At 67.5% G+C, this 53,827-nt stretch carries 50 protein-coding genes; 30 read left to right on the forward strand and 20 right to left on the reverse strand.

Annotated elements, in window-relative coordinates; translation table 11 throughout:
- Positions 1-98 precede the first annotated feature (98 nt).
- The 5 genes from accB (at position 99) to IT182_15285 (ending at position 5,140) form a co-directional block, all read left to right on the forward strand.
- Positions 99-599, forward strand: a complete 501-nt coding sequence (gene accB, locus IT182_15265; GenBank protein ID MCC6164708.1) for an acetyl-CoA carboxylase biotin carboxyl carrier protein — start codon at positions 99-101, stop codon at positions 597-599.
- Positions 600-604: 5 nt separating this feature from the next.
- On the forward strand, positions 605-1,951 hold the full coding sequence (gene accC / locus IT182_15270; GenBank protein MCC6164709.1) for an acetyl-CoA carboxylase biotin carboxylase subunit: 1,347 nt from the start codon (positions 605-607) through the stop codon (positions 1,949-1,951).
- Positions 1,948-2,601, forward strand: coding sequence for a thiamine phosphate synthase (gene thiE / locus IT182_15275; GenBank protein MCC6164710.1), 654 nt, complete (start codon positions 1,948-1,950; stop codon positions 2,599-2,601). Before accC ends, thiE begins: the two co-directional genes overlap by 4 nt.
- Before the next feature lie 76 nt (positions 2,602-2,677).
- Positions 2,678-4,156 (forward strand): amino acid permease, encoded by a 1,479-nt coding sequence (locus tag IT182_15280; GenBank protein ID MCC6164711.1) that lies wholly within the window; start codon positions 2,678-2,680, stop codon positions 4,154-4,156.
- Positions 4,157-4,204: 48 nt separating this feature from the next.
- Positions 4,205-5,140 carry a bifunctional 5,10-methylenetetrahydrofolate dehydrogenase/5,10-methenyltetrahydrofolate cyclohydrolase gene (locus tag IT182_15285; GenBank protein ID MCC6164712.1) on the forward strand — a complete coding sequence of 312 codons (936 nt, stop codon included), beginning with the start codon at positions 4,205-4,207 and terminating at the stop codon, positions 5,138-5,140.
- Between the two features lie 98 nt (positions 5,141-5,238).
- Here IT182_15285 and IT182_15290 read toward each other — a convergent pair whose 3' ends face one another.
- From IT182_15290 to kdsB, 9 genes are all read right to left on the reverse strand, one after another.
- On the reverse strand, positions 5,239-5,646 hold the full coding sequence (locus IT182_15290) for a putative addiction module antidote protein (protein ID MCC6164713.1): 408 nt from the start codon (positions 5,644-5,646) through the stop codon (positions 5,239-5,241).
- A 3-nt stretch (positions 5,647-5,649) separates the two neighbouring features.
- The gene (locus IT182_15295) at positions 5,650-5,976 is read right to left on the reverse strand and encodes a type II toxin-antitoxin system RelE/ParE family toxin (GenBank protein ID MCC6164714.1); all 327 of its coding nucleotides are present in this window, start codon (positions 5,974-5,976) and stop codon (positions 5,650-5,652) included.
- A gap of 139 nt (positions 5,977-6,115) precedes the next feature.
- Positions 6,116-6,721: a dephospho-CoA kinase gene (locus IT182_15300; GenBank protein MCC6164715.1), complete on the reverse strand. Its 606-nt coding sequence runs from the start codon at positions 6,719-6,721 to the stop codon at positions 6,116-6,118.
- A gap of 7 nt (positions 6,722-6,728) precedes the next feature.
- Positions 6,729-7,955, reverse strand: coding sequence for a tetratricopeptide repeat protein (locus IT182_15305; protein MCC6164716.1), 1,227 nt, complete (start codon positions 7,953-7,955; stop codon positions 6,729-6,731).
- Positions 7,952-8,500, reverse strand: coding sequence for an HAD hydrolase family protein (locus tag IT182_15310; GenBank protein ID MCC6164717.1), 549 nt, complete (start codon positions 8,498-8,500; stop codon positions 7,952-7,954). The genes IT182_15305 and IT182_15310 overlap by 4 nt, the downstream gene beginning before the upstream one ends.
- Positions 8,500-9,486: a KpsF/GutQ family sugar-phosphate isomerase gene (locus IT182_15315; GenBank protein ID MCC6164718.1), complete on the reverse strand. Its 987-nt coding sequence runs from the start codon at positions 9,484-9,486 to the stop codon at positions 8,500-8,502. Before IT182_15315 ends, IT182_15310 begins: the two co-directional genes overlap by 1 nt.
- Positions 9,487-9,494: 8 nt before the next feature.
- On the reverse strand, positions 9,495-10,310 hold the full coding sequence (gene kdsA, locus IT182_15320) for a 3-deoxy-8-phosphooctulonate synthase (GenBank protein MCC6164719.1): 816 nt from the start codon (positions 10,308-10,310) through the stop codon (positions 9,495-9,497).
- Between the two features lie 10 nt (positions 10,311-10,320).
- Positions 10,321-11,988 (reverse strand): CTP synthase, encoded by a 1,668-nt coding sequence (locus IT182_15325; protein MCC6164720.1) that lies wholly within the window; start codon positions 11,986-11,988, stop codon positions 10,321-10,323.
- 16 nt (positions 11,989-12,004) lie between these two features.
- Complete coding sequence (gene kdsB / locus IT182_15330; protein MCC6164721.1) at positions 12,005-12,799, reverse strand: 3-deoxy-manno-octulosonate cytidylyltransferase; 795 nt, start codon at positions 12,797-12,799, stop codon at positions 12,005-12,007.
- A gap of 49 nt (positions 12,800-12,848) precedes the next feature.
- On the opposite strand from kdsB, the gene IT182_15335 reads away from it, so the two are divergent.
- The 3 genes from IT182_15335 (at position 12,849) to mdh (ending at position 15,803) form a co-directional block, all read left to right on the forward strand.
- Entirely contained in the window at positions 12,849-13,373 is a 525-nt protein-coding gene (locus tag IT182_15335; protein ID MCC6164722.1) for a hypothetical protein, read from the forward strand.
- A gap of 222 nt (positions 13,374-13,595) precedes the next feature.
- The gene (gene icd / locus IT182_15340; GenBank protein ID MCC6164723.1) at positions 13,596-14,843 is read left to right on the forward strand and encodes an NADP-dependent isocitrate dehydrogenase; all 1,248 of its coding nucleotides are present in this window, start codon (positions 13,596-13,598) and stop codon (positions 14,841-14,843) included.
- Between the two features lie 33 nt (positions 14,844-14,876).
- Positions 14,877-15,803: a malate dehydrogenase gene (gene mdh, locus IT182_15345; protein MCC6164724.1), complete on the forward strand. Its 927-nt coding sequence runs from the start codon at positions 14,877-14,879 to the stop codon at positions 15,801-15,803.
- Positions 15,804-15,890: 87 nt separating this feature from the next.
- Here mdh and IT182_15350 read toward each other — a convergent pair whose 3' ends face one another.
- The 3 genes from IT182_15350 to IT182_15360 form a co-directional block, all read right to left on the reverse strand.
- The gene (locus IT182_15350; protein ID MCC6164725.1) at positions 15,891-16,646 is read right to left on the reverse strand and encodes a succinate dehydrogenase/fumarate reductase iron-sulfur subunit; all 756 of its coding nucleotides are present in this window, start codon (positions 16,644-16,646) and stop codon (positions 15,891-15,893) included.
- 155 nt (positions 16,647-16,801) lie between these two features.
- The gene (locus IT182_15355) at positions 16,802-18,715 is read right to left on the reverse strand and encodes a fumarate reductase/succinate dehydrogenase flavoprotein subunit (protein MCC6164726.1); all 1,914 of its coding nucleotides are present in this window, start codon (positions 18,713-18,715) and stop codon (positions 16,802-16,804) included.
- A complete protein-coding gene (locus IT182_15360; protein MCC6164727.1) occupies positions 18,715-19,395 on the reverse strand; it encodes a succinate dehydrogenase cytochrome b subunit in 681 nt (226 codons plus the stop codon). The genes IT182_15355 and IT182_15360 overlap by 1 nt, the downstream gene beginning before the upstream one ends.
- 304 nt (positions 19,396-19,699) lie before the next feature.
- Between IT182_15360 and sucC the strand changes: the two genes are divergently transcribed.
- The 6 genes from sucC to IT182_15390 all read left to right on the forward strand — a co-directional run bounded on the left by sucC (position 19,700) and on the right by IT182_15390 (position 26,002).
- Complete coding sequence (gene sucC / locus IT182_15365; GenBank protein ID MCC6164728.1) at positions 19,700-20,860, forward strand: ADP-forming succinate--CoA ligase subunit beta; 1,161 nt, start codon at positions 19,700-19,702, stop codon at positions 20,858-20,860.
- Positions 20,861-20,878: 18 nt separating this feature from the next.
- The gene (gene sucD / locus IT182_15370; protein MCC6164729.1) at positions 20,879-21,745 is read left to right on the forward strand and encodes a succinate--CoA ligase subunit alpha; all 867 of its coding nucleotides are present in this window, start codon (positions 20,879-20,881) and stop codon (positions 21,743-21,745) included.
- 303 nt (positions 21,746-22,048) lie between these two features.
- On the forward strand, positions 22,049-23,941 hold the full coding sequence (locus tag IT182_15375) for a 2-oxoacid:acceptor oxidoreductase subunit alpha (GenBank protein ID MCC6164730.1): 1,893 nt from the start codon (positions 22,049-22,051) through the stop codon (positions 23,939-23,941).
- A 2-nt stretch (positions 23,942-23,943) separates the two neighbouring features.
- Positions 23,944-24,987: a 2-oxoacid:ferredoxin oxidoreductase subunit beta gene (locus IT182_15380; protein MCC6164731.1), complete on the forward strand. Its 1,044-nt coding sequence runs from the start codon at positions 23,944-23,946 to the stop codon at positions 24,985-24,987.
- 1 nt (position 24,988) lies between these two features.
- The gene (gene ndk / locus IT182_15385) at positions 24,989-25,399 is read left to right on the forward strand and encodes a nucleoside-diphosphate kinase (GenBank protein ID MCC6164732.1); all 411 of its coding nucleotides are present in this window, start codon (positions 24,989-24,991) and stop codon (positions 25,397-25,399) included.
- 48 nt (positions 25,400-25,447) lie between these two features.
- A complete protein-coding gene (locus IT182_15390; GenBank protein MCC6164733.1) occupies positions 25,448-26,002 on the forward strand; it encodes a dCTP deaminase in 555 nt (184 codons plus the stop codon).
- A 45-nt stretch (positions 26,003-26,047) separates the two neighbouring features.
- Here the strand turns inward: IT182_15390 and IT182_15395 are convergent, their stop codons facing one another.
- The gene (locus tag IT182_15395) at positions 26,048-27,409 is read right to left on the reverse strand and encodes a cystathionine beta-synthase (protein MCC6164734.1); all 1,362 of its coding nucleotides are present in this window, start codon (positions 27,407-27,409) and stop codon (positions 26,048-26,050) included.
- Positions 27,410-27,576: 167 nt separating this feature from the next.
- Between IT182_15395 and IT182_15400 the strand changes: the two genes are divergently transcribed.
- Entirely contained in the window at positions 27,577-28,206 is a 630-nt protein-coding gene (locus tag IT182_15400) for a DUF2959 domain-containing protein (GenBank protein ID MCC6164735.1), read from the forward strand.
- 9 nt (positions 28,207-28,215) lie between these two features.
- On the opposite strand, the gene IT182_15405 is transcribed toward IT182_15400, so the two are convergent.
- Positions 28,216-28,998 (reverse strand): SDR family oxidoreductase, encoded by a 783-nt coding sequence (locus IT182_15405; protein ID MCC6164736.1) that lies wholly within the window; start codon positions 28,996-28,998, stop codon positions 28,216-28,218.
- Positions 28,999-29,148: 150 nt separating this feature from the next.
- Here IT182_15405 and IT182_15410 point away from each other — a divergent pair, with 150 nt between their 5' ends.
- Genes IT182_15410 through IT182_15430 form a run of 5 tightly spaced genes read left to right on the forward strand, consistent with a single transcriptional unit; the run spans position 29,149 to position 34,463 of the window.
- Positions 29,149-30,804 carry a D-aminoacylase gene (locus IT182_15410; GenBank protein ID MCC6164737.1) on the forward strand — a complete coding sequence of 552 codons (1,656 nt, stop codon included), beginning with the start codon at positions 29,149-29,151 and terminating at the stop codon, positions 30,802-30,804.
- A 45-nt stretch (positions 30,805-30,849) separates the two neighbouring features.
- Positions 30,850-31,860 (forward strand): Gfo/Idh/MocA family oxidoreductase, encoded by a 1,011-nt coding sequence (locus IT182_15415; protein ID MCC6164738.1) that lies wholly within the window; start codon positions 30,850-30,852, stop codon positions 31,858-31,860.
- A gap of 7 nt (positions 31,861-31,867) precedes the next feature.
- Positions 31,868-33,454: a GMC family oxidoreductase gene (locus IT182_15420; protein ID MCC6164739.1), complete on the forward strand. Its 1,587-nt coding sequence runs from the start codon at positions 31,868-31,870 to the stop codon at positions 33,452-33,454.
- The gene (locus IT182_15425; protein ID MCC6164740.1) at positions 33,451-33,972 is read left to right on the forward strand and encodes a VOC family protein; all 522 of its coding nucleotides are present in this window, start codon (positions 33,451-33,453) and stop codon (positions 33,970-33,972) included. Before IT182_15420 ends, IT182_15425 begins: the two co-directional genes overlap by 4 nt.
- 20 nt (positions 33,973-33,992) lie before the next feature.
- Positions 33,993-34,463 (forward strand): EVE domain-containing protein, encoded by a 471-nt coding sequence (locus tag IT182_15430; protein MCC6164741.1) that lies wholly within the window; start codon positions 33,993-33,995, stop codon positions 34,461-34,463.
- Positions 34,464-34,475: 12 nt separating this feature from the next.
- Here the strand turns inward: IT182_15430 and IT182_15435 are convergent, their stop codons facing one another.
- From IT182_15435 to IT182_15445, 3 genes are all read right to left on the reverse strand, one after another.
- Positions 34,476-36,974 carry an MASE1 domain-containing protein gene (locus IT182_15435; protein ID MCC6164742.1) on the reverse strand — a complete coding sequence of 833 codons (2,499 nt, stop codon included), beginning with the start codon at positions 36,972-36,974 and terminating at the stop codon, positions 34,476-34,478.
- 17 nt (positions 36,975-36,991) lie between these two features.
- On the reverse strand, positions 36,992-38,593 hold the full coding sequence (locus IT182_15440) for an ATP-binding cassette domain-containing protein (GenBank protein MCC6164743.1): 1,602 nt from the start codon (positions 38,591-38,593) through the stop codon (positions 36,992-36,994).
- 109 nt (positions 38,594-38,702) lie between these two features.
- Entirely contained in the window at positions 38,703-39,302 is a 600-nt protein-coding gene (locus tag IT182_15445; GenBank protein MCC6164744.1) for an RNA polymerase sigma factor, read from the reverse strand.
- Positions 39,303-39,336: 34 nt separating this feature from the next.
- On the opposite strand from IT182_15445, the gene IT182_15450 reads away from it, so the two are divergent.
- From IT182_15450 to IT182_15465, 4 genes are all read left to right on the forward strand, one after another.
- Positions 39,337-40,644, forward strand: a complete 1,308-nt coding sequence (locus tag IT182_15450; GenBank protein MCC6164745.1) for a TolC family protein — start codon at positions 39,337-39,339, stop codon at positions 40,642-40,644.
- A gap of 146 nt (positions 40,645-40,790) precedes the next feature.
- Positions 40,791-41,924: an efflux RND transporter periplasmic adaptor subunit gene (locus IT182_15455; protein MCC6164746.1), complete on the forward strand. Its 1,134-nt coding sequence runs from the start codon at positions 40,791-40,793 to the stop codon at positions 41,922-41,924.
- Positions 41,924-45,088, forward strand: a complete 3,165-nt coding sequence (locus tag IT182_15460; GenBank protein MCC6164747.1) for an efflux RND transporter permease subunit — start codon at positions 41,924-41,926, stop codon at positions 45,086-45,088. The genes IT182_15455 and IT182_15460 overlap by 1 nt, the downstream gene beginning before the upstream one ends.
- 192 nt (positions 45,089-45,280) lie before the next feature.
- On the forward strand, positions 45,281-45,469 hold the full coding sequence (locus IT182_15465) for a DUF2892 domain-containing protein (protein MCC6164748.1): 189 nt from the start codon (positions 45,281-45,283) through the stop codon (positions 45,467-45,469).
- A gap of 1 nt (position 45,470) precedes the next feature.
- Here IT182_15465 and IT182_15470 read toward each other — a convergent pair whose 3' ends face one another.
- The 3 genes from IT182_15470 to IT182_15480 form a co-directional block, all read right to left on the reverse strand.
- Complete coding sequence (locus tag IT182_15470) at positions 45,471-45,980, reverse strand: hypothetical protein (GenBank protein ID MCC6164749.1); 510 nt, start codon at positions 45,978-45,980, stop codon at positions 45,471-45,473.
- Positions 45,977-46,540: a sigma-70 family RNA polymerase sigma factor gene (locus IT182_15475; GenBank protein ID MCC6164750.1), complete on the reverse strand. Its 564-nt coding sequence runs from the start codon at positions 46,538-46,540 to the stop codon at positions 45,977-45,979. Before IT182_15475 ends, IT182_15470 begins: the two co-directional genes overlap by 4 nt.
- A gap of 127 nt (positions 46,541-46,667) precedes the next feature.
- Positions 46,668-48,113, reverse strand: coding sequence for a nitronate monooxygenase (locus IT182_15480; GenBank protein ID MCC6164751.1), 1,446 nt, complete (start codon positions 48,111-48,113; stop codon positions 46,668-46,670).
- Between the two features lie 100 nt (positions 48,114-48,213).
- Between IT182_15480 and IT182_15485 the strand changes: the two genes are divergently transcribed.
- The 6 genes from IT182_15485 to IT182_15510 all read left to right on the forward strand — a co-directional run bounded on the left by IT182_15485 (position 48,214) and on the right by IT182_15510 (position 53,781).
- Positions 48,214-48,906 (forward strand): Crp/Fnr family transcriptional regulator, encoded by a 693-nt coding sequence (locus IT182_15485; GenBank protein ID MCC6164752.1) that lies wholly within the window; start codon positions 48,214-48,216, stop codon positions 48,904-48,906.
- A gap of 177 nt (positions 48,907-49,083) precedes the next feature.
- Complete coding sequence (locus IT182_15490; protein MCC6164753.1) at positions 49,084-50,169, forward strand: cytochrome c; 1,086 nt, start codon at positions 49,084-49,086, stop codon at positions 50,167-50,169.
- Between the two features lie 83 nt (positions 50,170-50,252).
- Complete coding sequence (locus tag IT182_15495; protein MCC6164754.1) at positions 50,253-50,840, forward strand: DUF3365 domain-containing protein; 588 nt, start codon at positions 50,253-50,255, stop codon at positions 50,838-50,840.
- 92 nt (positions 50,841-50,932) lie between these two features.
- A complete protein-coding gene (locus tag IT182_15500; GenBank protein ID MCC6164755.1) occupies positions 50,933-51,379 on the forward strand; it encodes an SRPBCC family protein in 447 nt (148 codons plus the stop codon).
- Between the two features lie 221 nt (positions 51,380-51,600).
- Positions 51,601-52,659, forward strand: a complete 1,059-nt coding sequence (locus IT182_15505; GenBank protein ID MCC6164756.1) for an SPFH domain-containing protein — start codon at positions 51,601-51,603, stop codon at positions 52,657-52,659.
- 3 nt (positions 52,660-52,662) lie between these two features.
- A complete protein-coding gene (locus tag IT182_15510) occupies positions 52,663-53,781 on the forward strand; it encodes a zinc ribbon domain-containing protein (protein ID MCC6164757.1) in 1,119 nt (372 codons plus the stop codon).
- Positions 53,782-53,827 lie beyond the last annotated feature (46 nt).

Genomic DNA, 53,827 nt, shown 5'->3' on the forward strand with positions numbered 1-53,827 from the left:
CGTGCGGGCATCCGCATCGAAGACGATGTGGTGGTGACCGGGGATGGCCATCAACGAATCACCGACGTGCCCCTCGGCTGGCCTGCCGCACACTGACAATGACACTCGACGAAATCAAGCAGATCCTCGACCTGGTCCGTGAACACGAGCTCTCCGAGTTCGAGCTGGAGCAGGAAGGCGTCAAGCTGCGCGTCCGCAAGAAGGGCCAGGACGCGCCGGCCGTGGTGGTGAGTCCCGCGCACGCGGTGCCGGTGCCCGTCGTGGCCGCGGCGTCTGCCGGCGCGTCCGCCAGCGTACCGGTGACCGCCGCAGGCGATCCCGCCTCGCCTGTCGACGCCGACAACACGGACGGCGTCGAACTGGGCGTGGTCACCTCGCCGATCGTGGGCACGTTCTATCGCTCACCCGAGCCGACGGCCGCCCCCTTTGTCGCCGTGGGCGACACGGTGCGCAAGAACCAGGTGCTGTGCCTCATCGAGGCCATGAAGCTGATGAACGAGATCGTGTCGGAATACGACGGCGAGATCGTCCAGGTGTTTGTGGAGAACGGCCAGCCGGTGCAGTACGGCGAACGGCTGTTCGCGGTCAAGGCACGGTAGCGATCGTGTTCAAGAAGATCCTCATCGCCAACCGTGGCGAGATCGCCCTGCGCGTGATCTGCGCGTGCCGCGAGATGGGCATCAGGACGGTGGCCGTCTTCTCGGAGGCCGACGAGCACAGCCTGCACGTCCGCTTCGCCGACGAGGCCGTCTGCATCGGGCCCCCGCGCAGCAGCGAGAGCTACCTGCACGTGCCGGCGATCATCAGCGCCGCGGAGATCACCGGCGCCGACGCGATCCATCCGGGATACGGGTTCCTCTCCGAGAGCGCGTATCTCGCCGAGATCTGCGATGCCTGCCACATCAAGTTCATCGGCCCGAGCCCCTCGGTGATCCGGTTGATGGGCGAGAAGTCGCGTGCACGCCGCGCCATGAAGAAGGCGGGCGTGAGCACGCTGCCGGGGAGCGATGGCCCCGTCGAGACCGAGGAGGAGGCCCTCGAGGTGGCGGCCCGGCTCGGGTATCCCGTCATCATCAAGGCCAGCAACGGCGGTGGCGGCCGCGGCATGCGCATCGTGCGCGCCGCCGAGGAACTGCCGCCGTCGCTGCGCACCGCGCAGCGTGAGGCGCAGGCCGCCTTCGGCATCGGCGACGTGTACCTCGAGAAGTACCTCGACGCCCCGCGGCACATCGAAGTCCAGATCATCGGCGACGAGCACGGCAACGTGGTGCACCTCGGCGAGCGCGAGTGCTCCGTCCAACGACGCCACCAGAAGCTGATCGAGGAAGCGCCGTCGGCCGTGATCACCGAGGCGCAGCGCGCGGCGCTCGGCGCGATGGTCGTGGACGCCGCGAAGGCCGTCGGCTACGCGAGCGCGGGAACCTTCGAGTTCCTGATGGACGCCGACAACAACCTGTACTTCATCGAGGCGAATACGCGCCTCCAGGTCGAGCACGGCGTCACCGAGCTCATCACGGGCATCGACATCGTGAAGGCGCAGATTCGCGTGGCGGCGGGCGAGCCGCTCCCGTTCACGCAGGACGATGTGACGCTGACCGGGCACGCAATCGAGTGCCGCATCAACGCCGAGAACCCCGTCACGTTCGCGCCGAGTCCCGGCCGCATCGACGCGTTCTGCCTCCCCGGCGGTCCAGGCATCCGCGTGGATACGTTCGTCCACTCGGAGGCGACGGTGCCGCCCAACTACGACTCGCTCATCGCCAAGATGATGTCGCACGGGCGGACGCGCGACGAGGCCATCGCCCGCATGCGGCGTGCGCTCGAGATGACGGTGATCGAGGGGATCCACACGTCGGTGCCCATGCACCTGCGCATCCTTGCCGATCCCGACTTCCAGGCGGCGCGCATCTCCACGGCGTTCATGGAACGGTTCCTGGCCAAGCCGGAGTGAGCGTTCCGGGCCGCCCGCTGCCGTCGCGGTTGTACGCCATCGCCGATGCGGACGTGGCGGCCGCCGCCGGGTGGGACGTGCCGGATCTCGTCGACACGTTCCTGCAGGCGGGTGCGCGCTTCATCCAGATTCGCGCCAAGTCCACGCCAGGTGGTCAGCTCCTCGCCTGGGTGGATCGCGTCGCTGCTCTCGCGGGCGACGCGTGGATCATCGTCAACGACCGCGTCGACGTGGCCCTGGTCGCCGGCACGCGGCACGTGCATCTCGGCCAGGACGATCTGCCGGTGCGCGACGCCCGACTGATGCTCGGCGCCGATGCCGTCATCGGCCTTTCCACGCACACGCCCGACCAGATTGCGCGCGCGTGCGCGCTGCCGGTGGACTACATCGCCGTCGGGCCCGTGTTCGGGACGCACACGAAAGATACGGGGTACACGCCGGTGGGGCTCGCGCTGGTGGCGGAGGCACGTCGTCAGGCCGATGCGTCGGGCGCGCGTCCTGTCGTCGCCATCGGCGGCATCACGCTCGACACGGCACGCGCGACGATCGAGGCCGGCGCCGGTGCCGTTGTCGTGATCAGCGATCTGCTGCGCGGTGGGAACCCCGCGGGCCGCGTCAGGGCCTACTTGTCGGCGCTCGACGAGGTGTAGCCGCGGGTATAATGCGCGCCGAGACTTTGCCAGCGCACTGCACAGACTAGGCAACCTGACCCCGGGGGAGACACGCTTGGCCAGTACACTCTTTCGTACCAAGTCCATCGACCGACTGCTTGCCGAAGGTGCGGCGACAGGGGAGGGGACGCTGAAGCGTACCCTCGGTCCCGGCGCGCTGGTGGCGCTCGGGATCGGCGCGATCATCGGTGCCGGTCTGTTTGTCAGGACGGCGGCCGCGATCGCCGATCGGGCCGGCCCGTCGGTCACCATCGCCTTCCTCGTGGCGGCGCTCGGCTGCGCGCTCGCCGGCCTCTGCTATGCCGAGTTCGCCTCGATGATCCCCATCGCGGGCAGCGCGTACACGTATTCGTACGCGACGATGGGGGAGCTCGTCGCGTGGATCATCGGCTGGGACCTCATTCTCGAGTACGCGGTCGGCGCGGCCACCGTCGCCATCGCCTGGAGTGAGTACTTGAACAAGGTCCTTGAATTCTTCGGGTTACAAATACCGTACGCGTGGTGTCACTCGCCATTCCAGGTTGACCCCGTCACGGGTGCGCACGGCATCATCAACGTGCCCGCCGTCCTCGTTCTCTCGGGACTCACGGCGCTCCTCGTGCGCGGCACGCAGGAATCGGCCTGGGTCAACAACATCATCGTCATCACGAAGGTCGCCATCGTCCTGCTGGTGATCGCGCTGGGTTGGGGCTTCATCAACCCGGTCAACCACACGCCGTACATCCCGCCCGCCACGCTCTACACGACGCATGACGGCATCACGCACAACTACGGCGGCATCATGGGCATCCTCGGCGCCGCGGGCGTGGTCTTCTTCGCCTACATCGGCTTCGACGCCGTCTCCACCGCCGCGCAGGAAGCGAAGAACCCGAAGCGCGACATGCCGATCGGCATTCTCGGCTCACTCGTGGTGTGTACCGTGCTCTACGTGCTGTTTGCACACGTCCTGAGCGGTATCGCCACCGTCGAGGACTTCCGCAGCACCGGGCGCGAAGCGTCGGTGACCTTCGCGATCGCGAAGTACATGACGGGGTACGGCTGGCTGGCCAAGTTCGTCACCGTGGCCATTCTCGCCGGCTTCTCGTCGGTGATCCTGGTGATGCTGCTCGGGCAATCGCGCGTGTTCTACTCGATGGCCAAGGACGGGCTCGTGCCGCGGTTCTTCGCCGAGTTGCACCCGCAGCACCGGACGCCGTACAAGTCCAACTGGTTCTTCTTCGTGTTCACCGGGCTGTTTGCCGCGTTCGTGCCGGGCGACATCGTGGGAGAGATGACCAGCATCGGGACGTTGTTCGCGTTCATGCTGGTCTGCGCGGGTGTGTGGATCATGCGTGTGCGGCGGCCGGACATTCCGCGCGGCTTCCGCGTGCCGGCGGTTCCGCTTGTCGCACTGGCGGGCATATTCACGTGCGGAGCGATGGTGTACGGCCTCGGCTGGACCAACTGGCTGCGACTGGCCGGCTGGCTCGCGCTGGGGCTCCTCATCTACTTCGGCTACGGCAAGCAGCACAGCCGGTTGAACAGCCATGCGTGATGTGACACGGGGTGTCGTCACCGTGGTCTCGTCGCGAAGCGAGGCCCGGTGAGCGCACGCCTGCTCGACGGCGCCGCACTCGCGCGCCGCATGCGCGAAGACCTGCAGCCACGCGTGCAGGCGTTCACCGCCGAGGCCGGGCGTCCGCCCGGCCTGGCACTCGTGCTGGTGGGCGACGATCCCGCCTCGCACGTGTACGTCGGCAGCAAGCGGACGCACGGCGCGGAGGTCGGCTTCCGTGTCGACCTCCATCCGCGTCCGGCAAGCGCGTCGATCGAAGACGTGCTGGAACTCGTGCAGGCGCTCAACGCGGAACCGGGCATCGACGGGATCCTCGTGCAGTCGCCGCTGCCTGCGGCGATGGGGAGTGACGCGGCGCGGCGCGTCTTCGAAGCCATCGATCCAGCCAAGGACGTCGACGGATTCACGGCGGAGAACGTCGGCAGGCTCGTGCAGAATCGCGACGGCCTCGTCGCCTGCACGCCGGCAGGCGTCATCGAACTGCTGGAACGCGAGCAGGTGCCGATCGCCGGACGGCGTGCCGTCGTCATCGGCCGCAGCGACATCGTCGGCAAGCCGATGGCGCTGTTGCTGCTGCATCTTCATGCCACGGTGACCATCGCGCATTCGAAGACCGTCGATCTGTCGGCCGTGGCACGCGAGGCGGACATCCTCGTTGCCGCGATCGGGCGCGCCGGGTTCGTGACGCCGGACTTCGTCAAGCCCGGGGCGACGGTCATCGACGTGGGCATGAACCGCGTGACGAGCGAAGCCGACGTTGTCGCGTTCTTCGGCGAGGGCTCGAAGCGTCATGAGACGTGGAAGGCGAAGGGCTCCGTGCTGATGGGCGACGTGCACCCCGCCGTCGCAGCCGTGGCCGGTGCCCTCACGCCCGTGCCCGGTGGTGTGGGTCCCCTCACGATCGCCATGTTGATGCACAACACTCTCACCGCCGCCCAACGCCGGACAGGCATCAGCGTCTGAGCGGGCCGGGCGACCTGTCGCGCCGAAGCCCGGAGGGCGAAGGCGGAAGCCCGGTCCCTACACCGCGAGATTGGTAGGGCCGGCTCTCCGAGCCCGGCCTACATGGGCTCGACCGCGCCTGCCGCGCGTGGCTTTCGTGGGCGACGGGCCTGCGAACTTCGCGCGCTTGCAGACGTACTGGTGCGTGGCCGCTGGCGGGCAGGTTGTGACGTACTCCGCAGCGTCGCGAACTGTATTCGTATACCGAGGCCGGCGGCCACCTTCGTGACAGTGGCGAACGTCGGGTTGCCAGTGGCCGAGAGCGCCTGGTAGAGCGCGGCCCGCGTCAGCCCCGTCTCTCGCGCGAGCGCGCTCATGCTACGCGCGCGTGCCACGGCGCCGAGTGCCTGCAGCATGAACGCCGGGTCGTCCCCTGCCTCTTCAGCACACGTCTCGAGATAGGCCGCGATGTCCGCCTCGTCCCGCAGGAATCGCGCAGCATCCCACTGTTCCACTTTGACAGCCATTCGTCACCTCTTCTTCGCTGCTTTCCACTCGGCCGCGATGGCTCTCGCTCGCGCGATGTCCTGCGCCTGCCTTCGCTTGTCCCCGCCGCACAACACCAGTAGAACAGTCGTTTCGCGTTGTGTGTAGTACACGCGGTAGCCAGGACCGTAGTCGATGCGGAGCTCGATCAGTCCACCGTCGAGCGCGTGATGGTCACCCGGATTGCCCTGGGCCAACCGCCCGACGCGCGCGATGACTCGCGCACGTGCCTGTCGGTCATGCAAGGCGTCGAGCCAGACCGTGAAGGTCTCGGTCATCAGCACGGTGACCGGAGACGCGCCGACGGTCATGTTGTCAATTATGATGGACACATGGCGGGCCGGGCAAGCCCGGCCCCTACGTCCGGCAGAAACGTACAGGCATCTCCCTATCCCGCACAGACCCGGTCGTGCACCCCCCCCACGGTGTAGGGGCCGGGCTTGCCCGGCCCTACTTCGGTTCGACGGAGCGCAGCCAGCGGGCCAGGACGGCGATCTGGACGTCGGTGTCGGCGAACGTGCCGTCGGTCTTGACGACGCGGTCGGCGGCCTCGACCTTCTTCGCGATCGGCCATTGCGCCGCCAGGCGCGCGTCGGCGTCTTCGCCAGACAAGCCGTCTCTTGCCATCAATCGTTTGCGCTGCGTCGCCGGATCGCAGGCCACGACGACGAGGAAGTCGAACTGGTGCGTGCGTCCTGTCTCGAAGAGCAGGGGGATGTCGGCAATCGCCGGCCCGCGATAGCCGCCCGCCGCGAGGTCCTCGAACCACGCCTCGATACGCTGCCTCACCTCGGGGTGGATGATGGCTTCGAGGTCGGTACGCGCCAGTCGATCGGCGAAGACGATCGCGCCGAGCGCCGAGCGATCCAGCGCGCCCGATGCGTCGAGCACGCCTGGACCGAACCGTCCCACGACGGCGCGCAGGCCGTCGGACGCAGGCGCCACCGCGTCGCGCGCGAGTTGGTCGGCGTCGATGACGGGGAGTCCGTATTCACGTAAGCGAGCCGTGACATATGACTTGCCCGTCGCGATGCCGCCCGTCAGGCCGACGCGCACCACGCCGTCAGGCATCGGTGTCTTCACTGGTACGCGCGGGCGCCAGCCGGTCTTCGACGAACGAGTTCCACTCGTGGCAGTGCGGACACCGCCAGAGCAGTTCCTTGCTCCGGTACCGGCAGCGCAGGCAGATGTGCGGGTCCTTGTAGAACACGGCGTCCCGGCTGTGCGTGACGTAGCGTTCGACGGCGGCTTGGTCCAGGTGCAGCGCGAGGAGGATGTCCCACGCGCCCTGATGGAGCAGGAGTGCGTGCGGGTTGATCGTGAGCGCCGCCAGCGCGAGTTGCAGGGCTTCGTCGGGGCGGCCCGCACGCAGCATGTGGCGCGACAGCGCGAGCCGCGCGCGCCAGTCCTGCGGATGGTCGGTCGCGATGCGGCGGAACAGGTGCTCGAACGCATCTGGGCGCCCCGCCGCGGCATAGGCGTCGGCGAGGCGATCGGCGACCAGATGGGCTCGCGCCGGTATCGACGCGACAAGTTGCTCCCACACCTCCACCGCTCCTGGCATGTCGCCGGCGTCGCGCCTGACGTCGCCCAGGTTCAGGTACGCGGGCGCCACGTCGGCATCGAGCTCGATCGCGGCTTCGAAGTGACGACGTGCGGCCGTGAGGTCGTTCCGTGCGAGCGACTGCATCCCCAGCTCGTTCTCGAGGAACGCCTGGATCTGCTGATGGCGCTTCGTGCGCTGCTCCGGCTCGTCCTCGCGCGCGAGTTCCCGGCGTACGCGATACGCCTCCGACCACTGGTTCTGGTCTTCGTAGAGCTTCTGCAACTGCAGCAGCGCGTGCTCGTTGCTCGGGTCCAGCCGCAGCACCTCGCCGAACGCCTCGTGCGCGCGATCGACGAACCCGCCGCGCGTGAAATCGAGGCCCAGGCAGAGCAGGGCATACGTGTGTTCGAGCTTGCTCAGGCGCGGGCGCTGGAGGATCTGCTGATGGATCTGGATCGCCCGCCCGCCCTGTCCCTTCTCCCGATACAGGTTGCCGAGAATCATGTGGATCTCGACGGCATCCTCGTCCACGCGCGCGGCCTGGCTCAGTTCCTCGATCGCGTGATCGAGCTGGTTGGCCACGAGGAAGTTGAGGCCCTGGATGTAATGCGGCGACTGCCGCGCCTTGCGGCGGTCGATCCAGCGGCCTTCGTGCAGCTTGTAGCGCTCCCACGCCTTGCCGGCGGCCAGGCCGAGCAGCAACGCGACGAGCGCCGAGAGAAGCGGGAAGTAGTCAGCGATCACGGACGTTCGTGGCCATGTGTGGCAACCATCGCGTCCCATCGGCCCTGGGCGCGCAGGATCTCTTCGATGAGCGTGCGTACCGCCCCGTGGCCGCCCGATGCCGGGCTCACGAAGTGGACGGCAGCACGGACTTCCGGAACGGCATCGGACGGACAGGCCGCCAGGCCCACGCGACGCAGCACCGGCAGGTCTACCACATCGTCGCCCATGTAGGCGACAGTTTCGGCGTCCCACCCGCGCGTGCGCATCAATTGCTCGACGACAGCGGCCTTGTCGGAGACGCCCTGGTGTACGGGATCGAGCCCCAGTTGCTTCGCGCGATGCAGTGTGGCCGCCGAGTGCCGCGCCGAGATCACGCCGACGGTCAGTCCCGCCCGCCGCGCGATGACGATCCCGGCGCCATCCTTGATGTCGAAGCGCTTGGTCTCGCGCCCATCACCATCGATGTAGACGCCGCCGTCGGTCAGCACGCCATCGACGTCCAGGAGCAGCACCGCGATGCGACGCGCACGCTCCACGGCGGTTGCGGAGGAAGGGGCGGACATCAGAACAGTTCCGTCTGCCACAGATCGTGGATGTGCAGCACGCCCACTGGTGCGCCCGCGCCGTCCACCACCGGCACCGACGTGATACGTCGCGTCTCCATCACCTGCAACGCCTCGGCGGCGAGGACTGTCGCGGGGATCGTGACGGGCGTGCGTGTCATGACGTCGCTCGCGCCGTGCGACGCGATGTCGTCGTTGCGCAGCATGAAGCGTCGCAGGTCGCCGTCGGTGACGAGGCCTTCGAGGCGCCCCGCCGCATCGACCACGCACGTCACGCCGAGTCCCTTGCGGCTCATCTCGTAGATGACGTCGCGCAGCGGCGTTGTCGCGGCGACCACGGGCATGGCATCGCCCGTGTGCATCAGTTGATCGACCCGCATCAACCGCTTGCCGAGCGAGCCGCCGGGATGCCTGAACGCGAAGTCGTCGGCGCGAAAGCCCTTCGTCGTGAGCAGGACCATCGCCAGCGCGTCGCCAAGCGCGAGCGCCGCCGTCGTGCTCGCCGTCGGCGCGAGGTTGAGCGGACACGCTTCGGCGTCGACGCCGCAATCGAGATGGACGTCCGCCATCTGCGCCAGCGTCGATCGTGGTGCGCCCGTCATCCCGATGAGGCGCGCGCCGAGTCGCTTGACGATCTCCGCCAGCCGCACGACTTCCGGCGTCTCGCCACCGTGCGACAGCGCCATGACAAGGTCGGCCTGCGTGACGACGCCGAGGTCGCCGTGCAGGGCTTCTGCCGGGTGCAGGAAGAACGCGGGCGTGCCCGTGCTCGCGAGCGTGGCGGCGATCTTCCGGCAGATGATGCCGGACTTGCCCATGCCCGTGACGATCACGCGTCCGCGGCACTCGGCCAGCAGCGTCACCGCCTGTTCGAATCGTGCATCGAGCCTGGCCACCAGACCGTGGATCGCCTCGGCTTCGGTCCGCAGCACGCGTGCGGCAAGCGCGAGCGCGTCTGAACGTGGCACATCCGGCGTCTCGGGCATGAGGGGCGTCACGCCGTCAGGGCCGCGTGGATGCGCGTGAGGCGGCGCAGCAACGCCGGCAGCAGGTCGAGCCGCAGGGCGTTCTCGGCGTCGGACTTCGCGCGCGCGGGTTCCTCGTGGACTTCCATGAACACGCCGTCGACGCCCGCCGCCACACCGGCGCTCGCCATGGTCTCGATGTAGGCCGCCTGGCCGATCGTACGTCCATCGCCGGCGCCGGGTAGTTGCAGGCTGTGCGTGACGTCGTAGATGACGGGCGCGCCCAGCGCCCGCAGTTGTGGGAACGTGCGCATGTCGACCACGAGGTTGTGATACCCGAACGACGTGCCTCGCTCGGTGAGCAGCACGCGCGCGTTGCCGGACGCGCGTACTTTCTCCAACGGAAACCGCATGTCGGCCGGCGCCAGGAACTGGCCCTTCTTGATGTTGACCACCGCGCCCGTACTGGCCGCGGCCACGAGCAAGTCGGTCTGCCTGCAGAGGAACGCCGGGATCTGCAGGGCGTCGACGACAGCAGCCGCCTCGCGCGCCTGACTCGCGTCGTGGATGTCGGTGAGCACGGGGACGCCGATCTCCGCCTTCACGCGAGCCAGCGTGCGAAGCCCTGCGTCGAGGCCAGGGCCGCGGAACGATGACAACGACGTGCGGTTGGCCTTGTCGAACGACGCCTTGAAAACGTACGGCACGCCGGCCTCACGGGCGATGGCCGCAAGGGCATGCCCGAGATCGATGGCGTGCGACTCGCTCTCGATGACGCAGGGGCCCGCGATCAACGCGAGTTGACCGGCACCGAACGTCGCGGATCCGACGGAAACCGGTTGCACGGGATCGCCTTCAGGCCAGCGTCTCGGCGGGCGCGTCGACGTGGGCGTGGGCGCGCGCCGCGAGCGCGTGTTCGTGCGTGGCCCTCACGAAGCCGGCAAACAGCGGGTGCGGCTTGAGCGGCTTCGACTTGAATTCGGGATGGAACTGCACCGCGATGAACCATGGGTGCGAGGGCAGTTCCACCATCTCGACGAACTTGCCGTCGAGCGAACGCCCGACGATCTCCATGCCCTTCTCGGTGATGGCCGGCTCGTAGAGACTGTTGAACTCGTACCGGTGGCGATGCCGTTCGTGGATCACGTCGGCGCCGTACAGGCGATGCGAGAGCGAGCCTGGCTTGAGCTGGCAGGCGTAGGAGCCGAGGCGCATGGTGCCGCCCAGATCGTCGACACCCAGCAGGTCGCGCAGCTTGTAGATCACCTTGTCGGACGTGTCCGGCGTGACCTCGGTGGAGTCGGCGTTGGTCACCCCGCACACGTTGCGCGCGAACTCCACCGTGGCCCACTGGAAGCCGTAGCAGATGCCGAAGAAGGGGATGTGCCGCTCGCGCGCGACCTGCACGGCCTTCATCATGCCGCGCGTGCCGCGGTTGCCGAACCCGCCGGGCACCAGGATGCCGTCGGCCCCGTCGAGCGCGCGTTCACCGCCGTCGGCTTCGAGCGCCTCGGCCTCGATCCACTTCACGTCGACCTTCAAGCGGTGATGGAACCCGCCGTGGAACAGTGCTTCGGTGAGACTCTTGTAGGAATCCTCCAGTCCCACGTACTTGCCGACGACGTGGATCGTGATCTGGTCGTGCGGATGCTTGATGCGATCGAGGAGCGCTTCCCACTGTCCCTCGGGCCGTGGCTCGTTCGGCATCGAGAGCTGCTTGAGCACGATGCGATCGATGCCCTCTTCAGCGAGCGCGAGCGGGACTTCGTACACGCTCGACACGTCGCGGGCCGTGATCACGGCCTCCTCGTTGACGTCGCAGAACAGCGCGATCTTGCGCTTGATGTCCCGCGGCAGCGTGCGATCGGTGCGGCACAGCAGGATGTCGGGCTGGATGCCGATGGAGCGCAGGTCGCGCACGCTGTGCTGCGTGGGCTTTGTCTTCAACTCGCCGGCCGTGCTCACGTGCGGCACGAGCGTGAGGTGGATGTAGAGCGTGTTCTCGCGGCCGACGTCCTGACGGAACTGCCTGATGGCTTCGAGGAACGGCAGGCTTTCGATGTCGCCCACCGTGCCGCCGATCTCGACAAGCACCACGTCCACGCCGTCCGATACCGCGAGGATGCTCTCCTTGATGGCGTTGGTGATGTGCGGAATCACCTGCACCGTGGCGCCGAGATAGTCGCCGCGCCGCTCGCGCTGGATCACCGAGAGGTAGATCTTGCCCGTCGTCCAGTTGGAGTTCTTCGAGGTGACGGTGTTGGTGAACCGCTCGTAGTGACCGAGGTCGAGGTCGCCTTCGGTCCCATCGTCGGTCACGTAGACCTCGCCGTGCTGATACGGCGACATCGTGCCCGGGTCGACGTTGATGTACGGGTCGAACTTCTGCAGCGTGACCTTGAAACCGTGGCTCTCCAGCAACGCGCCGATCGAGGCAGCGGCCAGCCCCTTGCCGAGGGACGACACCACGCCACCGGTGACGAAGATGTACTTGACGGGTCGATGGGGCGCGGGCGTCGGCATGGTGGACATCAGGGAGTCACGGAGTCGCGGCGTCCGCCATGAGGCGGCGCACCTTCTCGAGGTCGTCGGGCGTATCCACGCCGAGCGCGTCATGGCGCGACTCGACGGTCATGATGGCGTGCCCGTGCTCCAGGGCGCGCAGTTGTTCGAGCGATTCGCTCAGTTCGAGCGGCGTTGGCGGCAGCGCCGCGAACGCCAGCAGGAACGCGCGGCGATACACGTACAGGCCGACGTGCTTGTACCACGTGGCGGGTGTGCCTGGATCGCGGAGGAACGGCACCGCGGCGCGCGTGAAGTAGAGTGCGCGGCCCGTCAGATCCGTCACCACCTTGACCACCGCCGGGCTCGCGATCTCGCCGGGGTCGGTGATGCGCGTGCGAATCGTGCTCATCACGAGCGATGGATCGGCCACGCAGGCAGCGACAGCGACGTCGATCATCGCCGGTTCGAGCAGCGGTTCGTCGCCCTGCACGTTGACGATCAGATCCGCGTCGAGTCCTGCGGCCACTTCAGCGACGCGTTCGCTGCCCGTGCGATGGTCGGGCGATGTCATTCGCGCATCGCCGCCGAACGCCCGCACCGCATCGAACACGCGCACATCGTCTGTCGCGACAATGACGCGCGAGACCGACGCGGCATCGCTGGCGCGCCGATAGACGTGCTCGATCATCGGCCGACCGTGGATGTCGGCCAGCGGTTTCCCGGGGAGTCGCGTCGAGGAGAATCGTGCGGGAATGACGGCAACGGCCGTCGCGGGTGACCGGGTTGCGGAGCCGGCACTGTGCAGCACGCGCAATTCTAGCACGCGCATCGCGAGGATGGAGGAGGTGGAGGACGGGAAGCCGCTATATCATCCGTCCGTGTCGAAAGAGGCGGTCGCCGTCTGGCTGCTGGGGGTGATGGTGGCGGCGTGGGGATGGGTGCTGTGGCCCGCGGCTCCGCTCGCGCCGGCCACGTCGCCGCTCGTACCCGTGCGGGCGATTGCCGACGAGGACGTGCCGCGCGTCCGATTCGGCCGCCTGACGGCGGATCGTCTGGTGCGATCGGTGCCGGTGGCCACGCGCAACCCCTTCCTGCCGGGTACGCGGGTGCGCGAGGCGAACAGTGCGTCAGGACGTACGGAACGCGTGCCGTCACCGCCTGCCGACGTGCCCCTTCAGCCACAGCCCGCCGGGCCGCGCGTGAGACTGATCGGCATGGCGGAAACGCGCGAGGTCGGTGGCACGGGACTCGTCGCGATTCTCGCCACGCCCAACGGCGTGTTGCACGCGCGGCAGGGCGACACCGTGGATGGCGTCTACCGGCTGGGGCGCATCGCCGAGGACAGCGTCGAACTCGTCATGATGCCTGATGGCCGCGTGGTGCGGCTGCCGTGGCGACCCTGATCGTCGGCCTGCCGAAACGTCTGGCGGAGGCGGGTATAATCGTCGCGCTCGACGCGCCGCGGCGCGGGCACGCACCACGTTGGTGCAAGACGCTCGCAGCTTCGATGTCGTCGCAGGTTACACCCTCTCAGGGCAGGTTTTTGAACAGGGTTTTCCACAGCTTCTGTGAATATCGTGCGACGAGCCACAGGGGCGTGACCTAATTCACGGGACACCACCTCCATGCCGCAGTTCACGCACCTCACCGCGCCCACCGAGGGCTCGCCGATCACCAGACAAGCCGATGCGCTCGTCGTACCCGACCAGCCGATCCTGCCGTTCATCGAAGGCGATGGCATCGGCCCCGACATCTGGCGCGCCAGCGTGCGCGTGTTCGATGCCGCCGTGCAGAAGGCCTACGGCGGCGCGCGCAAGGTGGTCTGGTTCGAAGTGCTCGCGGGCGAGAAGGCATTCACCACACGCAACGAGTGGCTGCCCGCCGACACGCTCACGGCGTTCCGCGAATACCTCGTCGGTATCAAGGGGCCGCTCACCACGCCCGTCGGTGGTGGCATCCGTTCGTTGAACGTCGCGCTTCGTCAGGAACTCGATCTCTACACGTGCCTGCGTCCCGTGCGCTACTTCGAGGGCATGGAGACGCCGGTGAAGCGACCCGACCTGGTGGACATGGTGATCTTCCGCGAGAACACGGAAGACATCTACGCGGGGATCGAGTTCGCGGAGGGCACGCCTGAAGTCGCGACGCTGAAGGAACTGCTGCAGGCGGCGTTCCCCAGGCCGTACGCGAAGATCCGCTTTCCCGACACGGTGGGCCTCGGCATCAAGCCCGTGTCGCGTGAAGGCACGGAACGCCTCGTGCGCGCCGCAATCGAGTACGCGATCGCCAACGGACGCAAGAGCGTCACGCTCGTGCACAAGGGCAACATCATGAAGTTCACCGAGGGCGCGTTCCGCGACTGGGGTTACGAGCTCGCCAAGCGCGAGTTCGGTGCCGTCGAAGTGGACGGCGGTCCGTGGTGCACGCTGCCGAACGGCATCGTGATCAAGGACGTGATCGCCGACGCGTTCCTGCAGCAGATCCTCACGCGTCCGGCCGAGTACGACGTCATCGCCACGCTCAACCTGAACGGCGACTACATCTCCGACGCGCTCGCCGCGCAGGTGGGCGGCATCGGCATCGCGCCGGGCGGCAACATCAACTACGTGACCGGCCACGCGGTGTTCGAGGCGACGCACGGCACGGCACCCAAGTACGCCAACCAGGACAAGGTCAATCCAGGGTCGGTGATTCTCTCGGGCGAGCTGATGTTCCGCTACATGGGCTGGACCGAGGCGGCCGATCTCATCGTGAGCGGGCTCGAGAAGGCCATCGCCGCCAAGACCGTGACGTACGACCTCGCGCGCCTGATCAAGGGCTCGACCGAAGTGTCGTGCTCGGCCTTCGGCGACGCAATCATCAGCCAAATGTAAGGGCCAGTCGGCCGTTCAGGAACAGGGAGAATCATGAACCGTAAAGTCACAGTGGTCGGTGGCGCCGGCAACGTCGGCGCGACAGTCGCGCGTTCGATCGCGAATCGCGAACTGGCCGACGTGGTCATCATCGACATCGCCGACTCGAAGGCGCAGGGCATCGCACTCGACATCCTGCAGGCGTGTCCGGTCGAAGGCAGCGATACGCGTCTTGTCGGCGGCAGCGACTACGCGCTCTCGGCCGGCTCGGACGTGGTGGTGATCACGTCTGGCGTGCCCCGCAAGCCGGGCATGAGCCGCGACGACCTGCTCGCGGTCAACTACAAGATCATGCAGGACGTCACGGCCAACGTGATGAAGTACTCGCCAGACGCGATCATCATCGTCGTGGCCAACCCGCTCGACGCGATGGCGCAGGCGGTCCACAAGCTGAGCGGCCTCCCGCGCGAGCGTGTGATCGGCATGGCTGGCGTGCTCGACTCGGCGCGCATGCGCGCGTTCATCGCCACCGAGCTCAACGTCTCGGTGGAGAACGTGCACGCGTTCGTCCTCGGCGGCCACGGCGACACGATGGTGCCGCTCCCGCGCTACTCGACGGTGGCCGGCATCCCGATCACCGAGTTGCTTCCCGCAGAGCGCATCGCGGCGATCTGCGAGCGCACGGCCAATGGCGGCGCGGAGATCACCAAGCTGGTGGGCACGAGCGCGTGGTACGCGCCAGGGCAGTCGTCGGCGCGCATGGTGGAGGCGATCCTCAAGGACAAGAAGCTGATCGAGCCGTGCTCGGTGTACCTGCAGGGCGAGTACGGCGTGTCGGGACAGGTCCTCGGCGTGCCGGTCAAGCTCGGCGCCAGGGGTGTGGAGCAGGTGATCGAGATCACGCTGACGCCCGACGAGAAGGCCGCCCTCGACAAGTCGGCCGCCGCCGTGAAGGAACTGACGACGGTCATCGGCGTGTAGACGGCCAACCGGCCTTCAGGGCCCATACGACAAGGAGGCGGTCAGGGCCTGTGCCCGGATCGCCTCTTTCGTTTCGTTCTGGTCGCGTCAGCGTGCTGCGAACTGGGCCTTGAGGTAGTCCCTGTTCATCCGCGCGATGTTGCTGATGCGGATTTCCTTCGGGCACACGGCTTCGCACTCGCCTTCGTTCGAGCACGACCCGAATCCCTCGATGTCCATCTGTTCCACCATGCGCAGCGTGCGGCGATCCTGTTCGACCTTGCCCTGCGGCAGCAGGTTGAGGTGCGAGATCTTGGCGGACGTGAAGAGGGCCGCCGACGCGTTCTTGCACGCGGCGACGCACGCGCCGCACTGGACGCAGGCCGCGGCGTCGAAGGCCGCATCGGCGATGGGCTTGCCGATCGGGATGGCGTTGCCGTCGGGCGCCGCTCCCACGTTCATCGACACGTAGCCGCCGGCGCTGACGATCCGATCGAGCGCGCTCCGATCGACGATCAGGTCCTTGACGATGGGGAAGGCACGCGCGCGCCAGGGTTCGATGACGATGGTGTCGCCGTTCCTGAAGCGGCGCATGTGGAGCTGGCACACGGTCGTGCCAGGGTCCGGACCGTGCGCGACGCCGTTGACCATGCATCCGCACGTGCCGCAGATGCCCTCGCGGCAGTCCGAGTCGAAGGCGATCGGCTCCTCGCCGCTGCGGATCAACCCCTCGTTGACCACGTCGAGCATCTCGAGGAAAGACATGTCGGGGGAGATGTCGTCAGCCTTGTACTCGACGAGCCGTCCCTGTGCGTTGGGACCCGCCTGCCGCCACACCCGCAAGGTCAAGTTCAATCCGGCCATGTGTGCTCTCGATTACCCCTGTCCGCCGGATGGAAGCCGGCGGCTACACGTTTCGGCCGGGCCCGGAGGGCCGGCCCTACCATCAGCAATCCCGGTCGCACCAGCCGTCCGGTTGCCCGATGCTCCGTTCCGGTGCCCGGTGCCCGGTGCCCGGCCTACTTGTACGACCGCTGTGTCGGCTTGACGTATTCGAACGTCAGCGGTTCCACGTGGCGCACCGGCGTCGAGCCGACTCCCGTGAACTCCCACGCCGCCGCGTGCGCGAAGTGCTCGTCGTCGCGCTGCGCTTCGTTGTCGGGTGTCTGGTACTCCTCGCGGAAGTGGCCGCCACACGACTCCTCACGCCTGAGCGCGTCGAGCGCGAGCAGTTCCGCGAATTCGAGGTAGTCGGCCACGCGGCCCGCGTACTCGAGGTTCTTGTTCGTGTTGTTCGCCTCGCCGGGCACCGACACGTTGTGACAGAACTCTTCGCGGATTTTCGGAATCTCCGTGAGTGCGCGTTGCAGGCTCTCGGCCGTGCGCGCCATGCCCACGTTGTCCCACATCACATGACCGAGCTGGCGGTGCAGTTCACGCGGCGTCTTGTTGCCCTTGATCGACAGCAGCCTCGTGATCTGGCTCTGCGCGTTGTTGGCGGCCTCGCCGAACGCCTCGTGGTCGGTGGTGACCTTGGGCAGCGACGTGCGTGCCAGGTAGTCGCTGAGCGTGTAGGGGATGACGAAGTAACCGTCGGCCAGGCCCTGCATGAGCGCGCTGGCGCCGAGGCGGTTGGCACCGTGATCGGAGAAGTTGGCTTCCCCGAGTACGTGCAGGCCAGGGATCGTCGACATGAGGTTGTAGTCCACCCACAGCCCACCCATCGTGTAGTGCACGGCGGGGTAGATCCGCATCGGCACGTCGTACGGGTTGTCGTCGGTGATCTTCTGGTACATGTCGAACAGGTTGCCGTACCGCTGGCTGATCACGCCCTTCCCGAGCCTGTTGATGGCGTCGCCGAAGTCGAGGTACACCGCCAGGCCCGTCTCACCGACCCCGCGCCCGTCGTCGCACACCAGCTTGGCGGCGCGTGACGCGACGTCGCGCGGGACGAGGTTGCCGAAGCTCGGATAGCGGCGTTCGAGGTAGTAGTCGCGCTCGCCTTCAGGGATCTGCTGCGGCGGACGCCTGTCGCCCGCGTTCCTGGGCACCCACACGCGCCCGTCGTTGCGCAGGCTCTCGCTCATGAGCGTGAGCTTGCTCTGATGGTCGCCGCTCACGGGGATGCACGTGGGGTGGATCTGCGTAAAACACGGATTGGCGAACAGCGCGCCGCGCTTGTGCGCGCGCCATGACGCCGTGACGTTGCTGTTCACCGCGTTGGTGGAGAGGTAGTACGCGGTGCCGTAACCGCCCGTGCAGAGCAGCACGGCGTCGCCGGCCCACTTCTCGATCTCGCCCGTTTCCAGGTTGCGCGTGACGATGCCGCGCGCCTGTCCGTCGATCACGACGATGTCGAGCATTTCGCGGTGGGCCATGAGCGTGACGGTGCCGGCGTCAACCTGTCGCATCATCGACTGGTAGGCGCCGATGAGGAGCTGCTGGCCCGTCTGTCCGCGCGCGTAGAACGTGCGCGACACCTGCGCGCCGCCGAACGACCGGTTGTCGAGCAGGCCGCCGTACTCGCGCGCGAACGGCACGCCCTGCGCCACGCACTGATCGATGATGTCGACGCTGACCTGGGCGAGCCTGTAGACGTTGGCCTCGCGTGCGCGATAGTCGCCGCCCTTCACCGTGTCGTAGAACAGGCGGTAGACGCTGTCGCCGTCGTTCCTGTAGTTCTTCGCGGCGTTGATGCCGCCCTGCGCGGCGATCGAGTGCGCGCGACGTGGGCTGTCGTGGATGCAGAAGGTGAGAACGTTGTAGCCGAGCTCGCCGAGCGAGGCCGAGGCCGACGCGCCGGCCAGGCCCGTGCCCACGCAGATGACCGTCAGCTTGCGGCGGTTGGCCGGGTTCACCAGCTTCGCTTCGAACTTGTACCGATCCCATTTCGCTTCGATGGGACCGGCCGGGATCCTGCTGTCGAGCGTCATCACTGCGCCACCTGGTGAGCGAGGTACATGTAGATCGGCAGCATCGCGAAGCCGCCGGCGAGGATGGCGGCCAGCACGCGGCCGCCAAGGACCAGGCCGCGGCCGATCCGCTGGTTGGAGAGCCCGAGCGACTGCACGGCGCTCGAGAGGCCGTGACTGAGGTGCAGCCCGATGAGGCCCATCGTGAGCACGTAGGCCACCACGTAGACCGGATTGCTGAAGATCTCGGCCACCAGGCGGAACAGGTCGCGCCCACCCGTGGCCGCATCCACGTACCACGCGCCGAACTTGAACATCTTCACGTGCGAGATCACGAACACGAGGATGACCAGACCGGTGATGGCCATCGACGTCGAGGCCCACGACTTGCGACTGGTGTGGCCGGCCCACCGCTTCTCCCGATAGGCCGCCGGTCGTGCCGCCGCGTTGCGCCGGTAGTTCAGCATCGTCTTGACGACGTGCACGAGGAAGATCGCGACCAATCCCGCCTCGGCCACCCACAGAAGCGGTCCGAACGACGCCATCTTCTCCGTGTAGGCGTTGAAGGCCGTTGGGCCGCCGAGGAGCGTGAGGTTGCCGGCCAGGTGCGAGAGGAGGAAGCCGAAGAGCAGGAGTCCCGTGAGGCCGATCAGGATCTTGGACCCGACCGAGGACGAGAAGAATGACGGACGACTGGGCATGTCAGACTCCGCAGGCCGGGGTGCCTTGGGCGGCGCGCGGCTGCGTCGAGAGGGAGACAGGGCTGTCGGAAGGCATCGGTCGCTGGCCGGGGGCCTCGTCCACGGACAACTCCGTGGTACCTGGCGGCCGCCCGAATCGTCGGCATGGTATCCCGCCGATACTCCCGTGGGCAACGCCGGACATGCGTCGCGAGGCTTGACCATGCCCGTCGGCCAGCTAATGATAGGGGCGCTGCGGCGGTCGGTGCGATCCGCGCCACGGCTCAGACGTTCGGCGCAGGCCCACCACGTTCAAGGAACTCCGGTGAAGATTCACGAGTATCAGGCAAAGGCCATCCTGGCCCGGCACGGCGTGCCGGTGCCGCGCGGGGAAGTCGCGTTCTCGGCCGAAGAGGCCGGCGCCATCGCCCGGCGCCTCGGCGGCGGTGTGACGGTCGTCAAGGCGCAGATTCATGCCGGCGGACGCGGCAAGGGCGGCGGCGTCAAGGTCGTCAAGGATGCGGCGGCCGCCGAAGAAGCGGCGACGCGCATGATTGGCATGACGCTGGTCACGCACCAGACGGGACCCGAAGGCCGGACCGTCGAGCGTCTCCTCGTCGAAGAAGGCGTGAAGATCGCCAAGGAACTGTACCTCGGTCTGCTCGTGGATCGCGCGGCGGGATGTCCCGTGCTGATGGCGAGCAGCGAAGGCGGCATGGACATCGAGGAGGTCGCGGAGAAGAACCCCGATGCGATCAAGAAGGTGGCCATCAGCCCCATCACCGGCCTCACGGCGTTCCAGGCACGACAACTCGCGTTCGGCATCGGCCTCGCGCCCGAGCACGTCAACAAGGCCGTGAAAGTGATGCAGCAGGTGTACGACACGTTTGTCGCGACCGATGCATCGCTCATCGAGATCAACCCGCTCATCGTCACCGAGGGCGGCGACGTCATCGCGCTCGACGCGAAGGTCACCTTCGACGACAACGCGCTGTATCGTCATCCCGAGTTCCGCGACCTGCGCGACCTGGCCGAGGAAGATCCGCTCGAGATCGAGGCCAGCAAGTTCTCGCTGAACTACATCCGCCTCGACGGCACGATCGGCTGCATGGTCAACGGCGCCGGTCTTGCGATGGCTACCATGGACATCATCAAGCTGGCGGGCGGGCAGCCGGCCAACTTCCTCGACGTGGGTGGCGGCGCCAACGCGGAGCAGATCAAGAACGCCTTCCGCATCCTGATGTCGGACGCCAACGTGAAGGCCGTGCTCATCAACATCTTCGGCGGGATCCTGCGGTGCGACGTGCTGGCCGCCGGCGTCATCGCCGCCGTCACGGAACTCGGCGTCCCCGTGCCGATCGTCATCCGGATGGAAGGCACCAACGTGGAGCAGGGCAAGGCCATGCTGCGCGAGAGCGGACTCAACTTCTCGACGGCCGACACGATGGGCGAGGCGGCCGACACCGTCGTCGCCCTCTCGCGCTAAAGGAACCCGGACACTGCCATGGCTGTACTGATCGACAAGTCCACCCGTCTCATCGTCCAGGGGCTGACAGGGCGCGAAGGCACCTTTCACGCCAAGGCCGCCGCCGCCTACGGCACCAACGTCGTCGGTGGCGTGACGCCCGGCAAGGGCGGCACCGAGCACGAAGGGTTCCCCGTGTTCAACACCGTGGCCGACGCCGTCGCGAAGACCGGCGCGAACGCCTCGGTGATCTTCGTGCCGCCGCCGTTTGCGGCCGACGCGATCATGGAAGGCGCCGATGCGGGCCTCGACCTGATCGTGTGCATCACCGAAGGCATCCCGGTGCTCGACACGATGAAGGCGCTGCACTTCATGAAGGGCCGCACGAGCCGCCTCATCGGTCCGAACTGCCCGGGCCTCATCACGGCGGGGCAGGCCAAGGCCGGCATCATCCCCGGGCACATCTGTCCGGAAGGCCGCGTCGGGATCGTGTCCAAGAGCGGCACGCTCACCTACGAGGCGATTCACCAGCTCTCCAAGCTGGGACTGGGCCAGACCACCTGCATCGGCATCGGCGGCGATCCACTCATCGGGACGTCGTTCATCGACGCGCTGGAGCTGTTTGCCGGCGACGACCAGACCGAGGCCGTCGTGATGATCGGCGAAATCGGCGGGTCGGCCGAGCAGGAAGCCGCCGCCTGGATCCAGGCCAACTTCAAGAAGCCCGTGGTCGGCTTCATCGCCGGACAGACGGCGCCTCCGGGGCGCCGCATGGGTCACGCGGGCGCCATCATCTCGGGCGGCAAGGGCACGGCAGACGAGAAGATGGCGGCGCTGGCCGCCGCCGGCGTCACCGTGGTGAAGAGCCCCGCCGATATCGGCGCCGCGATCGCCAGCCGGTTGTAATACTGGCGGGCCGGAATGCCGCCATGCCGGCGTCGGCCAGGGGCACCCGCAAGGGGTGCCCCTGCATCCGCCACCTGATCGTCTGTCGGAGGGGCGGCCCTTGCCTGCCCTCCGTAGCTGCGTAGCAGCGCAGAGGGTGGCCGCCGGTCACACAACGCAGCGCGTTCGGCTGATGGCCTGGCACTACCTGTCGTGGGGGAGCCGGGCCGTCGTGTGTCGAACGCGCGTGCTATGATTGCCCGGTTGGGCAGGCACCGCGCACGGCGTGTGGCGGCTGTCCTCCCCATTTCGAGGCAGATCGCCATGACTTCCTCCGACCTGCCGGACGTCCCGGCAGGTGTCCAGATGCCCGCGCGGGTCAACGATTTCAGCATCCAGGTCGCCACGGTCAACGGATCAGGTAGCCAGACCGCCAACATGGTGCTGCTCCGCTCCATCTTCCAGATGGGCGTGCCGGTGTCCGGCAAGAATCTCTTCCCCTCCAACATCGCCGGCCTGCCGACCTGGTACACCATCAGGGCGAACGCGCACGGGTACATCGCGCGCAAGAAGGAGATCGATTTCCTCGTCGCGATGAACCCCGAAACGGCACGCGAGGACGTGCTGTCGCTCGAGCCCGGCTGCGCGGTGGTGTACGACGAGGCGCTGAAGCTCGACCAGGTGCGCAACGACCTGACGTTCTTCCCGGTGCCGTTCGACAAGATCGTCGCCGACGTGTGTCCCGACGCGCGCCTGCGCCGTCTCGTGCGCAACATGATCTACGACGGCGTGCTGGCGCGCCTGTTGTCGATCGATCTCGCCGAGATGGACGCCGCGCTCACGCGGATGCTGAAGAAGAAGGCGCGGGCGCTGACGCTCAATCAGGCGGCGCTCCAGGCCGGCTTCGCATACGCCGAGGCGCACTTCGCGGAACGCCCCGTGCCCCTGCGTGTGGAGCGCATGGCCGCGACCAAGGGGTTGATCCTGATGGACGGCAACCAGGCGGCCGCCCTCGGCTGCCTGATGGCCGGCGTGACGGTGGTGTCGTGGTATCCGATCACGCCGTCCTCGTCGTTGTGCGAGACGCTCATCGACTACCTGCGCAAGTACCGCATGGACCCCGAGACGGGGCAGGCCACGTTCGCCGTGGTGCAGGCCGAAGACGAGATCGCCGCGCTCGGCATGGTCGTGGGCGCCTCGTGGGCTGGTGCGCGCTCGATGACGTCGACGTCGGGCCCGGGCATTTCGCTGATGGCGGAGTTCACGGGCCTTGCGTACTACGCCGAACTGCCGGCGGTGATCTTCGACGTCCAACGTGTCGGGCCGTCGACGGGACTGCCCACCCGCACGGCCCAGGGCGACATCGCGTTTGCCGCCGGCCTCTCGCACGGCGACACGCGTCACATCCTGCTGCTGCCGGCATCGGTCAGTGAGTGCTATCAGATGGGCATGCAGGCCTTCGATCTCGCCGAGCGCTTCCAGACGCCCGTCTTCGTGATGAGCGACCTCGATCTCGGCATGAACACCTGGATGTCAGAGCCCTTCCCGTATCCGGACGCCGATGTCGATCGTGGCAAGGTGCTCACGCCGGAGACGCTGCAGGCCATCGGCGAATGGGGCCGCTACAAGGACGTCGACGGCGACGGCATTCCGTATCGCACGCTCCCGGGGCAGTTCGGCCCGTCGTTCTTCACGCGCGGGTCGGGTCACAACGCCAAGGCCCAGTACAGCGAGCGGACCGACGACTACACCGACAACGTGGATCGCCTGCTGCGCAAGTTCGACACCGCGCGCACGGCGGTTCCGGCACCGGAGCTCGACGCCGGCGCCGGCGCGCGCGTCGGCCTCATCGCGTACGGCACGTCGCACTGGGCGGTGACCGAGAGCCGCGATCAGCTGCGCGACCAGCTGCACCTCGACACGTCGTACCTGCGGCTGCGCGCGTATCCCTTCACCGCGGACCTCGGCGCGTTCATCGATGCGCACGACAGGGTCTACGTGATCGAGCAGAATCGCGATGCGCAGATGCTCGGGCTGATGCGCCTCGAGCTCTCGGGCGAGCAGATCGCCAAGCTGCGGAGCGTACGTCACTACAACGGGCTGCCGATCGACGCCCGCTCCATCACCGACGAGATCCGCGCGCAGGAAGCGCGCGAGGCCCTGCCGCCCGAGACGTCGCCCGAAGACGCCATCGTCGGGGCAGAGGAGGCCGTCTAGCCGTGTCCACGCCAGCCGTTCCGCCGCCGAAGAAGGTCAATCGCATCAACCTCGAACCCGCCGCCTACCGCGGCGCGAAGACGACGCTGTGCGCCGGGTGCGGGCACAACGCGATCAGCGAACGCATCATCGACGCGTTCTACGAGATGGGCGTCGAGCCCACGCGCGTGCTCAAGCTCTCGGGTATCGGCTGCTCGAGCAAGAGCCCCGCGTACTTCCTGAGCCCCGCGCACGGCTTCAACTCCGTACACGGCCGCATGCCGTCGGTGGCCACGGGCGCGCTCCTGGCCAACAGGACGATGCTGGGGATTGGCGTGAGTGGCGATGGCGACACGGGGGCGATCGGCATCGGCCAGTTCGTCCACCTGATGCGCCGCAACCTGCCGCTCATCTACGTGGTGGAGGACAACGGCTGCTACGGCCTCACGAAGGGCCAGTTCTCGCCGACGGCCGACCTCGGGAGCACGCTCAAGAACGGCGTGGTCAACGACCTGCCGCCCATCGACATCTGCGCGCTGGCCATCGAACTCGGCGCCACGTTCGTGGCGCGCTCGTTCTCCGGCGACAAGAAGCAGTTGCTCGCGATCCTGAAGGCCGCCATCGCTCACAGGGGCACCTGCATGATCGACGTCATCTCGCCGTGCGTCACGTTCAACGACCACGAAGGATCGACCAAGAGCTACGCGTACGCGAAGGACCACGACGAACCCGTCCACGAGATCAGCTTCGTGCCGTTCTTCGAGGACATCTCGGTGGACTACGAAGAGGGAAGCGCCACACCGGTGCGGATGCACGACGGGTCCACGCTCGTACTGCGCAAGCTCGAAGCCTCGTACGACACCACCGACAAGCTGGAAGCGATTCGCACGCTGCACGAGACGGTGCGGCGCGGCGAGTTCGCCACCGGCATCATCTACCTCCAACCCGATTCGACGGACTTCGTCTCGATGCTGAACCTCGTCGACGAGCCGCTGGCCACGCTGCCGCAGGCGCGTACGCGCCCGCCTCGCGCCGTGCTCGACGAGATCATGGAGCGGCACAGATAACATGGAACGTACATTCGCGATCATCAAACCCGACGCCGTGAAGGCTGGCGTCATCGGCCGTATCCTCGCCCGCATCGAGCAGGAGGGCTTCGGCATCGTTGCAATGCGGCTGCAGCACCTCTCGAAGCGTGAAGCCGAAGGCTTCTACGCGGTTCACAGCGAGCGGCCGTTCTTCGGCGCGCTCACCGACTTCATGTCGTCGGGCCCGTGCGTCCTGCTGTGCCTCGAAGCGCCAGACGCGATCAAGAAGTGGCGCACGCTGATGGGGGCCACCAACCCGGCCAACGCCGACGAAGGCACGCTGCGCAAGGAGTTCGGCGCGTCGATCGACAACAACGCGACGCACGGCTCGGACGCACCCGAGACGGCGGCGTTCGAACTGGGCTACTTCTTCCGCGGCATCGAACTGTAATACCGAGCGAGCGAAGGCGAGCCAGCGGCGCGCCGAGTGAGTCGAAGTATGGCCATCAAAGCTGACAAGTGGATTCGCCGCATGGCGCTCGAGCACGGCATGATCGAGCCGTTCGAGGACCGCCAGGTGCGCGACGGCGTCGTGTCGTACGGGTTGTCGTCGTACGGCTACGACATCCGCGTGGCCGACGAGTTCAAGGTCTTCACCAACATCAACAACACGGTGATCGACCCGAAGCACTTCGACCCCCGCAGCTTCGTGGACATCAAGACCGATGTCTGCATCGTGCCGCCGAATTCGTTCGCGCTCGCGCGCACCATCGAGTACTTCCGCATCCCGCGCGACATCCTCACGGTCTGCCTCGGCAAATCCACCTACGCGCGCTGCGGCATCATCGTCAACGTCACGCCTTTCGAGCCGGAGTGGGAAGGCTACGTGACGCTCGAGATCAGCAACACCACGCCGCTGCCCGCGCGCATCTACGCCAACGAAGGCATCGCGCAGGTGCTCTTCTTCCAGGGCGACGAGCCGTGCGAGGTCTCGTACGCCGACAAGAAGGGCAAGTACCTGAAGCAGGTCGGCGTCACCCTGCCCAGGCTCTGACGCTGGGACAGGCAGCGTCGGCCCGCCGGGCCTGACCGTGGCGGGCTACGCCGGCGCGGTGTGCTCGCGGTCGAGCAGGAAGTGGAGCAGGTCGATCCGCGTGAGGATCGACGTAGGGTGGCGTGCCTCGTCCACCACGACCACCGCCGCACTCTTGCGCAGCGTTTCTTCGAGCGTGGAAATGGGCGTCTGCGGACCGACCACGGGCACGTAGCGGTTCATGACCTTGGAGACCAGGGCGTGGGCCGTGCCTTCGCCCGACTCGATGAACGCCATCACGTCGGCCTCCGACACCATGCCCACCAGCACGCCGCCAGACGTGACGGGCAGTTGCGAGATGCCGCGGGTGCGCATCACCTCGACGACCTGACCGAGCGTCTGCGTGTCTTCGGCCACGACGAGCGGCGGCCGTGTGCCGGCGCAGATGTCGCCCACGCGCGCGTCGATCGTGCGCGTCTGGAAGAACCCGTTGTCGCGCATCCACTTGTCGTCCACGAACTTGGTCATGTAGTTGCGCACGCCGTCGGCGAGCAGCACCACGCAGTTCTGGCCCTTGGTGAGCGAACCGGCCTTCTGCAGCGCGGCATACATCGCCGCGCCGCTCGACCCGCCCACCAGCAGGCCTTCCTCGCGGATCAGGCGACGGGCCAGCAGGAACGATGGCTGGTCCGACGTCTTCACCCACTCGTCGACGAGCGCCCTGTCGAGCACGTCCGGGATGAAGTCGTAACCGATGCCTTCCACTTTGTACGTGGAGACGTCCGTGCCGCCGCCCAGGATCGAGCCGACGGGATCGGCGCCGATCACGCGGCAGTCCGGTCGCACGTCCTTCAACCGGCGCGCCACGCCAGTGATTGTTCCCCCCGTGCCCGCGGCGATCACCACCATGTCGACCTTGCCGTCGAGGTCGTCGAGGATCTCCTGCGCCGTCGTGTCGTAGTGCACCTGGGGATTGGCGGGATTGGCGTACTGGTCGAGGATGTGGGCGTTGGGCAGCTGCGACTGGAGGCGCCGCGCGACGTTGATGTGGCTCTCGGGCGAGTCGAAGGCGGCTTCTGTCGGCGTGCGGATGATCTCGGCGCCGAGCGCTTCGAGGATGACCTGCTTCTCGCGACTCATCTTCTCCGGCATGGTGATGATCACCCGGTAGCCGCGCACCGCTCCAGCCAGCGCGATGCCGATGCCCGTGTTCCCGCTGGTCGGCTCGATCAACGTGTCGCCGGGCTTGATGCGTCCGTCCCGCTCGGCGGCGTTGACCATCGCCAGCCCGATCCGGTCCTTCACGGACCCTCCTGGGTTGAGGAACTCGCACTTCGCGTACAGGTTGCATTCGAGCTGCGCCCCGAGGCGGTTCAGCCTGATGAGGGGCGTGCGACCAATGGCGTCGAGGATGGAGTCGAGAAGCATGGGCGTCCCGCCATCATCGCACGGGGGATTGGGAAATGCCGGGACTGCCGCGATGCCGGGAATGGCCATACGGTTGCCGGTTGCCTCTTGCCGGTTGCCGGACGCTGTTCTGTACACTGCTGTCGATGATTCCGACGATGTGGGCGCGGCGCGTGTGCGCGGTGGGGATGCTCCTGCTGGCACCAGTGGCGCTGGCCGGCTGCGACAGCCTGTACTACCGCGCGATGAAGAAGGTGGGGTTCGAGAAGCGCGACATCCTCGTCAAGCGCGTGAAGGACGCGCGGGCGTCGCAGGTGAAGGCGCAGGAGGAGTTCACGACCGCGCTCGAGCGACTGAAGGAAATCGTCGACGTCGACGGCGGCGATCTCGAGAAGACGTACGAGCGGCTGAACAAGGAACTGGAGCGAAGCGAATCACGCGCGAAGGACGTGCGTGAACGCATCGCCGCCGTGCGCGACGTCTCGAAGGACCTCTTCAAGGAGTGGCAGGGCGAGCTCGGGAAGTACGCGGACCGGGCGCTGCGTGCAGAGAGCGAGCGGGAACTGCGGGACACGCGTCAGCGCACTGACGCGCTCATCGCGTCGATGGAGCGCGTGGAGACGCGCATCGATCCGGTGCTCGTGCCGCTGCGCGACCGCGTGCTCTTCCTCAAGCACAACCTCAACGCGCGTGCGCTCGGGTCGCTCACGAAGGAGCTGACGGCGATCTCGGGCAACGTCGACGCGCTCGTGGCCGACATGCAGCGCGCCATCGCCGACGCCGACGCGTACCTGAAGACGATGGAGCCCTCGTCCTGACGCCGGCAATCACCACGCGGTGTAGCCGCCGTCGATCACGATCGCCGCGCCGGTGACGTAGGTGGACGCGGGACTCGCCAGATAGACGGCCAGCGGGCCGATCTCCGGCGGTTCACCCGCGCGACCCATCGGCACGTTGCGCACGAAGGCCTCGATCACGTCTGGCCGGCGCTCGTTCCACTCGCGGTTCACGTCGGTCATGAACAGGCCGGGACAGATGGCGTTCACCGTGATGCCGTGCGGCGCCCAGTCGGCCGCTGCGCACTTGGTGAAGTGGACGACGGCGGCCTTCATCGTCTCGTAGTCGCGCCCGCCGATGCCGCGGTTGGCGATGAGTCCGCTGATCGACGCGATGTTGATGATGCGCCCGGGCTTTGCCGCCGCGAGCATCGCCGTCGCGAACACGCGCGTCGGCACCACGACGCTCATGAGATTGAGGTCGATCGAGCGCTGCCACGTCGACAGAGGCTCGTCCTGGATCGGCCCGCTCGCCACGCGGTTGCCGACGTTGTTGATCAGGATGTCGATCGGCCCGATGGCGTCGAGGATCGTGGCGCACGCCGCCTCGCAGGCCTCTGGCACGCCCATGTCGACCTCGTAGGTCCACGCCTGCCGCCCACGCGACCTGATCTCGTCGGCCGTCCGGGCGAGCGTCTCCGCCGTTCGTCCGGTGATCGCCACGTCGGCCCCGGCTTCGGCCAACGCCAGCGCCATCTCCCGCCCAAGCCCGCGGCTCGCGCCCGTCACCAGGGCGCGCCGTCCATCCAGTCGGAACAAGTCGAATACGTGCACGGGGGAACTATATCCGGCAACCGGCAACCGGCAACCGGCAACCGGCAACCGGCAACCGGGTAGCGTCTGCGCCAGGGGGCTGGCCTTCCGCCTGTGCGTCGGTACCCGGTTGCCCGTGCCCGGTGCCCGGCTTCTGATCCAGAATCCCCCATGCCTTCGTCGCGACGTCGATTCCTCGTGCGGTCTGGTGCCGCGGTGTTCGGGCTGGCGCAGGGCGTTGGCCTCCATGCCAGACAGCCCGAGGTCGACCTCGTGGTGCGTGGGGCGACGATCTTCGATGGTGTGTCGGTCGAGGGGCGAGAGGGCGACGTGGCCGTCAGCGGTGATCGGATCGGGGCGATCGGCCCGAAGCTGCCCGTTCGTGGGCGTGTCGAGATTGACGGGCGCGGACTGGTGGTGGCGCCCGGGTTCATCGATATCCATTCGCACGGCGACCGCGGCCTGCGCGAGGATGGTCGCGGCGAGTCCGTCATTCGCCAGGGCGTGACGACGATCGTGGTCGGCGCCGACGGCAGTTCACAGGCGACCGGCGCCGCCGACGCGTCGTTCCGTGATTTCTGGGGGACCGTCGCGGGCTGGCGGCCGGCGTGCAACGTCGCCTCCATGGTGGGCCTCGGCACGATTCGCGCCGCGGTGGTCGGGCAGGCCGACCGTCCCGCGAGTGCCGAGGAACTGGCGCGGATGGTGGCGATGGTGGAGCAGGCCGTTGCCGATGGCGCGTGCGGCGTGTCCACCGGCCTCGAATACACGCCCGGCGCGTTCGCGCGGCCCGGGGAACTCGCCGCCCTCAGTCGTCCGCTCGCCGCGCGAGGCCTGCCGTACGCGACGCACATGCGCAACGAGGACGACAGGTTGCTCGATGCCGTGGACGAGGCCCTGCGCGTGGGGCAGGAGGCGGGCTGTCCCGTCCAGATCTCGCACCTGAAGGCGATGGGCCGACGCAACTGGCCCCGCATCGACGAGGTGTTCGGACGACTCGACCGCGCGCGGGCATCGGGCGTCGACGCGATGTTCGACTGGTATCCCTACGTCGCCTACTCGACCGGGCTGTCGAGCCTCTTCCCGACATGGAGCCTCGAAGGTGGCGCCGCGGCGTTGCTGCAGCGAGCCGACGACCCGGCGCAGGCCACGCGCGTGCGTACCGGCGTGCTCGACAAGATCGCGCTCATCGGCGGCTGGGACAGCGTGCAGATCGCCGCCGTGAGCGCTGCCGAGGATCGCGCCGTGGAGGGGCAGCGGCTTGGCACCTTCGCCGCAGCACGAGGAATCGATCCCTACGTGCTCACGCTCGATCTGCTGCGCCGCAGTCAGGGCGCCGTGAGCATGGTGGGGTTCGCCATGGACGAGGCGTCGCTCGACCGTCTGATCGCGCATCCGCTCGCGATGGTCTGCTCCGATGGCGGCGCATTCGCCGTCGACGGGCCAACGCGCCGCGGCCAGCCGCATCCGCGTGGTGCCGGAACGTTCCCGCGCGTGCTCGGCCACTTCGTGCGCGAGCGGAAGGCGCTCCCGCTCGGCGAAGCCATCCGCAAGATGACGTCGGTCACGGCCGCGCGCGTGCGCCTGTCGGATCGCGGGCGCCTGACGGAGGGACTTGCCGCCGATCTCGTGGTGTTCGACCCCGCGCGCATCGCCGATCGCGCGACGTTCGCCGATCCGTTCCAGTATCCCGTCGGGATCTCGCTCGTGGTGGTCAACGGCCGGATCGTTGTCCGGGATGGCCAGCGGACGCCTGCCGCGGCAGGACGTACCCTGCGACCGGCCGCCCGCACGGCCGTTGCGGCGGCGGTCGTGCGCGGTGTTTGAGCGTACACTCGACGGATTGCCCCGTTGCCGGGGCCGTCTCTCCTGATGTCAGGTCCTGTCCACATCGCGTTTCTCGGCTGCGGCTTCATCACCAGGGTTCACTGCCGCCATTTGCGGAAGCTCGGTTCCGCCGTCACGGTGAGCTTCGCGAGCCGCGACATCGCGCGGGCGCAGGCCTACCAGCGCGAGTTCGCGGGCGTTGCCGCCTGGGGCGACTACGGGGCCGCCCTTGCCGATCCCGGCGTCGACGCCATCGTCGTGGCGGTGCCGCCGCGCTTTCATCTCGAACTGACACGCGGGGCGCTCGAGGCAGGCAAGCACGTGCTGGTGGAGAAGCCCGCATTCCCGTCGCTGGACGACTACCTCGCCGTGCGTGAGGTGCGCGACAAGGTCGGACGCATCGTGATGGTCGGCGAGAACGATCACTACAAGCCACTCGCCGTCACGCTTCGGCGCCTGCTTGCCGATCGTGCGGTGGGCGATCTCGTCTTCGGCAACTTCACGACAATCGCACATCGCCTCAAGTCGGCCGACGACTGGCGCAACGACGAGAGCCTGGCTGGCGGTGACGCCTTCTTCGAAGAGGGCATCCACTGGCTGCACGTGGCGGGGAGCCTCGGGCCGACGATCACGCGTGCGCACGGCTATCGGCCCGTCGTGTCGCGCAACGGGCCAGACCGCCGCGCCAAGTCGCTGCTCGTGGCCTTCGAGTACGACTGTGGTGCTGTGGGTGCACTCTACTATTCGCGCGAGATCCCGTCGCTGTTCCGGGGCGTCAGGTTCTCGAAGCTGTTCGGCCGCGACGGCGTCATCACGTTCGAATCCAACGGGGCGCTGGTGATCGTTCGCCGCCATGGACGGCTGCCGCGCATGATTCAGCCTGGCCTGCGCGACATCCGCGGCTATCAGGCGATGTATCGCGACCTGGTCACGTGCATCCGTACCGGCCGTCAACCGGAGATGCGTCTGGAACGCGCGATCGAGGACCAGCGCCTCATGGATCAGATCATGCGCAGCGCCCAGCGGCCGGCCGATCGGGTCGAGGCCGTCTCCTGAGCCGCGCATGCAGACGTACGCCTTCGATCTCGTGATCATCGGATCCGGCGCCGGCGGGGGCACAGTGGCGCGCGCGCTGGCAGACACGGGTCGACGGATCCTCGTCATCGAGCGCGGCGACGATGTGCCGTCGGAGGCCGAGAACTGGAGCCCGCACGCTGTCTGGCAGGCGCTCCGCTACAGGACGAGCGAGCGGTGGGTGGATCAGGCCGGGGCGGAGTTCCAGCCATACACGCACTACAACGTCGGCGGCAACACGAAGTTCTGGGGCAGCGTGCTGTATCGCCTGCGCCGCGAGGATTTCGGCGAGATCGCTCACAGAGATGGTGTCTCGCCCGCGTGGCCGATCGCGTACGACGACCTCGCACCCTGGTACGACAGGGCCGAGGCGCTGTATCACGTGCGCGGCGATGGCGCCGACGATCCCACAGAGCCGCCTCGTCGTCCGTACCCGTATCCCCCCGTTCCACATACCGCCACCGTCGCGCGCGTGATCGACGGTTTGCGCGCGCAGGGCCTGCATCCATCGCCGTTGCCGCTGGGGCTCATCGATCCCGGCCTGCCGGACGGCTGTCGCTTGTGCAACACGTGCAACTCGTTCCCGTGCCGCATCGACCGCAAGAGCGACGCCGACGTCTGCTGCGTACGGCCCGCACGCGCCGCAGGCGTGACGGTGTGGACGCGCGCGCTCGCGCAGCGGCTCGTCACCAACGCCGACGGCACGCGTGTCGCTGCCGTGGAAGTCGCGCGTGACGACGATGTCGTGCGCGTGGAAGCGCCGCTGGTCGTCGTGTCGTGCGGCGCCGTCAACTCCGCGGCGCTCATGCTGCGATCGGCGACGCGCCTGCATTCGCGTGGACTCGCCAACTCGTCGGGACTCGTGGGTCGCCGCTACATGGCGCACCTGGCGACGATGATGCAGGGATTCCATCCGTTCCGCGTCAACGACGCGGTGTTCCAGAAGACGGTGGCGATCAACGACTTCTACCTGAAGGGCCCGAGCGTCCCGTATCCGCTCGGCCAGATTCAGTCGCAGGGCCGCACGCACGGCATCATGGCGAAGGTGGTCGGCGATACGTGGTTCAACGGGTACGCGACCTGGGTGCCAGAATGGGCCTACGACGCGTGGGTCGCTCGCGGCGTGGACTGGCTCGCGATGTCGGAAGACCTGCCCGACGATGACAATCGCGTCACGCTGACTGACGAGGGCAGGATTCGCCTGTCGTACAGGCCCAACAACGTTGCCGCGCACGAAGAGCTCGTGCGTGTCGCACGACGGATGCTGCATCGTCTCGGTTTCTGGAAGGTGATGACGGCTTCGCATCGCGCACGCAACACGACGCACCAGTGTGGCACGCTCGTGTTCGGACGTGACCCGGCCACCTCCGTGCTCGACACGTTCTGCCGGACGCACGATGTCGAGAACCTCTTCGTGGTCGACGGCTCGTTCTTCCCCTCGTCGGCAGCCGTCAACCCCGGCCTCACCATCGTTGCGCAGGCGTTGCGCGTGGCCGATCACCTGCGACGCATGGATCTGCAGGTTTCACAGGAGGCGGTCGACGGCAACACGCCGGCGGCCGTGCAGCGCACATGAAGGTCCAGTCGTTCAGTCACGTCGGCATCACCGTGTCGGATTTCTCGCGGTTCGTGCAGGTGTACGCCGACGTGTTCGGGTGTCCCGTCGTCGGCGTGTCCGACGCACCACCGGAGCGCGTCAGGAGCTTCTTCGGCGTGGGACTCGACCACGAGACGCCGCGCTGCAAGATCGGATGGATCCGCGTGCCCGGCGGCGCCACGCTCGAGATCTTCGGGTTCGAGCCCACGCTGCCACCCGAGCGCATCCCGTGGAATCGGATCGGACAGACGCACTTCAGTTTCGAAGTGCGCGGCATCCACAGGTGGCACGACCACCTGAAGGCAAAGGGGCTGGAGATCGTGAGCCAGCCGGAGCAATCGCCGCGCGGGCACTGGTTCTTCTTCGTTCGCGACTTCGACGGCAACCTGATCGAGATGATCGATCTGCGCCACATGTACTACGTGCTGCGCTGGCTCGGGCCGCTCGGCGGCTGGCTGTTCCGCCGCGGCATGTACCGGCAGTACTACGACCGCTGACGCGCGCAGGGGACGTGAACATGGCACGACGTTACTGGCTGATGAAGTGTGAACCGGCCGCATACACGATCGACGATCTCTCGCGCGACGGCCGGACGAGTTGGGAAGGCGTGCGCAACTATCAGGCGCGCAACTTCATGCGCGACCAGATGCAGGTGGGCGACAAGGTCCTCTTCTACGCGTCAAACGCGACGCCGTCTGGCGTGACGGGCCTTGCCGAGATCGTGCGCGCCGGTTATCCGGATCACACGTCGTGGACGAAAGGACACAAGTACTTCGAGGACGGCAGCCGGGCCGACGATCCGACGTGGTTCATGGTGGACATCGGGTTCGTCGAACGCTTCCCGGCGACACTGTCGCTCGAGACGCTGAAGCAGACGCCCGGACTCGAAGACATGATGGTGACGCAGAAGGGAAGCCGGCTGTCCGTACAGCCTGTGGCGAAGGCCGAGTACGACATCGTCGTCAGGCTCGGACGCCGCGCGCGCTGACGCGCGCACCACCTACACCTGGTGTCGCCGGTGGTGGTGCAGGTGCCTGACCGCGGCCACGAGCGCTTCGCACGAGACAGGCTTGGCGAGGTGCGAGTGGTAGCCGGCCTCGAGCACGCGGCGCTTGTCTTCCTCGCGCACGAGTGCCGTCAGCGCGACCGCCGGGGTGTCGGCACCTTCGTCGTTCGGCAGGCCACGCACGTTCCTGATGAACGTGAGACCGTCGGTGCCGGGCATGCCGATGTCGGCCACGACCACGTCGGGCCGTTCGTTGCGCACGAGACGCAGGCCATCGTCGGCGTCCGCGGCGGTGATGACGCGAGCCCCCGCGTCCTGCAGGAACACGCGCGCCACATCGCGCGCGTCGGCATCGTCATCGACCACGAGCACCGTGAGACCGCTGGCCGGGGCCGAGACGGCGGTTGCCGGTGCGGCGCCGTCAGCGGCGTCTGATCCGTCGAGCGAGCCACGCGCGTCCCGTGAGATGGGTAGATGGACGGTGAACGTGGCGCCGTGGCCCTGACCTCCGCTGGCCGCCTGCACGGTCCCACCGTGCATCTCCACGAGTTGTCGCACCAGTGAGAGACCGATGCCGAGCCCGTTGTGACGGCGGGTGGTCGAGCCGTCGGCCTGCCTGAAGCGATCGAAGACGTGCGGGAGAAATTCGGGTGCGATGCCCTGGCCCGTGTCGCTGACGCGCGCGCGCCAGAACCCGTCTGCCTGAACGATCGACACGCGCACCTTCCCGCCCGGCTCGGTGAACTTCACCGCGTTCACGAGCAGGTTCCAGAACACCTGCTGCAGTCGTTCCGGATCGCCCATCACGAGCGCGCCGGCCTCGGGCATGTCCTGCTGCACCTGTACCTGGCGTGCCGACGCCGCGGGCGTCACGGCAAGGACGGCTTCGCGGACCACAGCCGTGAGATCCACCGTCTGCGCGTCGAGGCGCAGCCGTCCGGCACTCATGCGGCTCAGGTCGAGCAGATCGTCCACCAGTTGCGCCTGCAGCCGCGCGTTGCGGGCGATGGTGGCCAGGCCCGACTGCCAGGCGTCTGGCGTTCGCGGCCCTGCCTGCAGGATTTGCGTCCACCCGAGAATCGCGTTGAGCGGTGTGCGCAGCTCGTGCGACACGGTGCCGAGGAATTCGTCGCGGAGGAGGGTGGCCTGTTCGGCTTGCTCACGGGCCGCCCGCTCGCGCGCGAGGAGCTTTTCGCGTTCGAGTTCGGCCCGTCGGCGGTCGGTGATGTCCATCGTCACGCCGTACAACCGCGTGATGCGTCCCGCCGCGTCGAACTCCGCCCGCGTCGTCTCCTGCAGGTGGACGATGCCGCCGTCGGGACGGCGGACGCGGTAGACGAAGGACACGGTGGGTGACTGCGGAGACAGCGCCCGTCCGGCAGCGTCCATGATCGCCACGTCGTCTTCGTGGAGCAGGCGCCGGTAGGCGTCTTCCGTGCCGCCTTCCGCTTCTTCGGGAGACAGACCGAGGATCTCCGCGCACTCGGCGGTCCGCGTGACGCGGCCCGTCGTCGCATCGAAGTCGAACCCGAACGATCGCGCGGCGGCGAGCGCCATCTGCAGGCGTTGCTCGCGATCGCGCACGGCTCGCTCGCCACGCCGCTCGTCGGCGACGACAGCGAGCACGAGACAGGTGAACGACGCGGCGATGGCAAATTGCTGGAGCAGGATGGTGCGTACGCCGGGTTCCACGTTGGCGCCCAGCCATCCCATACCCATCGTGGTGCCGGCGATGCCGATCACCGTGGCCGGCAGCAGGGCGAGCGTCGCGCCGCGTACGCCGAACGCGAGGCTGCTCCACAGCAGCAGCGGGAATACGAGCCAGGTACCCACCTGGATGTCGGTGGTGAAGAAGAAGGCCCAGATGCCGGCGACCGACGTCGCGGCCACGCTGCCGATGAGGTGCGTCCAGTATCCGAGGGACTGTGGGAATCGCTCGCCTGATCCCCAGGCGAGCATGAAGGGCGTGACCACGAGGACGCCGCCCACGCTTCCCAGCCACCACCGGAGCCAGGTGCCGCCGAACGACGCGAGTTCACCGACCAGCGAGAGGGCGGTCACGCCGAGCGTCGCGCCGACCAGCGACGACCCGAGACCGCCACCGATGGCCAGCCATAGCACGTCGCGCAGACGAGTGAGGCCGGGGTCCACGCGGCCCCACCGCATCAGCAGCCATGCGCCGACCCACGCCGTGATGGCATTGGTGCTGCTGATGGCCAGGGCGAGTGGTGCGCCGCGCCAGGTCTCGTCGAACGCGAACGCGATGACGCGGCCGAGCAGGATGGCCGGCCAGTACTGGCGTCCGAAGAGGAGCAGGCACCCCAGCGCCGCGCCGACGCCCGGAAAGATCGGCGTGCCCGCTTGTCCATCGCTGGCCCAGAACGCCGAAAACCTGATGGAGACGACGTAGACCGCCGCCACGACCAGCGTGATCGCCGCCGCCTGCGCGATGGAGAACCGGGATGCCGGGGCGTGCGCTGACGCGTGGGGCACGCAGGGATTCTATGCCCTCATGCCCGCGTGGCCGTCACGTACTCTTCGTAGGAACCCTTCCAGTCCTCCAGATGGTCGTGCGTGAGGTGCCACACGCGTGTGCCCACTTCCTCGATCAGATCCTCGTCGTGCGTGACCAGGAACACGGTGCCGTCGTACTTCTGGAGGGCAACGTTGAGTGCGTTGATCGACTCGAGGTCGAGGTGGTTCGTCGGCTCGTCAAGGACGAGGACGTTGGGCTTCTGGAGCATCAGGCGGCAGAAGAGCAACCGCGCCGTCTCGCCACCCGAGAGGGCCGCCGTCGGCTTGTGGCCTTCCTCGCCGCTGAACAGCATCTGGCCCAGCAGACCGTGGATGTCCTGGCGATGGGCGTCGGGCGCGAACGAGTGCAGCCACTCGACGGCCGTCGTGCCGTGCGGGATCGCGCCCGTGTGGTCCTGCGCGAAGTAGCCCACCGACACTTCGTGGCCCCAGCGGACCGTGCCCTCGTCACGTGCGGCGGGATCGGCGTCGACACCGGGCGCATCGGCCAGCAGCGCCTTCAGCAGCGTGGTCTTGCCCACGCCGTTACGACCCACGATCACGACCTTCTCTCCGCGATTGACGACGGCCGCGAAGTCGCGCACGACGTCGAGGTGCTCGTACGACTTCGACACGTCCCTGCATTCGAGCGCGAGCTTGCCCGACGGCCGTTCGATCGCGAACTTGATGTACGGACGCTGGATGTTGGAGCGTGCGAGATCGGTGGTCTGCAGCCGCTCCACTTCCTTCTTGCGCGATGTCACCTGGCTCGAACGCGTGCCGGCGGAGAAGCGCGCGATGAATTCGTTGAGCTGCGCGATCTTCTTCTCGCGCTGCGCGTTGTCGGACTCGATCTTCGACCGGATCTGCGTCTTGGCGACCACCATGTCGTCGTAGCCGCCGGTGTAGGTGATGATCGTCTCGTAATCGATGTCGGCCGTGTGCGTGGACACGGCGTTGAGGAAGTGACGATCGTGCGAGATCACGATCAGCGCTCCCTCGTACCGCACGAGGAAGTCCTTGAGCCAGTGAATCGAGTCGAGGTCCAGGTGGTTCGTGGGCTCGTCGAGGAGCAGCGCCTGCGGCTGGCCGAACAGGGCCTGCGCGAGCAGCACCCGCACCTTCTGGCCGCCCTGCAGCTCACGCATCGTGCGCGTGTGCAGTTGGTCGGGGATGTCGAGGCCGGCGAGCAGGATCGCGGCGTCGCTCTCGGCGCTGTAGCCGTCTTCTTCTCCCACGATGCCTTCGAGCTCGCCGAGGCGCATGCCGTCCTCGTCGGTCATGTCGGCCTTCTCGTAGAGTCGATCGCGCTCCTCGAGTGCCGACCACAGGCGCGCGTTGCCCATGATGACCGTGTCGACCACGCGATAGTCATCGAAGGCGAACTGGTCCTGCCGCAGCACGCCAAGCTTGGCCGGACGCGTGACCGAGCCCTTCTGAGGCTGGAGGTCGCCCGTCAGCAGCTTCATGAACGTCGACTTGCCGGCGCCGTTCGGTCCGGTCAGGCCGTACCGGCGGCCCGCAGAGAAGGTCGTGGTCACATCGTCGAAGAGGACCTTCGACCCGTACCGCATGGAGACGCCGTGGACTGCAATCATGGGAAGCCTCGCGGCACCTGCCGCAAACTCACCATTATAGCTCCCGGCCACGGGCAAGCCGGCAACTGGCCACCGGGAGGGCCGGCCCTCCCGGGCCCGGCAGTCCCGGCTACCGACCCTGGATCAGCTCGCGCAGAGCGAGACGGCCGCGGTGCAGGCGCTGCTTCACGTTGTCTTCGCTGATCCCCACGATCTCGGCGACCTCACGCGTCGACAGCCCTTCGAGGTCCCGCAGAACGAGGATCTCGCGCTGCGTATCCGGGAGGCGCAGGAGGGCCTGACGCAACTGGGCGCGCTGCGATTCGGCGTCCAGCAGGCTCTCCGGCGTGGGTGTGGACGCCGCCGGCTCGGCGACGCTCGGCCTGTCGTCGCCGTCTCGCGCGTCGAGCGACAGCATGTGCGCCGGTTCGTCGACGCGCTTGCGTCGGCTCAGCAGACACGCGTTGCGTACGGTGCGGAACAGCCACGTCCTGAACGCCGCCGGATCCCGAATCGCCCCGGCGTGCCGGTAGGTGCTGACCAGCGCTTCCTGCGCCACGTCCTCCGTTTCGTCGGTCCTGCCGCACACAAGGAGGCTGTAGCGCTTGGCGAAACCCTGCGCGCGCAGGAGCAGACGCTCCATGGCGTCCTCGTCACCTTGCGCCGCCGCGCGGATCAGGTTCGCGTCGCCCTCGGGACCTGTCACCTTTTCGCGCGGCGTCGTATCCATGCCTCTGATGATACGAAGCTCTCTCCCGGCGGTCATGTGCGCCGGCCTCGTGCTGGCGCCGGCCGGCCATGGATCTGCCCACGGGCAAGCGCTGCTCACGGTCGTCGATGCCGTCGCGCGGGCGACCACGCAGAACCCCGACGCACGCATGGCCGACATCGCGGGCCATGAGGCGGCGACGCGCGTGGCGCAGGCGCGGGCCGGCCTGTTCCCGCGCGTCGACGTGACGGACATGTGGCAGCGAGGCAACCAACCCGTCTTCGTCTTCGGTTCGCTCCTCGGCCAGCAGCGCTTCACGGAGGCGCACTTCGCGATCCCCTCGCTGAACAGGCCCGACGCGATCGACAACTTTCGTGTGGCCGTGGCGGCCGAACACCTCGTCTACGACGGGGGAGCCGCGCGTTCCCGCATCCGGGCTGCGAGGCTCGGCGTGATGCAGGCCGACACCGACGTCGTTGCCGTGAGACAGGCGCTCACGCTCACGGTCACGTCGGCGTACGGGGCAGTGCTCCAGACCGTGGCGGCCGGCGCCACTGCACAGGCTGCCCTCGATGCCGCCGATGCCGACCTCGCGCGTGCGACGGCGCGTCGCGACGCGGGTCTGGCCACAGACGCCGATGCGCTGGCCGTGGAGGTTCACCGAGCGCGGGTTGCGGAGATGCGGTTGCGCGCCTCGCTGGCAGAAGACCTCGCTCGGGCGGAGCTGAATCGCGTGATGGGGGAGCCCCTCGACGCGCACTTCACGCTCGAACTTCCGCCAGTGTCCTCGGCCCCGCCGACCGCTGACGCTGGCGCACTGGAGACGGAGGCCGTCGCTGGTCGGCCGGAACTGCGTCGTGCAGCGCTCGATGTCGACGTGTCCGGCAGCCGGCTCGCCGAGGCTCGCGCCGCGTATCGACCGCAGGTGTTCGCGCAGGCGGGTTGGGAAGGCAACGGTGGCGCATGGCACGACCGCGCCGGAAGTTGGGGCGTGGGCGCGGGCGTGCGGCTGAACGTGTTCCGCGGCGGTGCGGACCGTGCGCGCGTCGCGGAAGCCGAACATGCCGTGCAGCGCGTCCGCGTGGCGCGGGAGCAGATCGAAACGGCGGTCAGGCTCGACGTCCGTGCGGCGGTCGCGCGGGTAGAAACCGCATACGCGCGCCAGACACTCGCGGCATCGGTTGTCGCGCAGGCACAGGAGCGCCAGCGCATCGTGCGCGACCGCTACGAACAGGGACTGGCTGACGTCACGACGCTGCTGCAGGCCGCCGAGGCCGTCATGCAGGCGCACGAACAGCAGACGCGTGCGCGCGTTGACGTTCTGATCGAACGCGCGTCGCTGGACAAGGCAGTGGGGCGATGACGATGGTCAGAAGAGTGATGTCGCCGGTCGGTGACCGGCAATCGGCAACCGGCAACCGGGCAGAACAGAGTGAAGGGACGTCAGTCATTGGCTCTGATAGGGCCGGCTCACCGAGCCCGGCCACTCCGCGATGGACGATGGGGCTCGTGGGAGTCGCTGTCGCGGCGTTGGCTGCCGGATGCGGCGGTGACCACGCGCCCGCGCCGACGGTCGAGCGCGATGCGCTGCGCGTGGACGTCGTCGAGGTGACGGCGGCACCGCGACCGTCGGTGGTGGAAAGCGGCGGCCTGGTGCAGGCGCGCACGACGGCGGCCATCACGAGTCACATCATGGCGACGGTCCGCGAGGTGCGTGTGGTGCCAGGCGACACAGTGCGGGCGGGACAGGTGCTCGTCGTGCTGGACGATCGCGATATCGCGGCACAGGCACGCAGCGCCGAGGCGGCTGCCGGTGCCGCGAGCGACGCCGTCGTGGCGGCGACAGCCGAACGGGCTGCCGCCGATGCGGCGTTGACGCTCGCGCGTGCGTCCCACGGTCGACTCGCGGCACTCGCCGCGCGCAAGTCGGCCACGGCACAGGAACTCGACGAGGCAACGGCCGCCCTGCGCGCAGCGGAGCATCGACTCGCAGCGTCAGACGCGCGCGTGGCGCAGGCGCGCTCCGCACTCGGTGGTGCGCGAGCGGCGGGTGAAGCCGCACGCGTCACCGCCGGCTATGGGCGCATCGTCGCGCCGTTTGCCGGCGTCGTCACCGAGAAGCTCGTCGAGCCCGGCAACATGGCGATGCCAGGTACACCGCTGCTGCGCATGGAGGAGCAGGGCGCCGCTCGTCTCGACGTCCGCGTCGACGCGTCGCGCGTGGCGGCCGTCGAGTCCGGGCAGACGGTGAGCGTGCGCATCGACGCAGACGAGCCGATCTCGCTCGATGGTCGCGTGACGGAAGTGTCGCGCGCCATGGACGCCGATTCGCGCGCGTATCTGGTCAGGATCGCCCTGCCTGTCGATGCACGCGTGCGGACGGGGATGTTCGGACGCGCGCAGTTCGCCGGACCGTCTTCGGCGTCGCGCGTGGTGCCCGCATCAGCGGTGCGTCGTCAGGGCCAGGTGGCATCGGTGTTCGTCGCGGAAGGCGGCGTCGCACGTCTGCGACTCGTGGTGGCCGGCCGTCCCGCGGCCGACGGCATCGAGATCGTGGGCGGCCTCGCGGACGGCGACCGTGTCGTCATCGCACCGCCGCAGACGCTCGTCGACGGCAGCCCGATCAGGACGAGGAGCGAATGATGGGTGCGCTCGGCATGGCTGGCCGTCTCGCGGCGGCCTTCGTCCACTCGAAGCTGACGCCGCTCGTCATCGCCGCGTCGATGGCGCTCGGCGCGTTGGCCATCGTCGCGCTGCCTCGCGAAGAGGAGCCGCAGATCATCGTGCCGATGGTCGACGTGTTCGTCGACCTGCCCGGTGGCACACCGGCGGAAGTCGAGCAGCGCGTCACGCGGCCGCTGGAGCAGATGCTCTCGGAGATCCCGGGCGTCGAGTACGTCTACTCGACGTCGAGCCCGGCCCGCGCCATGGTGATCGTCAGGTTCGAGGTGGGCGAGGACCAGGAACGCGCGCTTGTCAGGCTGAACCAGAAGCTCGCGAACGGACGCGACAGGATTCCGGCAGACGCGCAGGGCCCTGTCGTTGCGCTGCGATCGATCGCCGATGTGCCGATCCTGGGCGTGACGCTGTGGTCCACGCGCTACGACGACCACCAACTCCGCCTGCTTGCCGCACAGGTGCAGGAAGCCATCAAGGAAGTCCCGGACGTATCGGACGTCTCCATCATCGGCGGGCGTCCGCGCGTGGCGAGCGTCGAGATCGATCCGGCGACGCTGGAGGTCTACGGACTCGATCCGTTGCAGGTGCGTCAGGCGATCCTCGGCAGCGTGCGCGCATCGGCGAGCGGGCCGCGCGTCGGCGAGCAGACGGCAGCACTCGACGCCGGCGTGCGTCTCCAGTCGATCGACCAGCTGCGAGACGTCGTGGTGGCGTCGCGAGCGGGCCGGCCCGTACGCGTGTCTGACCTGGCCGTCGTGGCGGACAGGGACGCGGACCCCACGACATACGTGCGCCATCACTCACGCGACGCCGGCGGCGCGCCGGCCGTCACGATCGCGGTCGCCAAGCGTGCCGGCACCAACGCCATCGACATCTCGCGACACGTCAAGGCGCGCGTCGACGACCTGCGCGGGTCGCTCCTGCCCGCCGACGTCCACGTGGCCATCACGCGCGACTACGGCGAGACGGCAGCCGAGAAGAGCAACGAGCTGCTGTACCACATGGCCATCGCCGTCGTATCGGTGTCGATCCTGATCTGGCTCGCGCTCGGACGACGGGAAGCCGTTGTCGTGATGGTGGCGATCCCCGTCACCCTGGCGCTCACGCTGTTCATGTTCTACCTGTACGGCTACACGCTGAACCGCATCACGCTCTTCGCGTTGATCTTCTCGATCGGCATCCTCGTGGACGACGCGATCGTCGTCGTGGAGAACGTGGTGCGGCACGCCCGGGCCCGAACGGGTGAAGCGAACGGTCTGGCGGCCGTCGCCATTCAGGCCGTGGACGAGGTGGGCAACCCGACGATTCTAGCCACGCTCACCGTCATTGCCGCCATTCTGCCGATGGCGTTTGTTGGTGGCTTGATGGGGCCGTACATGAGGCCCATCCCGGTTGGCGCGTCGGCGGCGATGGTGTTCTCGCTCGTCGTGGCGTTCGTCGTGACGCCATGGGCCGCCGTGCGGCTTTTGCGACCCTCCGAGGGCGGGCACGGCAACGAGGAAGACCGGCTGACGCGGTGGTACCGCGTCGCGATGGGGCGCCTCCTCGCGCGTGGTCAGACGCGGGCGTTGTTCCTCGGGGGCGTGGTCGTGCTGCTCGTGGTTTCAGCTTCGCTCGTGCCGCTCGGGCTCGTCGAGGTGAAGATGCTGCCGTTCGACAACAAGAACGAGTTCCAGGTGATGGTCGACCTGCCCGAAGGGACGCCTCTCGAGGTCACGTCGCGCGCCGTCGATGAACTCGCGCGAGCCACGTTGACGGATCCGGCGGTCGCCAGTGTCCAGGGCTACGTGGGGACGTCGGCTCCCTACAACTTCAACGGCCTGGTGCGTCACTACTTCCTCCGGGCGGGATCGCATTTGGCCGACCTGCAGGTCAACCTTGTTGCGCGGGAGAATCGGGGCGATCAGAGCCACGACATTGCCAAGCGCGTTCGTGAAGCACTCGTGCCCCTCGCGACTCGGCTGGGTGCGACCGTGCAGGTTGCTGAAGTGCCGCCCGGACCGCCCGTGTTGCAGACACTCGTCGCCGAGGTATACGGCCCCGACGCTCCGCGCCGTCTGGAACTGGCGGGCGCCATTCGCGACGTGATGTCGACCACGCCAGGCGTCGTGGACGTGGACTGGTATGTGGAGACGGCGCAGCCAAGGTTCACGCTGGCGGTGGACGCCGAGCGGGCTGCGCGAGCCGGTGTGTCGGTGGCGGCGGTCGCGTCCGTCGTGAAGATGGCCGTGGATGGCGAGGCCGCCGGCTTCCTGCACGACGATCGCTCGCGTGAGACGGTGCCGATCGTGCTGCGGTTGCCACAGGCCTCGCTCGGCGGTCTCGACGCGCTAGGCAGTCTGAAGGTCGGTCCGTCGGGCACCGCACTCCGGGAACTCACTCGGCCGTCGACCTCGGTCGGGGACGCGAGCATCTACCACAAGAATTTGCAGCCTGTGACGTACGTCACCGGTGACGTAGCCGGCGTGGTGGAGAGCCCGGTGTATGCCATCGGCGCGCTGAACGAGCGGATTCGGTCGATTCCGATGCCGGAAGGCTACGACCTGGAGATCTTCAACGCGTCGCAGCCGTTCGACACGTCGAAGTACGCGATGAAGTGGGATGGCGAGTGGCACATCACCATCGAGGTCTTTCGCGATCTCGGCCTCGCGTTCGCCGCGGTGCTGATCCTCATTTACATACTGGTCGTGGGTTGGTTCCAGTCGTTCACGACGCCGGTGGCCATCATGGTGGCGATCCCGTTTTCGCTCGTCGGCATTCTGCCGGCGCATGCGGTCATGGGCGCCTTCTTCACGGCCACGTCAATGATTGGCTTCATTGCTGGCGCGGGCATCGTCGTGCGGAACTCGATCATCCTGGTCGACTTCATCGAGTTGCGCCTGTCCGAAGGGCTGGCGCTCACCGACGCCGTCGTAGAAGCGGGCGCGGTTCGGTTCCGTCCGATGGCGCTGACGGCTGCGGCGGTCGTCGTGGGGGCCGGCGTGATCCTCTTCGACCCGATCTTCCAGGGACTTGCGATCTCGCTGATGGCCGGCGAGGTCGCGTCACTCGCCCTGTCGCGTGTCACCGTGCCGGTTCTCTACTACGAGATCGCCAGGCGCCGCGCGCGGAGAGAGCCCGGGACGTAGCGCCGGTCCTCGGGACCGGCCGGGGCTCTGGGCCGGTCTGAAGACCGGCCCTCCACCTGAAGAGCGGCCCCGCACATGAGGACCGCCCCGCGCCGAAAGTGAAGGAATCCCGGCTGGAGCCCAGGGGCTTCCGCCTTTCGCTGGTGGAGCCCAGGGGCTTCAGCCCCTGGGTGGTGATGAATGGAGGCAACCATGACTGTTGAACGAGCACTACGTCTGTTGGCTGGAATCTTCGTGATGGCGAGCGTCGCCTTGGGCGTGCTCGTGCACCCGTACTGGTTTGGCCTTACCGCGTTCGTCGGCTTGAATCTGTTCCAGTCGGCGTTCACCAACTGGTGCCCGGCGATGACGATCTTCCGGAAGGCCGGCCTCAAGGGCTGAGTCATCGGCCGGTGTCCGCCGCCGACGTCGCCAGCTCTCGACGACGTTCGAGCAGCCGTGCGTGCACGCGACGGGCGCGCACGAGCAGGACGATGGCGAGGAGGAGCATTGGTGCGCCCAGGGCGGCGGCCATCAGCGTGGCGCGACCGCCTGAGGTGGCCCCCACCGCCAGTGTCCCGGCCACGAAGCACGCGCTGAATGTGACGGACATCCAGCCTGCTACCACGCGTTGCCGGGCGAACAGTACGTGTCGCCGAGTAAGCACCCACGAGGCGTAAGCGACCCAGCTGGCGGCCATGACCGTCATCACGGCAAACGCGGCATGTGTGCGGGCCGGCAGTGACGGTTCGGTGAGCCACAGGGACAGGAGGCCGATGCCTGCTGCCGACGCGACCAGCAGCAGCGCTACGTGGGCCGCGCGTGTGCGTGGCGACAAGGCGGCGGCCGCGAGCTGGTGGGCGTCGGGTGTGGGCATCAGCGGGCGAGTCGGAGTTGGCAGAGTGGTCGTCATGGTCGTGAGTCTCCTTTGTTGAGTTCCTCGCGCAGGAGCCGCCGCGCACGGTGCAGGCGTGACTTCACGGTTCCGACCGGTACGCCGAGGATCTCCGCGACGTCGGTGAGTGTCAGTTCCTGCAGATAGAACAGCGTCAGAACTTCGCGTTCGGTGACCGGCAGCCGCGCCAGTTCCACCTCGAGGGCATCGAGACCGGCGTGCCGATCCTCGGGCGGATCCTCTACCGCCACGTCGAGGGTGTCGATGGTCGCGGGGGCCGGTGTGCGGTATTTCACGCGCAGGCGGTCCATCACTGTCCGCCGCGCCACGCCGAACAGCCACGGTCGCAGCTTCGATCCGTCGCGCAGGCGACCGATCCCCCGGAGCACGCGCAACCAGACGTCTTGCGCGACGTCCTTTGCGGCCTCGTCATCGCCCACGAGGTGCCGCAGGTACCGTCCCAGCGGGGCGTTCCAGCGGGTGATAAGATCCTCGAGCCCTTCCGCCTCGCCCAACTGACAGCGGACGGCGATCCATTCGTCTTCCCGGGCGCTTCTGGCGTCTGGTTCAGTCTGCACGGGGCTCCCTTCCGCGTCCTACACTCCAACAGTCGTGGGCGTGGCCGGAAGGTTCACCTGGGGGAGGGAGTGGGCGGCAGCCCGGGGATACCGCCAGGGGCTGACGCCCCTGGCCTCCATGGACGCGCTACGCCACCGCGTTGGCCGTGGCGCCACCGATCAGCAGGCGCACGACATCGGCGGCGGTGTAGTCCGTGCGCCCGGCCTCCATGAACATCGCGATGTCGTTGATGGCGTCGCCGCTCGTGATGATCGCCGGTTCCACGGCGCGGCCGCGCACCTGGGGAAGGCCCATGGTGGCCACGAGCGCGTTGCAGATGCACTTGCGGCCGGCGACGTCTTCCGCGTGACCGCCCTTGGCCAGATAGGTTGAGACAGGCTCGGCCGCGCATCGGAAGGCCACGCTGCCGTTGGCGTCGCGATACGCCTCGCGCAGATAGCCGAGGTCGCAGACGCGAACCCGCGCGTCATAGACGGCGGGGTCGGACAGCGTGCCCGGCAGGTCGGCGACTTTCAGCGGGAACGAGGTCGGCGACGCCAGGGGATCGGTGAACACCGTGGCCGTCCCGCGGAGCGCCCGCTCGCGCAGCGCCTGTTTGTAGCTCGCGTGCAGACCCGACTCATCGGCAAACGCGAAGGCGGTGCCCACCTGGATGCCCTGCGCGCCCTCCCGCAGCGCATCCCTCAGGGCGGCCGGTGTGCCGAAGCCGCCTGCCAGCCAGAACGGGACCCCGAGCGCCCGCATCTTCTCCAGGTCCACGGCGTCGCGCTCGCCGTACACCGGTTCGCCCGCTTCGTTGAGCTGGAGCTTGCCGCGTGGAGGCGCGTTGTGTCCACCGGCGGTGTGGCCTTCGACGATGAAGCCGTCCACGACACCGTTGGACTTCTTGAGGAGCGTGGCGGCCAGGACGTGCGACGACACGATGGGCAGGAAGACCGGGCGCGCGAGCGTCGGCTTCGTGCCCTCGAGCACGGAGGCCGGATCGAACCGCATCAGCGTGTCGTCGTCGGGCTGTGCCCCGACCACATGGAGTGGATAGGTTGCCGGCTCGTGATTGACCAGGCGATCGATCGCCCCAGGGATCTTGGCCGGAATACCGGCACCCATCAGGATGTAGTCGACACCCGCGAGCAGCGCGCCGTAGATGGAGGGCAGGTGCGGCGTCTGGATCTTCTCGAGGTAGTTCATCCCGACGGCATGCGCGTGCCCCTCGCGCGCCAGCGTGACCTCGACGAAGTTGCCGGCGATGCAGAGGTCGATGAGCTCGGCCGGTTCATGCTGGGCGTGCAACGGCATCGGCCGGAAGGGTTGGTCGGGACTCTTGCCGCCCTCGATGAAGTAGCGCGACAGGATGCGATTGGCCAGGCCCGGCAGCGGCAGGCGCGCAAGGGCACGGCGGATGTGGCCGCCAGGGTCGCCCATCTGGAGCCGTCGCGCCAGCAGCACGTCAAGCGCGGTGCCGGACACCACGCCGAGCTGGCCGGTTCGTGACACGGCCTGCGCCAAGCGCCAGTCGGAGATGCCGACGCCCATGCCTCCCTGAATGATGATCGGATGTGGTCGCTGGGTCATGCTGATGGCGAGACGGACTCAGAAGCCAACGTACCGCGCGACGCGGTGCGTGCGTATGACCCCGATCATAACTCGGCGGCGGATCCCATATGATGACGGCGTGCCAGCCCCTTCCCCAGACGTTGTCGCACGGCTGCCGATTTTCCAGCGGGTCCCCGCGGAAGACCGCGCACGGCTGGCCGCTGCCAGCCGCGTCCAGACCTTCGAACGCGGCGAAGGGGTCTTCCAGGAAGGTGACGCGCCCACGACGTTTGCCGCGGTGATTGAAGGGCACGTCAAGATCTTCAAGCGCCTGGCCAACGGGCGCGACATCATCCTGCATCTCTGCGGCGCGGGGCAGATCCTCGGGTCGGTCGCCGTGTTCGAGGGCCGGCCGTACCCGGCCTCGGCCGAGGCCCTCGAGCGGACGTCGTGCCTCTTGGTGCCGCGGCAGGCGTTCTTTCAGCTGCTCGAGCAGTCGCCGTCGCTCGTTCGTGGGTTGCTCTCCGGGTTGTCGCTGCGCTTGATCGAACTCACCGACCGGCTGACGGAGCTCACGGGCTCGCAGGTCGAGTCGCGATTCGCCCGGCTCTTCCTGAAGTTGGGGGACCAGTTCGGGCGGCCGCACCCGGAAGGGATCTTCGTTCCGCTGGCCCTCTCCAGGCAGGAACTGGCCGACCTCACGGGCACGACGATCGAGACGTGCATCCGTGTGATGAGCCGCTGGGGCCGGGAACATCTGCTCATCACCGAACGCGACGGGTTCGTGCTCGTCAACCGCGCGGCGCTCGGAGTCCTCGCCGACGGCTCCTGATCCTGTTCTGATCCCATAAGGCCCAGCCCGAGGCCGCTGAGGTCGCCGAGACCTGTCGGGGGATTCTTCCCACGGCCGTCGTCTTTCCCGTGTTCGAGCACACGTCTCGTCCCGGATGGGCGGCCGTGACGAGAGGCGCGAACTTTGCAGTCACCCACGGCAGAGGAGCGTCCCGTCATGACTCGTCGCCGTCTTTTCGTTGCTTTGTTCGCCAGCGCACTCGTGCTCGTGGGGGCTTGGCCGGCACTGGCTCAAACACGCACAGGCAAACAGGTCTACGACAGCATCTGTCTGACATGCCACGGACCCGACGGCCGGGGCGGTGTGAACCTCGAACTCGAGAAGATCGTCAAGCCACCGGACTTCAGCGATTGTGCCTTCGCGGCTCGTGAGCCCGACGACGCCTTCCTCGCGGTGGCGCATAACGGGGGGCCGTCACGCGGATTCTCGCCGCTGATGGCGCCGTGGGGCGGCCAGTTCTCGGAAGCGGAACTGCAACTCGCCATCAGCCACATCAGGACGTTCTGCACGGACGATCGGTGGCCGCGCGGCGAACTGAACCTGCCGCGGCCGTTGGTGACCGCCAAGGCTTGTCCCGAAGACGAGGCCGTGGTCGCTGTGACATCGTCGGCGTCTGGCGTCACGACGAAGGTGCACTACGAGAAGCGTTTCGGGGCGCTCAACATGTGGGAAGTGGTAATTCCCGTGGCGTCTCTGGACGGGTCGAATGGCCGCGTGAATGGCCTGGGTGACATCGCGCTCGAGTATAAACGCACGCTCGCGCACAGCCTCGCGCGGGGGAACATCGTGAGCGTGACGACGGAGGTGAAGCTCCCGACGGGCAATGAGGACAAGGGGCTGGGCAGCGGCTTCGCCGTGTTTGAGCCGTTCTTGACCTTCGGTCAGGTGCTCGGCGGTTCTGGCTTCCTGCAGGCGCAGGCAGGCGTGGGATTGCCGTTGAAGAAGGGGACCGTGAAGGAAGCGTTCTGGCGGGCAGCGGTCGGGACCACGGTGGAGCAGGGCCGGTTCGGTCGCATCTGGTCGCCCATGGTCGAGATTCTGGGCGCGCGCGAGCTGGAATCCGGCGCGCCGGTTGAGTGGGACGTGCTGCCGGGCGTGCAGATGAGCCTCAACAAGCGTCAGCACGTGCGTCTGGCCGGCGGCGTGCGCATGCCTGTGACACAGCGGGATCATCGAAAGAAGAGCGCCATCGTGTATCTGTTGTGGGATTGGTACGAAGGCGGGTTCCTGCAAGGGTGGTAGGCAGACGGTGCTGTGGGTGCTGAAGGTGCTGGTGGTGCTTGGGGGGCGGTGCTGAGGTGCTGAAGGTGCCGGAGGGGCGAAGGGTGCCACGTATAGCAATCTCGCTGAAGCTCGTGGTGGCTCTGATGCTCGTGGGGGCTGCGCTCGCCGGCCTCAACGCTCAGACGCCGCCAGCGACAGTCGCTGACACCGAGGCTGTGGTGGCCAGGGCTACGCAGGCGATCCAGGAACTGCAAGCCACACTGATCGGTCGATTGAAGGCGGCGATGACCGAAGGCGGGCCGGCGGCAGCGGTTACCGTCTGTCGCGACGAGGCGCAGGCGCTCACCGCGACAGTGGGTGCCAAGTATCAGGTGGCCATTGGGCGCACGAGCCATCGACTGCGGAATCCGAACAACGCTCCTCGAGCGTGGGCCGTGCCGACCGTGTCGGCCGGTGCGGGTGTGAAGCTGGCCGACGCGCGACCGGCCACCTTGGCGCTCGGCAACGGTCGGGTCGGGCTGCTCCGGCCGATTGGGACACTCGACTTCTGCGTCACCTGTCATGGGCCGCGTGAGACCGTCAACGCGGCGATCGGCACCGTGCTCGCCACCGCCTATCCGAAGGACCAGGCCGTTGACTTTGCCGTTGGCGACCTGCGCGGCTGGATCTGGGTGGAAGTCGGGGAGTAGGCGGCGCTGACAGTCCACCCTGGGGCGTCTCGGTCGGCGTTCATCGTGGCTGAGCGGAACCAAACCATGTCTGCGGCCGTCACCTTCCAGGCATGGTGCACCACTTGGTCACGCGCTTCGAGGTTGCCCGACCACTCGACCAGGTCTTCGCGTTCTTCGCAGAGGCAGCCAACCTCGAACGGATCACGCCGCCTGAACTCAGCTTCCGGATCCTGACGCCCGGACCTATTGTGATTCGGGCCGGAACACTCATCGACTATCAGCTCCGGCTGTTCGGCGTGCCGGTCGCGTGGAAGACCGAGATCACGGCCTGGACACCTCCATATTCGTTCGTGGATCGGCAACTGAAGGGACCGTATCGCGTCTGGATCCACACCCATCGCTTCGAGACGACGCCGAACGGCACCGCCATCTCGGACCAGGTGCAGTACGAACTCCCCATGCCGCCCGTCGGTGATCTGGTCCTCCCGGTCGTGCGCCTCCAGCTGGCGCGCATCTTCGCGTTCCGCGAACAGGCGGTTCGGCGACTCCTGGCATGAACAACCTCCTTCGACTCGAAGGGCCACCCCCATGCGCCGAGAGCCCCGATGTGCTGAGGCGCCGATGGCGTATTCTCTTCCCGGGACTCACGATGTGTGATGTGGCGGTTTCGCTGTCCCATGCTCCGATGTCCCGATTCGATGTTTCGATGTGAAGATGTAACGATTCCGATGTGAAGATATCGGATGTAAAGATGTGAAGATGTTGTGAGGTATCGCCCATGGCCTTGTCCGATTTCATCCGCAGCCAGTTCATCGACATCATCGAGTGGACCGACGACTCGCGTGACACGCTCTCGTACCGCTTTCCCGACGAGGACAAGGAGATCAAGCGAGGCGCGCAGCTGATTGTTCGCGAGTCGCAGAACGTGCAGTTCGTCTACCTCGGGGAGTTCGGCGATCTCTTCGGGCCTGGCAAACACACGCTCACCACCGACAACATTCCCGTACTGTCGCGCCTAAAAGGGTGGAAATACGGGTTCGAGTCCCCGTTCAAGGCCGACGTCTACTACGTCACGGTCCGGCCGTTCACGGGCAACAAATGGGGTACGTCGAATCCGATCATGGTGCGCGACCAGGACTTCGGCATTGTCCGCGTCCGGGCGTTCGGGACCTACGACTTCCGCATCGTGCAGCCGGCCAGGTTCTTGAAGGAGGTCGCGGGCACCGACCATCATTTTCGTCTGGATGAGTTTGCTGACGTCATGCGATCACGACTGGTGAGCGTCTTCAGTGAGGCGATGGCTGAGGCCAAGGTGCCTGTGCTCGACATCGCCACGCGCTACAGCGAACTGGGCGAGGCGCTCCTGCCGCTGATCAATCCGATTCTGGTCGGTAAGTATGGGATCGAGATGTCGGCCTTCGTCATCGAGAACGTTTCAGTCCCGCCCGAGGTCGAGGCGGCCATCGACAAGCGGTCGAGCATGGCGGCGGTGGGCAACCTCAATGACTACGTGAAATTCCAGATGGCGCAGGGCCTGGAGAAGGGCGGGTCGGGCGCCGGCGGCATGGGCGCGGAGATGGCCGTGGGCTTCGCGATCGCGAAAGAGATGATGAACCAGGCCGGCGGCCTCGGCGCGCAGACGACGCCTGCGGCGGGTGCGGCGCCGGCTGCGGCTGCTGGGATTCCGGAAACGCTGGGGCCCGCAGATGCCGCGAAGGCGCTGGGCGTGTCCGAAGCCGATGTCATCGCAAGCCTCGAAGCTGGCGACATCAAGGGAAAGAAGATTGGCAGCCAGTGGCGCATCACCCGCGGGGCGCTGGCCGAGTTCCTCAAGTAACACGTGACCGAGCAGGAACGGCCCGAGGCATCGGCGTCGACCACGGTCGATCGCGTCGCCGCGGCGCGAGAGAAGTTCTCGTGTCCAGCCTGTGGCGGCGAGGCGCGTTGGAACCCTGACAAGCAGGCGCTGATCTGCCCGTTCTGCGGCACCACGTCGCCTGCCACGCTTGAGATGCGCGGCAGCGAGACCGTGGTGCTCGAACACGACCTGGTGGCCGCCCTGCGTGGCATCCCGGACGAGGCCCGCGGGTGGCGGGCCGAGAAGACGTCGGTCAAGTGTCAGAGTTGCCACGCCATCTCCGTGTTCGATCCGGACAAGATCAGTCGGCGATGCGACTTCTGCGGATCGACGGCGCTCGTGCCGTACGAGGAGGTGAAGGACGCCTTTCGGCCCGAGTCGCTCCTGCCGCTCCAGATCAGCGAGCCCAAGGCCCGTGATCTTCTGCGGACGTGGTACGGCAGTCAGTGGCTGGCGCCGAACGCGTTCAGCAAGAAGGCGCTCACCGATACGCTCAAGGGCGTCTACTTGCCGTACTGGACGTTCGACGCCGCGGTCGATGCCCACTGGACGGCAGACTCGGGCACGTACTACTGGGTACGCCAGGGCAACAAGCAGGTCAGGCAGGTGCGCTGGACGCCGGCGTCTGGTGATGTCTCACACGTCTTCGATGACGATCTGGTCTGCGCGTCGCTCGGCGTCGATGCCAGCCGCATGCGGCAGATCGAACCCTTTCCGACGACACACGGCCTGGTGCCTTACGACGCGGGGTATCTCTCCGGTTGGACCGTCGAGCGGTACCAGATCGATCTCGTCGCTGCCGCGCAGAAATCACGGCAGCAGATGGACGCGGCCTTGCGCGACCTGTGCGCCCGGCAGGTTCCAGGCGACACGCACCGCAACTTGGTCGTCAACGCGAATTACCGCAGTCAGACGTTCAAGCACATCCTCGCGCCGGTCTGGCTCCTGACGTACGTGTACGGCCGGAAGTCCTATCAGGTCGTCGTCAACGGCGTCACGGGTGAGATCGCCGGATCCCGCCCGTGGAGCTGGATCAAGATCACGCTTCTCGTCCTGGTCATCCTGGCCTTCGTCGCCGCGATCTACGCCTTGGACAGGTGAGGTCGGGTGCGTCAGGTACGACGGGTCCGTCGGGTACGTCGGGTAC

It is taken from the genome of Acidobacteriota bacterium, assembly GCA_020845575.1.
In the GTDB taxonomy this organism is placed as follows: domain Bacteria; phylum Acidobacteriota; class Vicinamibacteria; order Vicinamibacterales; family Vicinamibacteraceae; genus Luteitalea.

Coding starts and splice junctions, on each gene's coding strand:
- accB (MCC6164708.1), top strand. CDS start 99: ATGACACTCGACGAAATCAAGCAGATCCTCGACCTGGTCCGTGAACAC.
- IT182_15290 (MCC6164713.1), bottom strand. CDS start 5,646: ATGGCTGTCAAAGTGGAACAGTGGGATGCTGCGCGATTCCTGCGGGAC.
- IT182_15295 (MCC6164714.1), bottom strand. CDS start 5,976: ATGACCGTCGGCGCGTCTCCGGTCACCGTGCTGATGACCGAGACCTTC.
- IT182_15310 (MCC6164717.1), bottom strand. CDS start 8,500: ATGTCCGCCCCTTCCTCCGCAACCGCCGTGGAGCGTGCGCGTCGCATC.
- IT182_15315 (MCC6164718.1), bottom strand. CDS start 9,486: ATGCCCGAGACGCCGGATGTGCCACGTTCAGACGCGCTCGCGCTTGCC.
- IT182_15325 (MCC6164720.1), bottom strand. CDS start 11,988: ATGCCGACGCCCGCGCCCCATCGACCCGTCAAGTACATCTTCGTCACC.
- kdsB (MCC6164721.1), bottom strand. CDS start 12,799: ATGCGCGTGCTAGAATTGCGCGTGCTGCACAGTGCCGGCTCCGCAACC.
- icd (MCC6164723.1), top strand. CDS start 13,596: ATGCCGCAGTTCACGCACCTCACCGCGCCCACCGAGGGCTCGCCGATC.
- mdh (MCC6164724.1), top strand. CDS start 14,877: ATGAACCGTAAAGTCACAGTGGTCGGTGGCGCCGGCAACGTCGGCGCG.
- IT182_15350 (MCC6164725.1), bottom strand. CDS start 16,646: ATGGCCGGATTGAACTTGACCTTGCGGGTGTGGCGGCAGGCGGGTCCC.
- IT182_15355 (MCC6164726.1), bottom strand. CDS start 18,715: ATGACGCTCGACAGCAGGATCCCGGCCGGTCCCATCGAAGCGAAATGG.
- IT182_15360 (MCC6164727.1), bottom strand. CDS start 19,395: ATGCCCAGTCGTCCGTCATTCTTCTCGTCCTCGGTCGGGTCCAAGATC.
- sucD (MCC6164729.1), top strand. CDS start 20,879: ATGGCTGTACTGATCGACAAGTCCACCCGTCTCATCGTCCAGGGGCTG.
- IT182_15375 (MCC6164730.1), top strand. CDS start 22,049: ATGACTTCCTCCGACCTGCCGGACGTCCCGGCAGGTGTCCAGATGCCC.
- ndk (MCC6164732.1), top strand. CDS start 24,989: ATGGAACGTACATTCGCGATCATCAAACCCGACGCCGTGAAGGCTGGC.
- IT182_15390 (MCC6164733.1), top strand. CDS start 25,448: ATGGCCATCAAAGCTGACAAGTGGATTCGCCGCATGGCGCTCGAGCAC.
- IT182_15395 (MCC6164734.1), bottom strand. CDS start 27,409: ATGCTTCTCGACTCCATCCTCGACGCCATTGGTCGCACGCCCCTCATC.
- IT182_15400 (MCC6164735.1), top strand. CDS start 27,577: ATGCTCCTGCTGGCACCAGTGGCGCTGGCCGGCTGCGACAGCCTGTAC.
- IT182_15410 (MCC6164737.1), top strand. CDS start 29,149: ATGCCTTCGTCGCGACGTCGATTCCTCGTGCGGTCTGGTGCCGCGGTG.
- IT182_15415 (MCC6164738.1), top strand. CDS start 30,850: ATGTCAGGTCCTGTCCACATCGCGTTTCTCGGCTGCGGCTTCATCACC.
- IT182_15420 (MCC6164739.1), top strand. CDS start 31,868: ATGCAGACGTACGCCTTCGATCTCGTGATCATCGGATCCGGCGCCGGC.
- IT182_15425 (MCC6164740.1), top strand. CDS start 33,451: ATGAAGGTCCAGTCGTTCAGTCACGTCGGCATCACCGTGTCGGATTTC.
- IT182_15430 (MCC6164741.1), top strand. CDS start 33,993: ATGGCACGACGTTACTGGCTGATGAAGTGTGAACCGGCCGCATACACG.
- IT182_15440 (MCC6164743.1), bottom strand. CDS start 38,593: ATGATTGCAGTCCACGGCGTCTCCATGCGGTACGGGTCGAAGGTCCTC.
- IT182_15445 (MCC6164744.1), bottom strand. CDS start 39,302: ATGGATACGACGCCGCGCGAAAAGGTGACAGGTCCCGAGGGCGACGCG.
- IT182_15450 (MCC6164745.1), top strand. CDS start 39,337: ATGTGCGCCGGCCTCGTGCTGGCGCCGGCCGGCCATGGATCTGCCCAC.
- IT182_15460 (MCC6164747.1), top strand. CDS start 41,924: ATGGGTGCGCTCGGCATGGCTGGCCGTCTCGCGGCGGCCTTCGTCCAC.
- IT182_15465 (MCC6164748.1), top strand. CDS start 45,281: ATGACTGTTGAACGAGCACTACGTCTGTTGGCTGGAATCTTCGTGATG.
- IT182_15470 (MCC6164749.1), bottom strand. CDS start 45,980: ATGACGACCACTCTGCCAACTCCGACTCGCCCGCTGATGCCCACACCC.
- IT182_15480 (MCC6164751.1), bottom strand. CDS start 48,113: ATGACCCAGCGACCACATCCGATCATCATTCAGGGAGGCATGGGCGTC.
- IT182_15490 (MCC6164753.1), top strand. CDS start 49,084: ATGACTCGTCGCCGTCTTTTCGTTGCTTTGTTCGCCAGCGCACTCGTG.
- IT182_15500 (MCC6164755.1), top strand. CDS start 50,933: ATGGTGCACCACTTGGTCACGCGCTTCGAGGTTGCCCGACCACTCGAC.
- IT182_15505 (MCC6164756.1), top strand. CDS start 51,601: ATGGCCTTGTCCGATTTCATCCGCAGCCAGTTCATCGACATCATCGAG.